This window comes from Snodgrassella sp. W8158, assembly GCF_016100435.1.
GTDB lineage: Bacteria > Pseudomonadota > Gammaproteobacteria > Burkholderiales > Neisseriaceae > Snodgrassella > Snodgrassella alvi.
The window spans coordinates 689,511-747,181 of record NZ_JACFSM010000002.1 but is presented as its reverse complement, the minus strand read 5'-3'; the positions used below and the strand labels follow the sequence as shown (position 1 = coordinate 747,181).

The 57,671-nt window shown below is 42.3% G+C and carries 51 protein-coding genes (2 of these 51 cut by a window edge); 36 read left to right on the top strand and 15 right to left on the bottom strand.

What is annotated here, in order from left to right:
- The 8 genes from ylqF to H3V11_RS07870 form a co-directional block, all read left to right on the top strand.
- Positions 1-892, top strand: partial view of a ribosome biogenesis GTPase YlqF gene (ylqF, locus tag H3V11_RS07905; protein ID WP_078475651.1) — the 3' portion only. Its footprint begins 32 nt before the window's first position; 892 of the gene's 924 nt are visible here — the last part of the coding sequence; its start codon lies beyond the left edge, outside the window; the stop codon is at positions 890-892.
- 53 nt (positions 893-945) lie between these two features.
- Complete coding sequence (locus tag H3V11_RS07900) at positions 946-1,536, top strand: SMC-Scp complex subunit ScpB (RefSeq protein ID WP_198224304.1); 591 nt, start codon at positions 946-948, stop codon at positions 1,534-1,536.
- Between the two features lie 10 nt (positions 1,537-1,546).
- Positions 1,547-2,584: a pseudouridine synthase gene (locus H3V11_RS07895; protein WP_084551966.1), complete on the top strand. Its 1,038-nt coding sequence runs from the start codon at positions 1,547-1,549 to the stop codon at positions 2,582-2,584.
- 237 nt (positions 2,585-2,821) lie between these two features.
- On the top strand, positions 2,822-3,313 hold the full coding sequence (locus H3V11_RS07890; RefSeq protein WP_232335786.1) for a PAS domain-containing protein: 492 nt from the start codon (positions 2,822-2,824) through the stop codon (positions 3,311-3,313).
- A complete protein-coding gene (locus H3V11_RS07885; RefSeq protein ID WP_084551965.1) occupies positions 3,310-4,059 on the top strand; it encodes a phosphate/phosphite/phosphonate ABC transporter substrate-binding protein in 750 nt (249 codons plus the stop codon). The genes H3V11_RS07890 and H3V11_RS07885 overlap by 4 nt, the downstream gene beginning before the upstream one ends.
- A gap of 150 nt (positions 4,060-4,209) precedes the next feature.
- Positions 4,210-5,163 carry a tRNA-dihydrouridine synthase gene (locus H3V11_RS07880; protein ID WP_198224156.1) on the top strand — a complete coding sequence of 318 codons (954 nt, stop codon included), beginning with the start codon at positions 4,210-4,212 and terminating at the stop codon, positions 5,161-5,163.
- Entirely contained in the window at positions 5,160-5,966 is an 807-nt protein-coding gene (locus tag H3V11_RS07875; protein WP_198224154.1) for an RNA methyltransferase, read from the top strand. The genes H3V11_RS07880 and H3V11_RS07875 overlap by 4 nt, the downstream gene beginning before the upstream one ends.
- 140 nt (positions 5,967-6,106) lie before the next feature.
- Positions 6,107-7,696 (top strand): YdgA family protein, encoded by a 1,590-nt coding sequence (locus H3V11_RS07870; protein ID WP_198224152.1) that lies wholly within the window; start codon positions 6,107-6,109, stop codon positions 7,694-7,696.
- A gap of 86 nt (positions 7,697-7,782) precedes the next feature.
- On the opposite strand, the gene mutL is transcribed toward H3V11_RS07870, so the two are convergent.
- Positions 7,783-9,705, bottom strand: coding sequence for a DNA mismatch repair endonuclease MutL (mutL, locus tag H3V11_RS07865; RefSeq protein ID WP_198224150.1), 1,923 nt, complete (start codon positions 9,703-9,705; stop codon positions 7,783-7,785).
- Positions 9,706-9,746: 41 nt separating this feature from the next.
- The gene (locus H3V11_RS07860; protein WP_084554406.1) at positions 9,747-10,391 is read right to left on the bottom strand and encodes a DedA family protein; all 645 of its coding nucleotides are present in this window, start codon (positions 10,389-10,391) and stop codon (positions 9,747-9,749) included.
- 148 nt (positions 10,392-10,539) lie between these two features.
- On the opposite strand from H3V11_RS07860, the gene ettA reads away from it, so the two are divergent.
- The 6 genes from ettA to H3V11_RS07830 all read left to right on the top strand — a co-directional run bounded on the left by ettA (position 10,540) and on the right by H3V11_RS07830 (position 19,344).
- Positions 10,540-12,207: an energy-dependent translational throttle protein EttA gene (ettA, locus tag H3V11_RS07855; RefSeq protein WP_198224148.1), complete on the top strand. Its 1,668-nt coding sequence runs from the start codon at positions 10,540-10,542 to the stop codon at positions 12,205-12,207.
- 193 nt (positions 12,208-12,400) lie between these two features.
- Positions 12,401-14,845, top strand: a complete 2,445-nt coding sequence (lon, locus tag H3V11_RS07850; RefSeq protein WP_370570175.1) for an endopeptidase La — start codon at positions 12,401-12,403, stop codon at positions 14,843-14,845.
- Positions 14,846-15,045: 200 nt separating this feature from the next.
- Positions 15,046-15,315 (top strand): HU family DNA-binding protein, encoded by a 270-nt coding sequence (locus tag H3V11_RS07845; RefSeq protein WP_025330749.1) that lies wholly within the window; start codon positions 15,046-15,048, stop codon positions 15,313-15,315.
- A gap of 153 nt (positions 15,316-15,468) precedes the next feature.
- Positions 15,469-17,001, top strand: coding sequence for a peptidylprolyl isomerase (locus H3V11_RS07840; protein WP_198224146.1), 1,533 nt, complete (start codon positions 15,469-15,471; stop codon positions 16,999-17,001).
- A 112-nt stretch (positions 17,002-17,113) separates the two neighbouring features.
- Positions 17,114-18,460: an aldehyde dehydrogenase family protein gene (locus tag H3V11_RS07835; protein WP_198224144.1), complete on the top strand. Its 1,347-nt coding sequence runs from the start codon at positions 17,114-17,116 to the stop codon at positions 18,458-18,460.
- Positions 18,461-18,570: 110 nt separating this feature from the next.
- Positions 18,571-19,344 (top strand): toxin-antitoxin system YwqK family antitoxin, encoded by a 774-nt coding sequence (locus H3V11_RS07830; protein WP_198224142.1) that lies wholly within the window; start codon positions 18,571-18,573, stop codon positions 19,342-19,344.
- Positions 19,345-19,353: 9 nt separating this feature from the next.
- On the opposite strand, the gene H3V11_RS07825 is transcribed toward H3V11_RS07830, so the two are convergent.
- The 5 genes from H3V11_RS07825 to H3V11_RS07805 all read right to left on the bottom strand — a co-directional run bounded on the left by H3V11_RS07825 (position 19,354) and on the right by H3V11_RS07805 (position 24,674).
- On the bottom strand, positions 19,354-19,650 hold the full coding sequence (locus tag H3V11_RS07825; RefSeq protein WP_078475625.1) for a CHY zinc finger protein: 297 nt from the start codon (positions 19,648-19,650) through the stop codon (positions 19,354-19,356).
- Between the two features lie 154 nt (positions 19,651-19,804).
- A complete protein-coding gene (gene icd / locus H3V11_RS07820; RefSeq protein WP_084565686.1) occupies positions 19,805-21,043 on the bottom strand; it encodes an NADP-dependent isocitrate dehydrogenase in 1,239 nt (412 codons plus the stop codon).
- Positions 21,044-21,187: 144 nt separating this feature from the next.
- The gene (gene dinB, locus H3V11_RS07815) at positions 21,188-22,258 is read right to left on the bottom strand and encodes a DNA polymerase IV (RefSeq protein ID WP_198224140.1); all 1,071 of its coding nucleotides are present in this window, start codon (positions 22,256-22,258) and stop codon (positions 21,188-21,190) included.
- A gap of 84 nt (positions 22,259-22,342) precedes the next feature.
- Complete coding sequence (locus H3V11_RS07810) at positions 22,343-23,389, bottom strand: lysozyme inhibitor LprI family protein (RefSeq protein ID WP_198224133.1); 1,047 nt, start codon at positions 23,387-23,389, stop codon at positions 22,343-22,345.
- 154 nt (positions 23,390-23,543) lie between these two features.
- Positions 23,544-24,674: a M14-type cytosolic carboxypeptidase gene (locus H3V11_RS07805; protein ID WP_084554133.1), complete on the bottom strand. Its 1,131-nt coding sequence runs from the start codon at positions 24,672-24,674 to the stop codon at positions 23,544-23,546.
- A gap of 421 nt (positions 24,675-25,095) precedes the next feature.
- On the opposite strand from H3V11_RS07805, the gene lepA reads away from it, so the two are divergent.
- The 5 genes from lepA (at position 25,096) to era (ending at position 30,417) form a co-directional block, all read left to right on the top strand.
- Positions 25,096-26,886, top strand: a complete 1,791-nt coding sequence (lepA, locus tag H3V11_RS07800) for a translation elongation factor 4 (RefSeq protein WP_037394958.1) — start codon at positions 25,096-25,098, stop codon at positions 26,884-26,886.
- 3 nt (positions 26,887-26,889) lie between these two features.
- Positions 26,890-27,879 carry a signal peptidase I gene (gene lepB, locus H3V11_RS07795; protein WP_198224131.1) on the top strand — a complete coding sequence of 330 codons (990 nt, stop codon included), beginning with the start codon at positions 26,890-26,892 and terminating at the stop codon, positions 27,877-27,879.
- A gap of 76 nt (positions 27,880-27,955) precedes the next feature.
- Positions 27,956-28,684: a ribonuclease III gene (gene rnc, locus H3V11_RS07790; protein ID WP_037476322.1), complete on the top strand. Its 729-nt coding sequence runs from the start codon at positions 27,956-27,958 to the stop codon at positions 28,682-28,684.
- Between the two features lie 62 nt (positions 28,685-28,746).
- Complete coding sequence (locus H3V11_RS07785) at positions 28,747-29,265, top strand: DUF2867 domain-containing protein (RefSeq protein ID WP_037476324.1); 519 nt, start codon at positions 28,747-28,749, stop codon at positions 29,263-29,265.
- A 228-nt stretch (positions 29,266-29,493) separates the two neighbouring features.
- A complete protein-coding gene (gene era / locus H3V11_RS07780) occupies positions 29,494-30,417 on the top strand; it encodes a GTPase Era (protein ID WP_025330737.1) in 924 nt (307 codons plus the stop codon).
- Between the two features lie 590 nt (positions 30,418-31,007).
- On the opposite strand, the gene H3V11_RS07775 is transcribed toward era, so the two are convergent.
- The gene (locus H3V11_RS07775; RefSeq protein WP_001323889.1) at positions 31,008-32,585 is read right to left on the bottom strand and encodes a PAS domain-containing methyl-accepting chemotaxis protein; all 1,578 of its coding nucleotides are present in this window, start codon (positions 32,583-32,585) and stop codon (positions 31,008-31,010) included.
- A 309-nt stretch (positions 32,586-32,894) separates the two neighbouring features.
- Between H3V11_RS07775 and H3V11_RS07770 the strand changes: the two genes are divergently transcribed.
- From H3V11_RS07770 to H3V11_RS07740, 7 genes are all read left to right on the top strand, one after another.
- The gene (locus H3V11_RS07770) at positions 32,895-33,455 is read left to right on the top strand and encodes a recombinase family protein (protein WP_001161490.1); all 561 of its coding nucleotides are present in this window, start codon (positions 32,895-32,897) and stop codon (positions 33,453-33,455) included.
- Positions 33,456-33,458: 3 nt separating this feature from the next.
- On the top strand, positions 33,459-36,425 hold the full coding sequence (locus tag H3V11_RS07765; protein ID WP_001138014.1) for a Tn3-like element TnAs1 family transposase: 2,967 nt from the start codon (positions 33,459-33,461) through the stop codon (positions 36,423-36,425).
- Positions 36,426-36,473: 48 nt separating this feature from the next.
- Positions 36,474-36,986 (top strand): hypothetical protein, encoded by a 513-nt coding sequence (locus H3V11_RS07760; RefSeq protein WP_198224129.1) that lies wholly within the window; start codon positions 36,474-36,476, stop codon positions 36,984-36,986.
- Positions 36,987-37,105: 119 nt separating this feature from the next.
- Complete coding sequence (locus H3V11_RS07755) at positions 37,106-37,300, top strand: hypothetical protein (RefSeq protein WP_198224127.1); 195 nt, start codon at positions 37,106-37,108, stop codon at positions 37,298-37,300.
- 437 nt (positions 37,301-37,737) lie between these two features.
- On the top strand, positions 37,738-38,298 hold the full coding sequence (locus H3V11_RS07750) for a class I SAM-dependent methyltransferase (RefSeq protein ID WP_198209256.1): 561 nt from the start codon (positions 37,738-37,740) through the stop codon (positions 38,296-38,298).
- Between the two features lie 30 nt (positions 38,299-38,328).
- Entirely contained in the window at positions 38,329-39,192 is an 864-nt protein-coding gene (locus tag H3V11_RS07745) for an ATP-binding protein (protein ID WP_198224125.1), read from the top strand.
- A gap of 206 nt (positions 39,193-39,398) precedes the next feature.
- Entirely contained in the window at positions 39,399-40,097 is a 699-nt protein-coding gene (locus H3V11_RS07740) for a murein L,D-transpeptidase family protein (protein ID WP_144370528.1), read from the top strand.
- Positions 40,098-40,302: 205 nt separating this feature from the next.
- Here H3V11_RS07740 and H3V11_RS07735 read toward each other — a convergent pair whose 3' ends face one another.
- Both H3V11_RS07735 and xseA read right to left on the bottom strand, forming a co-directional pair.
- A complete protein-coding gene (locus tag H3V11_RS07735; RefSeq protein WP_198217860.1) occupies positions 40,303-41,172 on the bottom strand; it encodes a DUF4261 domain-containing protein in 870 nt (289 codons plus the stop codon).
- 204 nt (positions 41,173-41,376) lie between these two features.
- On the bottom strand, positions 41,377-42,729 hold the full coding sequence (xseA, locus tag H3V11_RS07730; RefSeq protein WP_198224123.1) for an exodeoxyribonuclease VII large subunit: 1,353 nt from the start codon (positions 42,727-42,729) through the stop codon (positions 41,377-41,379).
- Positions 42,730-42,849: 120 nt separating this feature from the next.
- On the opposite strand from xseA, the gene lpxK reads away from it, so the two are divergent.
- From lpxK to H3V11_RS07700, 6 genes are all read left to right on the top strand, one after another.
- Positions 42,850-43,884: a tetraacyldisaccharide 4'-kinase gene (lpxK, locus tag H3V11_RS07725; protein WP_084587314.1), complete on the top strand. Its 1,035-nt coding sequence runs from the start codon at positions 42,850-42,852 to the stop codon at positions 43,882-43,884.
- A gap of 276 nt (positions 43,885-44,160) precedes the next feature.
- Positions 44,161-44,352 carry a Trm112 family protein gene (locus H3V11_RS07720; RefSeq protein ID WP_198224121.1) on the top strand — a complete coding sequence of 64 codons (192 nt, stop codon included), beginning with the start codon at positions 44,161-44,163 and terminating at the stop codon, positions 44,350-44,352.
- Positions 44,345-45,112 carry a 3-deoxy-manno-octulosonate cytidylyltransferase gene (gene kdsB / locus H3V11_RS07715; protein ID WP_198224119.1) on the top strand — a complete coding sequence of 256 codons (768 nt, stop codon included), beginning with the start codon at positions 44,345-44,347 and terminating at the stop codon, positions 45,110-45,112. The genes H3V11_RS07720 and kdsB overlap by 8 nt, the downstream gene beginning before the upstream one ends.
- 49 nt (positions 45,113-45,161) lie before the next feature.
- The gene (adk, locus tag H3V11_RS07710; protein ID WP_037394928.1) at positions 45,162-45,809 is read left to right on the top strand and encodes an adenylate kinase; all 648 of its coding nucleotides are present in this window, start codon (positions 45,162-45,164) and stop codon (positions 45,807-45,809) included.
- A gap of 116 nt (positions 45,810-45,925) precedes the next feature.
- On the top strand, positions 45,926-46,456 hold the full coding sequence (locus tag H3V11_RS07705) for a CNP1-like family protein (RefSeq protein WP_198224117.1): 531 nt from the start codon (positions 45,926-45,928) through the stop codon (positions 46,454-46,456).
- A gap of 8 nt (positions 46,457-46,464) precedes the next feature.
- Positions 46,465-47,241, top strand: coding sequence for a TSUP family transporter (locus H3V11_RS07700; RefSeq protein ID WP_037476347.1), 777 nt, complete (start codon positions 46,465-46,467; stop codon positions 47,239-47,241).
- A 23-nt stretch (positions 47,242-47,264) separates the two neighbouring features.
- Here the strand turns inward: H3V11_RS07700 and tadA are convergent, their stop codons facing one another.
- Both tadA and bioB read right to left on the bottom strand, forming a co-directional pair.
- Entirely contained in the window at positions 47,265-47,996 is a 732-nt protein-coding gene (gene tadA / locus H3V11_RS07695) for a tRNA adenosine(34) deaminase TadA (RefSeq protein ID WP_198224115.1), read from the bottom strand.
- 128 nt (positions 47,997-48,124) lie between these two features.
- The gene (bioB, locus tag H3V11_RS07690; RefSeq protein ID WP_084586142.1) at positions 48,125-49,174 is read right to left on the bottom strand and encodes a biotin synthase BioB; all 1,050 of its coding nucleotides are present in this window, start codon (positions 49,172-49,174) and stop codon (positions 48,125-48,127) included.
- Between the two features lie 189 nt (positions 49,175-49,363).
- Between bioB and H3V11_RS07685 the strand changes: the two genes are divergently transcribed.
- Both H3V11_RS07685 and trmA read left to right on the top strand, forming a co-directional pair.
- Complete coding sequence (locus H3V11_RS07685; RefSeq protein ID WP_198224113.1) at positions 49,364-50,092, top strand: SDR family NAD(P)-dependent oxidoreductase; 729 nt, start codon at positions 49,364-49,366, stop codon at positions 50,090-50,092.
- 35 nt (positions 50,093-50,127) lie between these two features.
- Entirely contained in the window at positions 50,128-51,219 is a 1,092-nt protein-coding gene (gene trmA / locus H3V11_RS07680; protein WP_198224111.1) for a tRNA (uridine(54)-C5)-methyltransferase TrmA, read from the top strand.
- 90 nt (positions 51,220-51,309) lie between these two features.
- On the opposite strand, the gene aspS is transcribed toward trmA, so the two are convergent.
- Both aspS and H3V11_RS07670 read right to left on the bottom strand, forming a co-directional pair.
- Positions 51,310-53,118, bottom strand: coding sequence for an aspartate--tRNA ligase (gene aspS / locus H3V11_RS07675; protein WP_198224300.1), 1,809 nt, complete (start codon positions 53,116-53,118; stop codon positions 51,310-51,312).
- A gap of 71 nt (positions 53,119-53,189) precedes the next feature.
- Positions 53,190-53,906, bottom strand: a complete 717-nt coding sequence (locus H3V11_RS07670) for a DUF502 domain-containing protein (RefSeq protein ID WP_078475603.1) — start codon at positions 53,904-53,906, stop codon at positions 53,190-53,192.
- Between the two features lie 434 nt (positions 53,907-54,340).
- On the opposite strand from H3V11_RS07670, the gene H3V11_RS07665 reads away from it, so the two are divergent.
- Complete coding sequence (locus H3V11_RS07665) at positions 54,341-56,608, top strand: DNA internalization-related competence protein ComEC/Rec2 (protein WP_198224109.1); 2,268 nt, start codon at positions 54,341-54,343, stop codon at positions 56,606-56,608.
- 70 nt (positions 56,609-56,678) lie between these two features.
- The gene (locus H3V11_RS07660; RefSeq protein WP_025330718.1) at positions 56,679-57,119 is read left to right on the top strand and encodes a hypothetical protein; all 441 of its coding nucleotides are present in this window, start codon (positions 56,679-56,681) and stop codon (positions 57,117-57,119) included.
- Between the two features lie 64 nt (positions 57,120-57,183).
- Here the strand turns inward: H3V11_RS07660 and lolA are convergent, their stop codons facing one another.
- Positions 57,184-57,671 carry the 3' portion of an outer membrane lipoprotein chaperone LolA gene (gene lolA / locus H3V11_RS07655; RefSeq protein WP_025330717.1) on the bottom strand. Its footprint extends 127 nt past the window's final position, so 488 of the gene's 615 nt are visible here — the last part of the coding sequence; its start codon lies off the right edge, out of view; the stop codon is at positions 57,184-57,186.

Below are 57,671 nucleotides of genomic sequence, written 5' to 3'. Positions count from 1 at the left end.
CAAAGCCAAAAAAGTCATTGCCGAACGGATAAAGAGCGTGGATATGGTAATTGAAGTACTGGATGCCCGCCTGCCTGCTTCCAGTGCCAATCCTTTGCTGGCAAAACTGTCCGGAAATAAACCAAAATTAAAAATTCTGAACAAGCAGGACTTAGCTGATCCCGAGCGCACAGAGTTGTGGCTGGCTGATTACCGTTCCCAGCCTAATACTAATGTCTTGGCACTGGATGCATCAGAAAAGCAGGCTGCTAACAGAATTATTGCGGCCAGCCGCGCACTGGTTCCTAACCGCCACGGTTTGGATAGACCGCTGAGAGTGCTTATTTGCGGTATTCCCAATGTAGGTAAATCTACCCTGATTAATGGCATGCTGGGTAAACGCAGTGCCAAAACCGGTAATGAGCCGGGTATTACTAAGGCTGAACAGCGACTGATACTGGCTGATGATTTCTGGTTATACGACACGCCCGGAATGTTATGGCCGAAAATTATAGTTGAGGAGGCCGGTTATAATTTAGCTGCCAGTGGTGCCGTGGGTCGTAATGCCCTGGATGAAGAGGTGGTAGCACTGGAATTACTGGATTATCTGCGCCGGCATTATTTGCCGTTACTACAGCAACGCTATCAGGCCGACTTGAGCGAAAGCCCGCACTGGCTTGATGATCAATGGTTAGAATGGGTAGGTAAAAAGCGTGGTGCATTATTAAGTGGCGGGCGCATTGATTACCAGAAAGCTGCTGAACGCCTGCTGACCGATTTTCGTGACGGACTAATCGGGCGTATTACATTGGAAACACCCAATCAGTGGGCAGTTTGGTTGAAAAAAGGTCAGCAACATGAAGCACAACTTAAGGCAGAACGGGCAGCCAGAAAAGCTGCGCGCAAAGGTTAATCTTTATAGATTATTTAAAACGGATTTCAATTTAAGTATAGAAATATATGACTATGAATCAATCTGTTTCTATCGAAGCATTAATTGAAGCTGCATTGCTGACCCAAAGTGAGGCACTAAGTGAAAAAACTTTGTCTGCGCTTTCTGATCCGCCTTTATCATCAGATGAGTTAACCAGCATACTGGAAGCACTGCAAATACGCTGGCAGGAAAGGGCACTTAATCTGGTGCATAGTGCCGAGGGCTGGCGCTTTCAGGTTACTCATGCGGCTTATCCCCGTTTGGCCAGTCTGGATGTTCAGCGCACCCCCCGTTATTCCCGGGCTGTATTGGAAACACTGGCCATCATTGCCTATCAGCAGCCGGTAACACGAAGTGATATTGAGGCTATCCGTGGTGTAGCTGTCTCTAGTAATGTTTTACAAACATTACAGGATCGAGGCTGGATAGAAATTATCGGACAGCGTGATAGCCTGGGAAGGCCAAATTTATGGGCTACCACAGCTGGCTTTCTGAGTGATTTACAGCTGGAAGATTTAAGCCAGTTACCACCATTAACAGAATTGGGTGAGCTTGTATTACCTGATTTAAATGAACCTGCCGTAGATCAGTCTACCGCAGAAGAACTGTCTGAAGACAGATAGGAGTATATGAATGAATCAAGCCAAGAAAAAATTAACTAAACGTCAGATACGCGACGGAGTAGCCAGTAAAAGCAATAAACATGTTTCCGGGCGGCACTCCGGCAATAAGACTAAATCAGCTCTCAGACAGCAAAATAATACAGGTGGTAAAGCGGATAGTTCTGTAATTACAGCTAATACAAAAACGAAAGTACAGCGTGCCAAAAAACTGGTGCAGCGTACGCCTAATCAAGAAATTCAGCAACGGGCACGGATGCTGAAAGACCAGCGTATCAGTCTAGAAAAAATGGAGCCTGTGAGACTGCAAAAAGCTCTTGCTGCTTCTGGTGCCGGTTCAAGACGGGAAATGGAGCAGTGGATTAGCCAGGGGCTGGTACGTGTTAATGGTAAAGTGGCTCAATTGGGAGACAAAATCACGCCGGATGATGAAGTCAGTGTGCGCGGTTCTGCTATTAATATCAAATGGCCGGATCGTTTGCCGCGCATTATGGTTTATTACAAACAAGAAGGTGAAATTGTCAGCCGTGATGATCCGCAGGGAAGGGTCAGTGTATTTGACCGATTGCCTCAGACAGCCAGCAGTCGCTGGGTAGCCATTGGTCGTTTGGATATCAATACATGCGGATTATTGATATTAACCACCTCCGGCGAACTGGTTAACCGGTTTGCTCATCCGAGTTTTGAAGTAGAACGCGAATATGCTGTTCGTGTTCTGGGTGAACTGAGTGAAGAACAGAAACAGAGTTTGCTCAATGGTGTCGAACTGGAAGATGGTATTGCTCAGGCTCAGCATCTGTGGGAACAGGGTGGCGAAGGAGCGAATAAATGGTACAACATCATCATTAAAGAGGGTCGCAACCGAGAGGTAAGGCGTTTATTTGAAAGTCAGGGGCTGACCGTAAGCCGTCTGGTTCGTGTACGTTTTGGACCGATTGCTTTACCAAATAGGCTGAAACGTGGTCAGTATTACGAACTGAATGAATTTGAAGTAGCCAATGTTATGAAATGGGCTGGTTTATATCAGTCTGAGTCCTCAAAGAAACGGTAAATATAGAGCTTTTTGGAGGTGATAGATGTCTCAACTGTATGTTATATCTAATTAATCAGTGTATATTTTTTTTTACATTAAGTTGAATATTGATTGATTCGTGTCAATAAATAGTGTCTTTTTTTACACAACCTGATTAAATGCTTTGTGTTCTTTTGCTAATCGGCGCAATATATATTGCAAATTAATTTTTGCATTATTTGCTTGGTTGTCCACATTCAAGAAAATGGAGTCATAATGATTTCACCAATGAAAGTGCCAGAAATCGAACACCGCACATTTGAATTGACACATTACGATGGTGTGAAACGCACGGTATATTGTACTGATGTAGAAACAGAGTTTCCTGATGGCTGTCTGATTACTTCCAGAACAGATCTGAAGGGAATTATTACTCATGCAAATGAAGTGTTTGTACACATGAGTGGCTGGTCGCGCGATGAACTGATGGGTGCCGAGCACTATATTTTACGCCATCCTGATATGCCCAAAGTAGCTTATAAAGATTTGTGGGATACTGTAGAGCAAGGAAAGAAATGGCATGGCTATGTAAAAAACCTGCGTAAAGACGGTGGTTTTTACTGGGTTTACGCTACGATAGTACCTAATATCCGCGATGGTGTTATTGAAGGCTATACCTCTGTACGACGTAAACCTTCCCGCAGTAAAGTATTAGAAATGCAGGCATTATATGAAGGCCTCATGAAAGAAGAGCGGGGTGACTCATGACAATCAATTTTTTAATTGCCCCAGACTTTCCTCCTGAATACTATGCCGGCTGGCATTTTCTTAATACTCGCCTGCAACGGCTGATTGATGCACCGGTGCATTTATCTATGGCCAGTAATGCTGAAGAAGAACAGCAGGAAATTGATAAGGATAATGTTGATATTATCTATGCTAATCCGTTCAATGCTTCCAAGCTTATTCGCGAACTTGGTTATTTGCCGGTGGTAAAGCCCGTCAATTGTTTTGATGAGATGATTATTGCCAGTAGTGCAGACAGTGAGATCAAGTCACTTGCAGATATCAAGCCCGGTATGTCAATTCTGTGTACCGAGAATTACGATGTTAAACTAATTGCTTTGCGACTGTTGGAAGCCGTTGATATAGATGAAAAAGATTTAACGTGGATTAAAAGTGAATCTTTTGCAGCTGTTGCCCGCGGACTGATACAGAATCAGGGTAATATTGGTTTATTTATGTCCTCTGCCTATCATAAATTGACTGCTATTACACGTAGTCGCTTAAATCTGTTAATTGAAAGTAAAATCAATGATTTATATCATTTGATTTTATTGCATCCGCGTAATGCAGAAATGCTGGAAAACTTACAGAATGCATTCAGTACCATGCGTGATACTCCGGCTGGTGAAATGTTGCTAGAGGACTTGGGTTTAAATGACGGCTTTGAAGTATTGAAAAAAGAAGATGTTGAATTATTAATCGATCTGATTGAAACATTACGCGATTAAAGCTTTTAAAAGCAATTTTATTTTATAATTGTTGACGCAACTTGTTTATAAAACGAGTTGCGTTGTTTTTTGATTTAAGTAATTGTAATTTGTGTGAGCTGTATTATTTTGCAAACTAAAAGTACTGTACCAAAATTATTTTTGGCGCCTATGCAGGGTTTAATAGATGCGCCAATGCGCGATCTGCTAACACGCATTGGCGGATTTGATGTTTGTGTTACCGAATTTGTGCGCATAACTCATACCATTCATGGTCGCTCTATCTGGCTGAAATATATGCCTGAACTGGCAAATAATAATCAAACTCAGGCCGGTACTGCTGTGGCCGTACAGATATTAGGAAGCGATTCAAAAAATATGGCACTGAATGCTCAAAAGGTGGTTGAACTGGGGGCTACACATATTGATTTGAATTTTGGTTGCCCGGCTCCTACTGTTAACCAGCATCAGGGTGGTGCAGTTCTCCTGCAATATCCGGATAAAATTGAACAAATAGTAGCCAAAGTACGCAAAAGCCTGCCAGATAAAATTATGCTGAGTGCCAAAATGCGTCTGGGTTATGAAAATAAAGATCTAGCTCTAGATTGTGCACAGGCCATAGAACAGGGTGGTGCACAGCAGCTAACAGTACATGCACGTACAAAAAGCGAAGGATACCGGCCTCCCGCTCATTGGGAATGGATAGGGCGTATTAATCAGGTAGTTCGTATTCCGGTTATTGCCAATGGTGATGTATTTACACTGGCTGATTATCAGAAAATCCGTGCTGTTAGTAATTGTAAAGATGTTATGCTGGGGCGCGGGGCAATTCAATGTCCAGATCTGGCACGCCAAATTGCTGCCTATAATCATGGGCAAGTAATATCTGCACTATCATGGCAAGAAATTCTGCCGTGGATTAATGATTTTTTTAATAGTTGCTGTGATAAAGCTGCCGAGGGTTCTGCTTATCCGGTATCCAGACTAAAGCAATGGCTGGGCATGCTTAAATTAAATTACCCTGAAGCCGGAAAGTTATTTACCCAGCTGCGTACTTTAACAGCCGTTAATCAAATCAGTCAGGTTCTTAATCAGCAATTAGAAGAAAGCCAGAATATTGTATGAGTTATAAAATTATACAATCTGCCAGTAATAATGAACTGAAGCATTTATCCAAATTAATTGCTCAGTCTCATTACCGTCGTCAGCATCAGCTTGCTGTACTGGAAGGTGTTCATCTGATTGAAACATTCATTCAGGCAGGATATTTAATTCAGGCATTATATTTACCGCAACAGCGTATTCATGACTCGGAAATTTCTGATTTACTCGCAGCGATTCCGGCACATCAGGTTGTACTGGTTGCGAACAATCTGCTGGATAAAATCAGTGATTTAGTTAATTCAAGAGAACCTGTGGCAATAGTGAAGTTACCGGAGGTTGTATCTGCATCAGATATTCAGGATGTTATTCTTTTAGAAAGAGTACAGGATCCCGGTAATACTGGCACCATTTTACGCAGTGCTCTGGCTGCCGGTGTTCATAATATTGTACTGAGCAAAGACAGTGTCGATGTCTGGTCACCCAAAGTATTGCGTGCGGCAATGGGCGCGCATGCCTATTTGAATATACAGACTGTTTCCGATTTAACAGCCTGGTGTACAGATTATGCCTATCCGTTGTATGCTACGGCATTGAGTCCTGAGTCGCATAGTCTTTATACATTAAATCTGAACGAACCTGCCGGCTGGATATTTGGCAATGAAGGAAGCGGGCTGAGTGCAAAAATGCTACAAGCTGCTTCCAGACTTGTAATTATTCCCATGACCGGTCAGACAGAATCTCTTAACGTGGCTATGGCTGCAACTATTTGTTTATTTGAACAACAGCGGCAGCGGCTTCAGGTAAACACCCTACCAAACAATTAATATTTTTATTTTTCGGGTCTGATTTGCAGATAACGGAATGAAACTAGGGCAGTTATCAGCAGCAAACCCAGCGGACAAATGCTCTGTTTGATGTTATCCTGCTAATCTTGCAGAACGTAGATATATAAGACATTTCAAGCATGAATAAACGTATTGTAACGATTGTTGCTGCCTTAGTGGCGGTTGTATTACTGATTTTACTGGGTTTGCCATATTATCTGGGTATTAAAGCCCAGCAAAGTCTGGACGAACAGCGTGCTTTACTGGCTAAAAATTCTTTTCTGCTGATTGAAAAGCAGAACTATGAACGCGGCTGGTTTAGTTCAACAGAGACTATGCAGATTCGCTTTAAACCTAGTTTTTTTGCCGGTGTACAGCAACAGTTACCGGATAATGTACGCACGGTACTGCAACAACCGATTACCTTGGTTAATCATGTACACCATGGGTTATTTGCCGGCAGTATTCGTCCTGTACGGGCTCATGTAGAAACTGAGCTACAGTTCACGCCTCAGGCAAAACAGATTCTTGATCGTTTTTTTGGTCAGAACGCGCCACTACAGCTTGAAAATACTATTAATCTAAGTGGAAGCGGACAAATACATGTTGTAATTCCGAAATTCAATTATGAAGAGTTATCCGGAATTAAAATCAATTGGCAGGGGCTGGATTCAACAATTGATTATGCTAAAGATTTTAATAGTTATGATAGCCATACTGTCAGTCCCGGCCTGGATGTGATTCTGGCGACTAAAGGACATGCGTCTTATCAGGATTTAAAGCTGAACAGCCATACAGAACATGGTAAAACATCACTGGCTTTAGGTAATAGTGATCTGAGTATCAAAAACATTACATTTATCTGGAATGATGTATCAGATAACAGTATCCGTTTAGATCAACTGGTTAATCTGGTAACTAATTTGCAGATAGGTGCATTTATTAGTCCGGCTGGTAGCAGTATTCCTGCCAAAATTAACATTCAGGATCTGAAACTGGCTACTTCTACTCAGGAAAAAGATCAGTGGATTAATAGTAATGGTAAATTTGGTTTTGCTAAATTAGAGTATGGCAATGATGTTTATGGTCCGCTGGATATTGATGCATCTGCCGAACATCTGGATGCAGCCAGTCTGGTGGCGATCAATAACAAAATTACTCAGTTATCAACTCAGAATCTGAATAATGAGCAACTTCGCGCAGCAATTGTATCTGCTGTACGTAATGAGGGGCAGGGACTGTTTACTCATGACCCGCTTATTAAACTGAACAGTTTTAAATTGCAAATGCCGCAGGGCTTAATAGATATACATGGCAGCCTTGGTTTTAAAAACCTGCTTGCCTCTGATATGCAGCAGTTTGGGTTAATGCTGAACAAAACTGAGTCAGAGATGGACTTTGCCATTCCTCAGGCGGTAATGGAAAATTTTGCCATCAGTCAGGCGCGTGCCTTTTTTACTGTAGATGCCAGTGCAGGGGGGCCGGAAGCTCTTGAAGATATTGATCAGACAATCCGCTTGATGATTGATAGTGCGGTTAAATCCATGCAGACCAAAGGCTATATACAGGTCGACAATGGGGTTATTAAAACTCATCTGAAATTATTGGGCGGCAAGCTTTATCTGAATGGTAAAATGTGGAATACTGAATCAGAACCTGAGCCGGATTATGCTGAATTACCGGCAGCGTCTGAAACTGCTTCTTTACCTCAGGCTACCGCTAATCACTAACTACCATTAGTATAAAAACCTCTTAATCTTGCTAATTAAGAGGTTTTTTATTAATTCATATATCAAATTTTAGTATAGATAATTATTTATTGTCCTCTCAAAAATAAAGCATCCAAATCCTGTAAGCGAAGTTTTACCCATGTAGGGCGACCATGATTACACTGATTAGCACGTTCTGTATTTTCCATATCGCGCAGTAATGCATTCATCTCCGGTAAAGTTAATTTACGTCCTGCACGTACTGAACCATGACAGGCTAAAGTGGAAAGAATGCGGTTTTCCCGTTCCCTGATGACTTCGCTGCTGCCAATTTTCATTAAATCATCCAAAACTTCCTGTACCAGCAGCTTAATATCGCTTTTTACCAGCATAGCCGGTACGGTATGCACCACCAATTGCTGATGATTTTCAACCGAAATATCCAGACCATAATCTTGTAAAGTAGCAGCATATTCATTTGCCAGGGCAATTTCTTCATGGCTGGCATTAAAGCGGATTGGAATCAGCAATGTCTGACTACTTACTTTACCCGTTACATCACGCTGTTGCTTCATTTTTTCATAATTTACTCGTTCGGCACTAGCATGCATATCGACCAGAATAAGTGCGTCTTCTGCTTGTGCCAGAATATATATATCAAGTAGCTGGGCAATAGCATATCCCAGTGGGGGAACTATCGTTTCATTCGCCTGTACTGATTGATAAGTAGAATTTATACCGCGGACTTGCTCCAGGTTGGCCAGTTCATTATCAACTTCTGCTGATTGTTGGATACTGATTGTATTGTTTTCAAGTACTGGTTCTGATTTATATAATTCAGCATAAGTATTCAGAGCACTCTGTGATTCTTTTAAACTCAGATTGCGCTGAACCGGTGTATGGCTTCGCTGATATGGTGCCGGAGACTGTATTGCAGTATTGATTTTATTAGAACCAAATACTTGTTGAACTTCAGCCGGCTGTTTTTGCATAATATCTTTGAGTGCTGTTTCCGGCTGGGATACAGAGGTGGTATGGCTGGCATTCGTAGAAGCCAGACATTTATTCAAAGTATGAAATACAAGCTGATGTACAGCCTGACCCTGGCGGAAACGCACTTCAGTTTTGGTTGGATGGACATTTGCATCAACTTCGGTAGGCGGCAAGGTAAGAAACAGGATAAATGCAGGTGTTAAAGCCTGATGTAAAACATCGTTATATGCCTGTTTAACTGCATGCAGAATAATTTTATCCCGTACAAATCGCTGATTGACAAAAATATATTGCTGGCTGGTTTTGCCATGTGTAAAAGTGGGTTTACCAATGAGTCCGTGTAAACGCATTTCATTGAGTTTTTCGTCAACACTCAGGCTGGCAGCGGTAAAATCTGTTCCCATAATGGCTGAGCAGCGCTCTTGCAGGGATTGCGCAGGCAATGAAAGTATATTTTTATTATTATGCTGTAAACTGAATGCTACTTCAGGATGAGCCAGTGCCAGACGTTCTACCATGGTACGACAATGTGCAAACTCAGTTGCAGGTGATTTAAGAAACTGACGCCTTGCCGGTGTGTTGAAAAAAAGTTCAACTACATCAACAGTTGTTCCAGTGGAATGTGCAGCTGGTTTAACATCACTGAGTTTGCCGTCTTCTGCATAAATTTGAGTTGCGTGATTATCCATATCTGTACGGCTGGTTAGAGTCAGGCGGCTGACTGAGGCAATACTGGCCAGACCTTCACCACGAAAACCCATGCTTACTACTTTTTCCAGATCTTCCAGAGAACTGATTTTACTTGTTGCATGGCGATGTAAAGCTAGCGGAATATCTGTCTTATCTATGCCCTGGCCATCATCAGTAACCGACAAACGTTTGATACCACCGGCTTCCAGCTGAATATCAATATGGCTGGCTCCCGCATCCAGACTGTTTTCAATTATTTCTTTCAGTGCATTGGCCGGACGTTCAATCACTTCTCCGGCAGCTATCTGGTTAATTAAATGATCGGGTAATACATGTATCTGACTCATAACATGCCTGTAATATCGTTATTAACAGCAGAAAAGAATATTTAATTTTGCTTTGAAGCTGCAAATCTGTGGCGCAGTATTTCTATAACAGCCGGCAATAGAGAAACAGCAATGATAATAATCAGTGCCAGAGAAAGATTCTGTTTAATGAATGGCAGATTACCAAAAAAATACCCGGCATAAGAAAACAGCACAACCCAGAGGATAGCACCAATACAGTTATAGCGTATAAAATGACCATAATGCATATGTCCCATTCCGGCTACAAACGGTGCGAATGTACGCACTATTGGGACAAAACGGGCAATGATAATCGTCTTGCCGCCATGCTTTGCATAAAATTCCTGTGTTTTGTGTAAATAAATTTGTTTGAATATTTTCGAATGCGGATTTGCAAACAGATGGGCACCAAATTTTTTTCCGATTGAAAAATTTACAGCATCACCGATGATAGCGGCAGCCAATAACAACACAACCATAAAATGCACATTCATCTCGCCTATAGCAGCGATTCCACCGGCTGCAAACAACAAGGAATCCCCAGGCAGAAACGGAGTAACTACCAATCCGGTTTCACAAAAAATCAAAGCAAACAGAATTACATAAATCCATATTCCATATTGAGTCACAATAAATTGCAGGTGCTGATCAATATGTAAAATGAAATCTATCAGAGTTGAGATTATATTCATGAAGGATAGCAAAGAAATAAATGGTGGTATTTTAACGCAAAGCATTCGGAAACAGCAGGTATATGCATGCTAAAATTAAAATCATAATCATCAGCTCTTCCTTTCAGGCTGATTCTGACTAATTTACACTGATGAATACACTATGAGCCAATATGTATACTCAATGCTGCGCGTAAGTAAAACCGTGCCGCCTCAAAAACAGATTATCAAGGATATTTCTTTATCTTTCTTTCCCGGTGCCAAAATTGGTTTGTTGGGACTTAATGGTGCTGGGAAATCCACTGTGTTAAAAATTATGGCCGGAGTGGATACCGAATTTGAAGGTGAAGCCATTCCAATGAGTGGTATCAAAATCGGCTATTTACCACAGGAGCCCCAGCTTGATGCTGATAAAACAGTAAGAGAAGAAGTGGAATCCGGTTTGGGGGATGTAGCCGGTGCACAGAAAAAACTGGAAGAAGTCTATGCTGCTTATGCAGAACCGGATGCTGATTTTGATGCGCTGGCCGAAGAGCAGGCACGGCTGGAAGCTATTATCGCGGCAGGGGCCGGAGATAATTTAGAACATCAGCTGGAAATTGCTGCTGATGCACTGCGGTTACCAGAATGGAATGCACGGATTGGTAATTTGTCCGGTGGGGAAAAACGCAGGGTTGCATTATGTAAATTACTATTAAGTAAGCCGGATATGCTGTTACTGGATGAACCGACTAATCACCTTGATGCAGAATCAGTAGAATGGCTGGAACAGTTTCTGGTTCGTTTTCCAGGTACAGTAGTAGCTGTTACGCATGACCGCTATTTTCTGGATAATGCTGCAGAGTGGATTCTGGAATTAGACCGGGGGCATGGTATTCCATGGAAAGGTAACTATAGTTCATGGCTGGAACAAAAAGAAGCCCGACTGGAGAACGAAGCTAAGACCGAGGCCGCAAGAATTAAAGCTATGAAGCAAGAGCTTGAGTGGGTAAGACAGAGTGCACGCGGTCGTCAGGCTAAATCTAAAGCGCGTCTGGCGCGTTTTGAAGAAATGAGTAATTACGAATATCAGAAACGTAATGAAACTCAGGAAATATTTATTCCTGTAGCTGAGCGTCTGGGTAATGAGGTGATTGAGTTTGAGCATGTCAGCAAAAGTTTTGGTGACAAATTACTCATTGATGATTTAAGTTTTAAAATTCCGCCTGGTGCCATTGTCGGAATTATCGGACCAAACGGAGCCGGTAAATCTACATTATTTAAACTGATTACCGGACAGGAACAGCCGGATACGGGTGAGGTAAAGATTGGTCAGACAGTAAAATTATCAATTGTTGATCAGAGCCGTCACGGTCTGCATGATGATAAAAACGTATTTGATGAAATAGCAGAAGGGCGTGATATTTTACAGGTAGGACAATTTGAAATTCCTGCCCGAGCCTATCTTGGCAGATTCAACTTTAAAGGCAGTGACCAGAGTAAAATTGTAGGAAAACTATCCGGAGGTGAGCGCGGACGTCTGCATCTGGCCAAAACTTTAATTTCCGGTGGTAATGTATTGCTGCTGGATGAACCATCAAATGATCTGGATGTGGAAACTCTGCGTGCACTTGAAGAGGCCTTACTGGAATTTGCCGGCAGCGTACTCGTCGTTTCACATGATCGCTGGTTTCTTGACCGGATTGCCACACATATTCTGGCTGCTGAAGGTGAATCAAAATGGGTATTTTTTGATGGCAATTATCAGGAGTATGAAGCTGATAAAAAACGTCGTCTGGGAGAAGAAGGTGCAAAACCCAAACGCATTCGCTATAAACCGGTAATTCGCTAGTTTGTCTGGCCGGACATATTAAATTCAGATGCCGTATATTTGTCCGGCCAATATTTCACTTTTTAAAATAAATCTTCTTGATACAGAATTTTTCAATAATTATTCAATATTTGAAATACTTGAAAAAAACTGGTTTAGCACCATTTTAACATCCAATTTAATTGCATATTTCCAGGAAAGATTGAGGCATTACATGGCTGAAATTTATGATTCTGCTCCGTTACAGCCAACCACGATGGCAATGTTGCCTTTGCGTGATGTTGTCGTTTACCCGCATATGGTATTGCCCCTTTTTGTAGGACGTGAAAAATCCATAGCGGCTCTGGATGCTGCCATGGAGCATGATGAACCGGTATTTTTGCTGGCACAGAAAAACGCAGATACTGATGAGCCACATGCTGAAGACATGTATGACATGGGCACAGTAGCCAGTATTCTGCAAGTGCTTAAATTACCTGATGGTACGGTTAAAGTACTTGTGGAAGGTCTGTACCGGGCTAAGGTACAGTATATTGATGAAAGCGGGCCGTATGTTGAGGCTCATATAGAAAAATGTACGGATGCCATTGAAGAGGATAAACACGATGATGAGGCATTACGTCGTACCTTATTATCCCAGTTTGAACAGCTGGCGAAATTGAATAAAAAAATTCCGGCAGAAGTCATTACTACAATTAACGGTATCGATACTCTTAGCCGTCTGGCTGATACTATTGCAGCTCACTTGCAACTGAAACTTGACCAGCGTCAGCAAATCCTTGCTATGACCAATGTGACTGCCCGTCTGGAACATTTACTTCATTTGCTTGAGTCTGAGCTGGATATCCTTCAGGTAGAAAAACGTATTCGCGGGCGAGTAAAGCGGCAAATGGAAAAGTCGCAGCGCGAATATTATCTGAATGAGCAGGTAAAAGCGATTCAGAAAGAGTTGGGTGAAGAAGATGATGATCTGACTAATCTTGAAACGCAAATTCGCCAGGCAGGTATGAGCAAAGAGGCAGAAGAAAAATGTCTGTCTGAATTCAAAAAATTGCGCATGATGCCTCCGATGTCAGCTGAATCAACAGTTGTTCGTAATTATATAGATACGCTGCTTGAATTACCGTGGAAAAAGAAATCTAAGGTAAGCAAAGATATTGTCAAAGCCGATATGGTTCTGAATGCCGACCACTACGGTCTCGAAAAAGTTAAAGAACGCATTCTTGAATATCTTGCAGTACAAAAACGCATGAATCAGCTTAAGGGTCCTATTTTATGTCTGGTCGGCCCTCCAGGTGTAGGTAAAACATCACTGGGAGAATCCATTGCTAAAGCGACCGGACGAAAATATGTTCGTATGGCGTTAGGTGGTGTGCATGATGAGAGTGAAATCCGCGGCCACCGGCGAACCTATATCGGCTCAATGCCCGGTAAAATTCTGCAAAACATGGCCAAGGTTGGTGTTAAAAACCCACTATTTTTACTCGATGAAATTGATAAATTAGGTAATGATTTCAGAGGTGATCCTGCTAGTGCTTTACTTGAAGTGCTTGATCCTGAACAAAACCATTCTTTTTCTGACCATTATGCAGAGGTTGAATTTGATTTATCAGATGTAATGTTTATTGCTACTTCTAATAGTATGAGCATTCCGTCTCCGCTACTTGACCGTATGGAAATTATTCGTCTTTCCGGTTATACCGAAGACGAAAAAATCAATATTGCCATGAAATATCTGGTAGCTAAACAGATCAAGCAAAATGGTGTACGCGACGGTGAAATCTGCATTGAGGAATCAGCTGTACGCGATATTATCCGTTATTACACACGTGAAGCAGGTGTGCGTTCACTTGATCGTGAAATAGCCAAAATTTGCCGTAAAGTAGTAATGAAGCAAGCGGTTGCAGCAGAAAATACCAGTAAAGGTAAAAAAGCTAAAGCAGAACCAGAAACAATTGTAATTAATGCAGATAATTTACATGACTATCTTGGTGTCCGCCGCTTTGATTATGGAGTAGCGGAAAATGAAAACCGTATTGGTCAGGTAACAGGACTAGCCTGGACAGAAGTGGGTGGTGAGCTTTTAACTATTGAAGCCAGCAAATTTCGTGGTAAAGGCAATATTCTGCGTACCGGTAAGCTGGGTGATGTGATGCAGGAATCTGTCAGCGCTGCGTGGAGTGTTGTTCGTTCACGGGCTGAAAGTCTGGGAATCGAGCCTGATTTTTATGAAAAAAATGATATTCACGTACATGTTCCTGAAGGTGCTACGCCGAAAGATGGTCCAAGTGCTGGTAGTGCCATAACTCTAGCTTTGGTTTCTGCTTTCACCGGTATCCCGGCACGTGCGGATGTAGCCATGACTGGTGAAATTACTCTGCGAGGAGAAATTCTGCCAATTGGCGGGCTGAAAGAAAAGCTGCTGGCTGCTTTACGCGGCGGAATAAAGCATGTGCTGATTCCGAAAGACAATGTTAAAGATCTGGAAGAAATTCCGGCTAACATCTGTGAACAGCTGACTATTCATCCGGTACAGTGGATAGATGAAGTACTTGATCTTGGACTGGCTTATCCACCCAGCCCATGGCAAAGTGCACCGGAAGAAAATGTAATAGCTAATTCAGCGCCTAAGTCAACAACAAAAACCGTAAAACACTGAGTATGCAGCCATTCACCAACACTAATGGTGAATGGCATTGTTTTTGGCATGATTTAACTCAATGTAGATGTGTCGGCGCTTGACATAAAGAATTTGGGCTTGTTATAAAGTAATCGTAATGTATTGTTCAGTTTTTGCCATAAAGGAAATGGTCGGAAACTGAAAATCATATGAACATAACAACAGAAAGGGACTTTATTGTGAATAAGTCTGAATTGATTGAAGCTATTGCTCAGGAAGCCGATTTACCTAAAGCTTCTGCAGCAAAGGCTCTGGACGGTATGATTAGCTCTGTTACTAAAGCACTGAAAAGTGGTGATACTGTAACTTTAGTGGGTTTCGGTACATTTTATGTTGGTGAACGTGCTGCACGTGCCGGACGTAACCCGAAAACTGGCGAGCCATTGCAAATCAAAGCAGCCAAAACTCCTAAGTTCCGTGCAGGTAAAGCACTGAAAGATGCTCTTTGATTTGAATTTTGTAATCAAGCTGGGCGGGATATTTTCCCGCCTTTTTTATTGTTTGTCGCTTTTGTGCATTAATTCTTTAATCAACATGGTTTAGCTTAATAAAAAAAGTTACAATATCGTTCTGTCTGTTTTAAATAAAGTTAACTGAATCTCATGTTTCACATTGTAGAAAAATATAAAACCCCGGCTCAGATTATTCTAGGCGCGATTTGTCTAAGTTTTGTATTTGCAGGCGGCTATTCACTGGCTGTTCCCGGTTCTGATTATGTCAGCAAAGTAGGCGACATAAAAATTAAAATAAACGATGTCAATGATTTTCAGCGGCGTTTACAGAACGCATCTGGTAATTCGGTAAGTAAACAGCTTGCTTATGAAACACTGCGTGATCAGGCTTATATTCAGCAGGCTGCTAATGATATGAATATTAATGTTTCTATCAGCCAGATAAAACAGGTGATTGCATCTGACCCGAGTTTTCAGGAAAACGGAAAATTTGTAGAAGCCAAATATCGCGCATTTTTACAACAGTCAGGAATGACAGAAGAAGCTCTGATAAACGGTATGCGTAAACAGTACGCTATGCAGACTATGCTGAATCTTATGAAAGCCGGTAATCTGGTAAGTGACGTACAGGCCAGACAAATGATTAATCTGTTGCAATCTGCACGTCAGGTACAAACAATTACCTTTCCTGCAACTAATTTTGTCAGTCAGGTAGCTGTTGATGACAGCAAGCTAAAAGCTTATTACGAAGCGAATAAAAAACGTTATTATCTTCCGCAGGCTGTTAAATATGAATTTGTACAATTGTCTGCTGCAGAGCTGGGCGCTAAGGAAACAGTCAGTGAAGCTGAGCTGCAGGAAGCATATAATCAGATTCCGACTTCCGCATCAGCTCCGAAACCTTCTTTGGAAAGTGTAAAAGCACGATTAACTCAAGAGATTCAGATTCGTAAGGGTGCGGCTGTTGTTGCGAAAATGAAAGAAACTGTCAGTGATCTGGCATTTAATAACCCAAAAACATTACAGCCGATTAATGATAAGCTTGGTTTACAAATTCACAAGGTAGATCAGGGCTGGGTAACACGCGATATGGCCAATGCCAGTGGAATGCCAAAAGCGCTACAAGATGTTTTATTTGGAAATGATGTACTGATAAAACGATATAATTCTGAACCAGTTGATTTGGGTAACGGAACATATTGGGTGGTACGTGCACTGGATGTACGTAAAGAACATCAGGCATCTTTTGCAGAGATTAAACCTCAGATACAACAGGACTACATTGCCGAGGAAGCCAAAAAGCTGGCGACAGCATCAGCTAAGCAGGCTCTTGAAACTTTAAATAAAGGTGATGTTTCCAGTCTGCCATGGTCACCAAGTACAGATCTTACGCCACAACAAGCTGTAGCGATGATGTCTAAGGGTGATTTCCAGCTTTGGATTAAAGCCAAACCTGCAAACAATAAACCGGCATATATTTTACTTACTGATCAGCAAAATCCAGTATTGATTAAAATTAATGCAATTAAACCACCTCAGGATATGGGTAATGTTTTGCCACAGGCTAAGCAAATTATCAGCGAAAATCTGGCACAGAACCTTGCTGTTGCTAATCTGCAATGGTTAAAAAATCGCTATAAAGTGAAGCAGGGTGTACAAAAGCTGGATACGGCTGACGAATAATAAAATTATTATTGACCTTATAAGTTTTATAAGGTCAATATTTTTTGCAGACATATATTGTCTTGTATTCAATACGTATGGATTTACCGTTTGCAGTTGAAGGATTTTTGAGTTGTATACCAGTTATCATGCCATTACAGGTGAAGTTCTATTTACCCGTGAAAATCTGACCAGAGCTGAATTCGATTTACAGTATCAGCAGCTATCCAGTAAACAACGTAATTTTGCCTGTGAAAATGTGCAAACACGCACTCATTATCTTTTAGAGTTTGCTCAGCGACTGGAACAAGCACAAGCCGAACTGGCCTATCAGATTTGTATTGAAGTAGGGCGCTGTTTGCGTGAATGTGAAGCAGAAATCAGTAAATCTATTGCTCTGATTCGTTATTATGCACATTTAGCGCCCGAGCTGCTTGCTCATAAAACTATTGCCACGCAGGCAAGCCTGAGTCAGGTACGTTTTGAGCCTCTAGGAACAGTATTGGCAGTAATGCCATGGAATTATCCGGTATGGCAGATTTTGCGCTTTGCTATTCCCGCTTTATGTGCCGGAAATGCCTGTCTGGTAAAACCGGCACCTTCTGTAGGCAAAATCAGCCAGATGCTGTTTGAATTGATAGGGGATGATTTACCTTTACAACTTGTCTGGCTCAGTAATGATGATATTGAATATGCTATCGCTCAAACGCAGGCACTGGCTTTTACCGGTTCAACCCAAACCGGGCGATATCTGGCAGCACTGGCCGGCCGCCATTTACGCAAATGTGTTATGGAGCTGGGCGGAAGCAATGCGTTCATTGTATTAAATGATGCGGATATTGAGCAGGCTGCTGCAGATGCTTGTTATTCACGCTTTCGCGATGCAGGTCAGTCATGTAATGCAGCCAAACGTCTGATTATAAATAATGATATTGCTGATGAATTTTTGGCTGCTTTTATGCAACACTGCCGGAAACTGCAAATGGGGGAGCCATGGCTGCCGTCCACAACTTTGGCACCACTGCATCGCAATGATTTACGTACATTGGTTCATGCGCAGGTTCAGGATGCACTAACCCAGGGTGCACAATGCTTACTTGGCGGTAAAATCCCGAAAAATGTACAAGGCTGGTTTTATCCGGCTACTATTCTGGATAAAGTCAATCCGGATTGTCGTGTATATCATGAAGAAGTATTCGGACCAGTAGCGATTATTCTGCGAGCCAATGATAATCATCATGCATTAAAGCTGGCTAATGATAATCCTTTTGGTCTGGGAGCCAGTATTTATACGCAGAATACTTCACAGGCATGGAAATTCGCAGAACATTTAAATGTGGGTAGTGTATTTATTAACCGACATACCAGTAGTGATTTACGCCTGCCTTTTGGTGGAGTAAAAGATTCCGGATTCGGACGCGAATTGTCAGAATTTGGAATTTATGAGTTTGTTAATGTAAAAACCTACTGGCAAAAATAATTGATACATTCATATAATCAATCATTTATTTGAAAAAGAATGTAATATCTATAGATATAATTTTTATTGCATAAAATAATGAATCTACTTAGTAAAAAGGGACAGAAACTATGTATGTAGCCAGACGCTTTTACTGGTTCGTACTCGCCATAATACTTTTTTTGATTGTAATAACAGTTGTATGGCAGATAAAGTCCCAAGCGCATAAAACTGTCAATACAGATATAAACCAGCATGTTGTGAATAAGCAGCCAAAGGTTCAATATCATCAGAATTCTCACCAATCAAAAAACGATGAGGTTAATGAACAGATTCTTTCCGAACCTGAAAAAAACAAATATGCTGCTGAATATGCTTTGCCCATAGATCAGTTACAACAGTTAATTCCGGCTATGAAAGAAGGCGTATTACAGCTATCGTATCCGGATGGTAAAAAGAAACTACAAGGCAACTATAAAAAAGGTAAACCAGTCGGACAATGGCATAGCTGGTATCCAAATGGCCGGCTTGCGATTGAAATTAGCTGGAAAAACGGTTTACCGAATGGCAAAACACGCAGCTGGTATGAAAATGGCCATAAACGCGGAGAAATTTATTTCGTTAACGGAAAAGCAGAAGGGCGCTGGCAGCGCTGGTACGCTAACGGGCAGATAAGACAGGACATGACTGTTCATCAAGGCGTGGTAAAAACAATGACCACGTGGGATAACAGCGGACATCTGATCTCTGATGTTGCAATTATAGATAATAAAGTTAGCGGAGTTGTTCTAACTTGGTATGATTCAGGTGCCAAAAAAAGTGAATCTGTATTTGAAAAGAACGAACTAGTACGTAAAACCGAATGGGATGAAGACGGACTAATTGTTGACCTTGATGATAATTAATAATATATATTATTTAAAATAAATATTTTTATGTGATGCACAGCGTGGGTTAAAAGAAGCCTGACAAAACGGACACTGATATTGCTGATACTGTTTATAGGTTAAGAGGGTTTTGCAATTTCCACACATAACCGGTTGGCTATTTTCAGTTGTCATGGCTACAAATGTATGATCACACATCAAATCATGGCATTTAAAGCAGGCATAGTATTGTTTACACTGGGCACATTGAAGAGCAGCGATATCATTTTCATTATGATAGTGTACACAGCGACCGCAAGAATCGGTTTGAATTCCTAAAATCATTGTTTTCAACTTTTCAGATAATATTTATTATAGCTGAACATAAATGTTTTTAAAGATAACTGTCTTTATATATCGAATGGATTATGAATTTTATTTTATAAAAAAACCGAATCCCGTTTCAGGATTCGGTTTTGTGAATACATAATATGAAGAGTTACATACGTTCAATTAGAGCTTTACCGAAATCTGAGCAGGAGACTTCTTTTGCACCTTCCATCATACGGGCAAAATCATAGGTGACAATTTTGTCGGCAATGGCTTTTTCAATTGAGGTAATAACCAAATCTGCTGCTTCTTTCCAGCCTAAATGACGTAACATCATTTCGGCAGACAGAATGATAGATCCCGGATTAACTTTATCCTGACCGGCATATTTAGGTGCAGTACCATGTGTTGCTTCAAATACGGCATATTCATCAGAGATATTGGCTCCCGGGGCAATACCGATACCACCAACCTGAGCAGCCAGAGCATCTGAAATGTAGTCACCATTCAGATTAAGTGTCGTAATCACATCATATTCAGCCGGACGCAGCAAAATCTGCTGCAGGAATGCATCAGCAATACAATCTTTAATGACGATATTTTTACCGGTTTTCGGATTTTTAAATTCGCACCATGGTCCATCACCAATCAAGGTTGCGCCAAATTCATTTTTAGCTACTTCATAAGACCAGTCACGGAATCCGCCTTCGGTGAATTTCATGATGTTACCTTTATGAACAATGGTAACACTGTCTCGGTCATTATCAATAGCATAACGTATAGCTGCGCGGGTCAGACGTTGTGAACCCTCTTTAGAAACAGGTTTGATACCAATGCTGGATGTTTCAGGGAAGCGGATTTTGGTAACACCCATTTCACCTTGCAGGAAATTGATAATTTTTTTAGCATCTGCTGTTTCTGCAAACCATTCAATACCTGCGTAAATATCTTCAGTGTTCTCACGGAAAATAACCATGTTAACTTTACTAGGATCTTTAAGCGGAGAAGGTACGCCTTTGAAATACTGTACAGGACGTACACACTGATATAAATCCAGTTGCTGACGAATGGCAACATTCAGTGAGCGAATACCGCCGCCTACCGGTGTAGTCATCGGTCCTTTAATTGCTACTTTATATTCTTTAATGGCTTCCAGTGTTTCTTCCGGTAACCATACATTTTCACCATAAACCTTAGTGGCTTTTTCACCGGCATAAACTTCCATCCAGACAATTTTTCTGGAACCGTTATAGGCTTTCGCTACTGCTGCATCAATAACGTCTTTCATCACTGGCGTAATATCAACACCAATACCATCCCCTTCAATAAAAGGAATGATTGGATCATTCGGAATAGCTTGGCCAGAAATGATTTTATGACCTTCTGTCGGCACTTTAATGTGACTCATGGTAACTCCTGTGATGTTACTTTTTCTGATAAAGGGCTACTTACTCCCGCTTGCAGCCTGACAGCCTCATTATCCTTTATTTTGTTAACTTAAGCCAGAAAAATGTAGTGCGATGTAGTCGGAAATTGTTTTAGGGAGGTATCATCAGAATGCATTTTCAGAAGTCCATAAATCAGGCTGATATTCATGCTGATAGAAATGGCTGATACCCAGACCAATCAGACGGAATTGTTCGCCATTGTCCGGTAACCGCTTGAGTAAATCCTGCCCGGCAGCAATCAAAGCTGCAGCATCAGGTAAAGGAGAAGAGTAAGTTTGAGAACGTGTATGAATCTGAAAATCAGCAGTTTTTAATTTTAAAGTTACACAATTTCCCTGCAACTGTTTCTGCTGCATCGTTTCTACCAATGTCTGTGCCAGGTCAGGCAGATGGCGGGCGATTTTAATCAGATTTTCATTTTCGATAAGTGTAATTTCCGTAGATATCTGCTGGCGGTTACGTTCAGGAGTAACTTCGCGGTCATCACGCCCCTGAGCTAGATCAAACAGCCGGTATCCCCAGCGCCCAAAATGATGCACTAAAACAGATAAGCTTACCTGACTTAAATCTCCGACTGTTTTCCAGCCTAAGGCATGCATTTTCTGTTCTGTTACTTTACCGACTCCGGGAATTTTACCTAATGGTAATTTCTGCAAAAAATTCATTACTTGCGAAGGGGCAATAACAAACTGACCGTTTGGCTTGCGCCAGTCAGAAGCAATTTTAGCCAGAAATTTGTTAGGAGCAATACCGGCGGAGGCAGTCAAACCGGTTTCTGACAGAATTGATGCGCGTATTTCACTGGCAATATCCCGGGCATAAGGCAGTTTACCCTGATAATTAGTGACATCGAGATAAGCCTCATCCAAAGATAAGGGTTCAATTTGATGTGTATAGCGGCTAAAGATACTGTGAATATGCTGGGATACTGCACGGTATTTATTGAAATCCGGAGTAATATAAATTGCCTGAGGGCATAATCGCTTAGCTGTAGATACAGCCATAGCAGAATGTAATCCATATTTGCGAGCCGCATACGAGGCGGCACAAATTACTGATCTTGGTCCATCCCATGCAACCACAACAGGTTTGCTTTTAAGTTCGGGACAATCGCGCAACTCTACTGACGCATAAAAAGCGTCCATATCAATATGAATGATTTTCCGATCCGACATGTTTATACTTTATTTATTAAATATGTAGGATCAGACACCAGTAATATAAAAAATAATACTGATGTCCAGACTAATAATGACGAATTAATGCAGGCTATAACCGTTAAGATACTTAATACGTTCATTAGTCATTAGTGTATCACATTCCAGCCGTATTAGTTCCGCCTGAGCGGGCGAGCCAGCTTTAGCCGCTTTTGCCTGACACTGACTGGTTTTCTGGGCTATCCATTTCTGTTCTTCCTGCTGCAAGGTATTACGAACAGTATCGTTCAGATTATGCCATTTCGCATTAATAACACTATTGGCATTGCGGTTATTATCCCGTGCCTGCTGCAACTGATCAGCAGTTATATCATTTTGGATAACATGATTGTTATCAGCCTGATTATTACTCTCTGTTGCTAAAGAATGGCCGTTAAGAATATCACTAGCCTTTTGAGCTTCCGGGCTGAGGCGATCTAATGGTAAAACCTGGGCATTGGGATTAGTGATCAGCTTGATAGCATCTGCACGATTGTACATATGTCCGGCAATCATGACTGTATCCTTGATACCATAGGGTAATAGTGCATTACCTAAAACAGTACTTAAGGTTTGAATACCAGTCTGATCAAATTTGCTGGCAGAATTGGTTACAGATGCCGCATTAGCATTTGTTCTGTCTGAAACAGGTGCATATTGGATAGGTTTAGAAAAAACATTATCATGCAGAGTAACTTCATTACCTTGCAACTGCTGATTCAGATGGGCAATAAAATCGGTTTTACCAAATAACAACGGAGCATTTGTCTGAATTTGCTGCCAAATATTAGTGGGAACGGTAATTTTTAGCTCACTGCTGCAAACAGGATTACCATTATTGTCTTTATCCAGCTTGCCATCAGATACGGCTACAGATAATTCATGGCTGGCATTGATTACTTTATCTGCATCTACAAACTGACGGCTGTCATTTTGAGCGAACTGATGAACATTATTATTGATACCTGTCTGTAGGGTTTGCTGAATCTGACTGCGAAGCTGCTCACTATTGCAGCTTAGCTTTGCTTTAGATGCTTCTGAATCATCCCTTGAACAGGCTGCCAGAGAAATAATACCGATGATGCTGTATACAAGTATGCTTCTTTTCATGATTGTTTCCTATATTGATAATGGATAAAAGACAACTTGATTACAAATAATGCATCTTTATTATGCTGCGTATGTAATTATTAATCATTTGATTTTACTCAAAAATACAAAAAGCCTGAAATATCTCTCAGGCTTTGGAAACAATATTACTGATTTAACGCAAACTATCCAGTATAGAGTAAATCGGGCTTAAAATTGCTTCCCCCAAACGCAGAGAACGCTGGCCGTTCCAGCCAAAATCGTCATCCGGCCATTGATTATTGTCTTTAAATGGCATTTCAAGTGTATAAGCTAAACATTTGAAGGTTTCGCCAATGTATGCAGTAGCAATATTCAGATTGGCTTTACCCGGTTCATCTTTTTCATAACCATATTTATCCTGAAAATCCGGGCTTGCTACCAGAAAGGCCTGTTTGAACATTTCCTGTAACGAATGCAGCCTGTCATCGAAGGAAGGAATTCCTTCATTACCTGAAAGAAATACATAAGGTATAGATTCATCACCATGAATATCCAGAAATAAATCCACTCCTGTTTCATGCATTTTTTCACGTACCAGATAAACTTCCGGACTGTTTTGCATGCTGGGCTGCAACCATTCGCGATTGAGATTTGCTCCAGCAGCATTAGTACGCAGATTACCGAGTACGGATCCATCAGGGTTCATATTCGGAACAATATAAAATGTAGCCTGATCCAGCAAAGCACGTGCTGTCGGATCCTGATGATCTAATAATCTGCCTAACAGACCTTCAATAAACCATTCAGCCATCGTTTCGCCAGGATGCTGACGCGCAATCACCCAGATTTTCAAATCGCTGGCAACCTGATTGCCAATTGTCAGCAGATTAATATCACGTCCCTGAATAGTGCTGCCTAAATCTTCTATCTGGCATAAGCCGCTGCTCTGACTGTCACCTAGTAAATTCAGATGCTGTTCATATGAATAAGGTTCGAAGTAGGCATAGTAAACACTATTGGATAACGGAGTATGAGAAATAGTTAATATGTCGTTTTCGAAAGTTGTAGGAACACGAAACCAATTGATGCGATCATAAGAGCACATTGCCTGATAATCTTCCCAACCTTCCGGGTAAGCGGATTCAGTTGTATTAATGAAGTTCAGGCGAATATTCTGATAGGCAACACCCTGTACACGGAAATAAAACCATTGCCGAAATTCGGCCGCATTGTCTTTAGGTAATTTGAGCTGGATATTAGCCGGATCACTGGCATCGACAATCTCAATATTACCACCATCAAACTGTGTGCTGATTTTTAGCATACAACTACTTTCATTGAAATAAACAACTGAGTTAAAGATATTGTAGTCTTTCTGGCAGTGACTTTCTATGTTTGTCAGACAAAATTTATGGCAGGATAATATAGTATCGCTTTGCTAATAAATAATTTCTGTACCGCTTAAAATTTATTTTATGAGTTTAAAATTTAATTTGAACATTAAAATATCTGCTTAAGGTGTGAATATTTAAAAATCTGTTAATTTATTAGCACTTTGCCCGGAGTGATAAATTTAATGAAAGCTTTTAAGCTCTAATGTTTGAAAATTAAAAGCTTTTCTGAATTATTATAAATTCTTGGGCGCGCTACAGTACATTCCGCTAAAATAAGCAGTTATTTTCTGGTTTTCTGGTATTGATTTACCAGAATGTTGCTGTCTGAATTAATTTGAATTATTGGCTTACATGAACAATATACGCAATTTCTCTATTATCGCCCATATTGACCATGGGAAGTCGACATTGGCTGATCGTTTTATTCAGTATTGTGGCGGTCTTGAAAATCGGGAAATGAGTGCACAGGTACTCGATTCCATGGATATTGAAAAAGAGCGCGGTATTACAATTAAAGCTCAAACTGCAGCTTTACAGTATAAAGCTCGTGACGGGCAGGTTTATCAGCTTAATCTGATTGACACCCCGGGGCATGTGGACTTTTCCTATGAGGTATCCCGTTCTCTTTCTGCCTGTGAAGGTGCATTACTGGTGGTAGATGCATCACAGGGGGTAGAAGCTCAGACCGTAGCCAATTGCTATACAGCTATTGACCTGGGGGTAGAGGTTTTACCCGTTCTAAATAAGATTGATTTACCTTCAGCAGAGCCTGAGCGGGTTATAGAAGAAATAGAAGATATTATCGGAATTGAGGCCATTGATGCTGTACGCTGTTCTGCTAAAAGCGGCATCGGTATTGAGGATGTACTGGAAGAGATTGTAAAAAAAGTACCGGCACCTACTGGTAAAAATGATGCGCCTTTAAAAGCGTTAATCATTGATTCATGGTTCGATAATTACGTTGGCGTAGTAATGCTGATACGCATGGTCGATGGAACGGTACGTCTGAAAGATAAAGTTCGTTTCATGGCCACAGGAGCCGAAACACAGGTAGAACAATTGGGTATATTTACACCTAAATCTGTGCAGAAGCAGGAATTAAAAGCCGGTGATGTAGGCTTTTTAATTACCGGTGTCAAAGAGCTTGGTTCGGCTAAAGTAGGTGATACGATTACCCTGGCGCGGGAGCCGGCCAGCGAACCTTTACCCGGTTTTAAAGAAGTGCAGCCGCAGGTGTTTGCCGGTTTATATCCTGTTGAGAGTCACGATTACGATGCATTACGTGAAGCTCTGGAAAAATTACAGCTTAATGATGCTGCACTGAAATTTGAACCGGAAGTTTCACAGGCACTGGGATTTGGTTTTCGCTGTGGTTTTCTTGGTCTGCTGCATCTGGAAATTGTCCAGGAAAGGCTTGAACGAGAATTTAATATGGATCTGATTACCACTGCACCAACAGTGGTATATGAAATATTAATGAAAAGCGGTGAACGCTTAGAGATTGAGAACCCGTCTAAATTACCTGATATCGGTACACTTGAAGCAATTTATGAGCCTATTATCACAGCAACTATATTATTGCCTCAGGAATATGTCGGTGCGGTAATGACATTGTGTAATCAGAAGCGCGGTGTTCAGAGAAATATGCAATACATGGGCCGGCAGGTAATGCTGACTTATGAAATGCCAATGAATGAAGTCGTGATGGATTTCTTTGATAAGCTGAAATCAACTTCACGCGGCTATGCTTCGCTTGATTATGAGTTTCTCGAATTCAGGGCTGCAGATCTGGTTAAACTGGATATTCTGGTTAATAGTGAAAAAGTTGATGCGCTTAGTCTGATTGTTCATCGCAGTAATTCAGTTCATCGCGGCAGAGAGCTGGTAGCTAAAATGCGTGAGCTGATTCCGAGACAAATGTTTGATATTGCTGTTCAGGCGGCAATCGGCGGTAAAATTATTGCGCGTGAAAACGTAAAAGCTCTGCGCAAAAATGTGCTGGCCAAATGTTATGGCGGCGATATTACCCGTAAGAAAAAATTATTGGAAAAACAAAAAGCCGGTAAAAAACGTATGAAACAGGTAGGTAATGTAGAAATTCCACAATCTGCCTTTCTGGCGATTTTACAGGTTGGAGATTAATAAATGTCAAACACGATGATTATAGGCGCAGCAATCCTTCTGGTGCTGGGGATAGTTCTATTTTTGAAAAGCTCGAAAAAGCGTGAAGAAAACGGGGAATGGAGCGGAGCATTACAATGGGGGTATTTGCTGATTCTGGTTGGTGCGTTTGGTGTATTGTCGTACAAAATGAGTTTTACCGCAGTTCTGCTGATTTTTGTATTGTTAACAGGAATAGCCTGGATTATCCATCGTAGTCTGAAGAAAAAAAATCCGGGGCATGTAGATAACAATCATTTTACTGATTACATGAGTGGTTTTTTTCCGATTATTCTGGTGGTATTTATTCTGCGCACTTTTTTAGCTGAGCCTTTTCAGATTCCATCCAGCTCTATGCGTCCAGGTCTGATTACCGGTGATTTTATTCTGGTGAATAAATTTACTTACGGTATCCGTTTGCCAATTCTGAATAATGTACTTATTCCGGTAAACAAAGTAGAGCGTGGTGATGTAATTGTATTCAATTACCCCCGAGATACACGTATAAATTATATTAAACGGGTAATCGGTCTGCCGGGTGATGTTATTACATACAAGGATAAAATCCTGTCAATTAACGGTAAAGTAATCACTGATACTGATGAGCAGAAAATTTATAATTATTCCGAACAGGTTCCTCAGTTTGGAAATATCAATATGCAGGCTCAGCAGGTAACTGAGCAGCTTGGTAATAAATCGATTCAGATACTGAAAATGCCTCAGCAACCCCCAGTTATTCTGCAAGCAGTACATACTGATTTTCCAGATCGGGAATTGTGTAACTATGAGACTGATGGCAGTGGGTTTAGTTGTACCGTTCCTGCAGGAAAATACTTCATGATGGGTGACAATCGCGACAATAGTGAAGATAGCCGTTACTGGGGATTTGTAGATGATAAGCTTGTTGTAGGTAAAGCTTTTCTGGTATGGCTGAATATGGGTGATATGAAACGAATCGGTACGAAGATTCAGTAATATCTGATACCGGGCGCAAGATTTTTCTTGCGCTTTGTTTATTTAATTATGGTTATTCATTATCAAAGACGGTTAAATGAGAAAAACTGATGTACGCCATGAAAATGCTTTGAAATATGTACAACAAAAGCTTGGCTATCAATTTAAGCAGTCTGATTTATTGCTGCAGGCTTTAACTCACCGCAGTTACAGTGCGTTACACAATGAACGTTTTGAATTTGTTGGTGATTCGATTTTAAATTATTCTGTAGCTAAAATGCTGTTTAATGCATTTCCGCGCCTGACAGAGGGTGAACTTTCACGAATGCGGGCGAATCTGGTTAATCAGGAAACACTGGCTCAGATTGCAACTGAACTAAAAATCGGAGATGCTTTATTACTGGGTACTGGTGAGTTAAAAAGCGGTGGCTTCCGGCGGCCATCTATATTGGCCGATGCTATGGAAGCATTATTTGCCGCAGTGAGCTTTGATGCAGATTTTAATACAGCTGAGACTGTCGTAAGACATTTATACGCAGACCGCATCCGTAATATTAATCCTCAGAATAGTGGAAAAGATGCAAAAACACGTCTGCAGGAAGCTTTGCAGGCACGACATATGCCATTGCCAAAATATCGGATTGTAGATCAGATTGGTGATGTTCATGATTTACAATTTGTAGTGCAATGTGATTTAGGAGAAATCGGCTTTCAGACTGAAGCAGCCGGACACAGCCGGCGTGAAGCAGAACAACAAACCGCACAAACAGCTCTTGTTTGGTTAGAAAAGCAGTTTCCGGCAGCTAAACCTAGAAAAAATAAATAAGTTACAATATATTGAAGGTGGCATATTGTTATTAGTTATTGTCTTACAATAAAGGGGAAATAATGGGAAAAACAAAGTCAATTTCTGAAATACTGAATGAATTACCCGAGTGTGTTAGCCTGATTGCGGATAAACCAGACTATCTTGATTGCCAGAAAAAAGAAATCGGTAAAAATATTACAGCTTTTGAAGCATATAAAATGATGACTTCACGTCAGCCTGAATGGCTAAGGATATTATTTAAAATCAGAGATAATATAGTTAGACCTGCAGGCATACGTACTATAGAGGGATTTACTTATCTGGATGAGGAGAGGATTCAATCCGGTGAAACAAATTCAGCACATTTCTTTACTATTACTGAAAATACTGCAGATAAACTTACTTTAGAGATTAAAGATTCTCATTTAGATGTTTGTCTTTGCCTGCGTATTACTGATAATACCCAGCAGCCGGATAAAAAAATGCTTTATCTGATCGCTTCAGTAAAAAATCATAATTTCTGGGGACGGTTATATATGATGCCAGTTAGTAAACTTCATCCGTTTATTGTAAATAAACTTTTTGAAAATATTGTTTAATCACTCTGAGGTCTTTCGTTACTTAGTATTCATAAAGTATTTGTTCAGTAAGAATGACTCCATTTCTCTAAAATCGTTCGAATAAAACTGTATATATTCAGGTAATTTAGTAGTTTATAATTGGTATTTGCAATGTGTTATTTAGCTGAATTCATTTTACTTGTTTTGAAATAATTCAGCTTATTATCAACCATTTTATGGTTATTTGTATCATTTAAGAAAGAATGTATGTCTGAAGTATCCAGTTACAATTATCCACCTCAGTCAGAAAATTTTCGCTGCGGGTTTGTTGCAATTGTTGGCCGGCCTAATGTGGGAAAATCCACATTAATGAACCACCTTATTGGTCAGAAAATCAGTATCACCAGTAAAAAAGCTCAGACTACTCGTCATAAAGTTAATGGTATTTATACCGATAATGAAGCACAGCTGATATTTGTAGATACCCCTGGTTTTCAGACTTATCATCGCAATGCACTTAATGACCGTCTCAATCAGAATGTTACTGAGGCAGTTGCCGGTGTGGATGTTATTGTATTTGTGATTGAAGCATTGCGCTTTTCGGATGCAGACAGAGAAGTACTGCAACAATTACCTGCACATATTCCGGTAGTGCTGGTAATTAATAAGGTCGATAAGGCTAAGGCAAAAGACCAAAGTGTACTGCAGAACTTTATTGATGAAGTACAGCAGGCATATAAATTCACTCAGGTTGCTCTGGTGAGTGCAAAGCACGGACTGGGCGTGGCTCAGCTTGTGCATGTTCTCAAGCCCATGCTGCCAATAGGTATTCCGCTCTATCCTGAAGATATGGTGACAGACAAATCGGCAAGATTTCTTGCTATGGAAATTGTGCGGGAGAAACTGTTTCGTTATCTTGGTGAAGAATTACCATACGCTATGAATGTCGAAGTAGAACAGTTTACCGAGGAAGACGGACTTTACCGGATTTATATTGCAGTTCTGGTAGATAAGGAAAGCCAAAAGGGCATTTTAATTGGTAAAGGCGGGGAAAAACTGAAAAAGATATCTACTGAAGCCAGACTGGATATGGAAAAATTGTTTGAAACAAAAGTTTTTTTAAAGGTTTGGGTAAAAGTAAAATCCGGCTGGGCTGATGATATTCGCTTTTTGCGTGAATTAGGAATGTGAGGTAAGAGTCTGGCACTCTTAGACTTAATATGTATTAATTTTTATTCTGGTATCAGCATTACAGATATCTAAAATTATTATTTTTAGAAACAAGCTCTGACTAATTATGATTTTGTACAGGGTAAGTGAACCAAATATTGATGGGTTTAATTTAGATAGAAAATATCTATTAATTTTTCCAATAATGATTTAAAAAAATTAGAAAGTATTGCGGTGCTGAGAAGTAGCTGAGCGATTAACCGAAGATGAATACATGTTTAAAAAATTAGTGTTTTTTAAAAATAAAATATATTGTTTTATTTCGTTTCAAGGTAAATATGAACAATACGGACCACAGCATAAATGTAGTAAATAGAATTCTATCAGCATAAAAATCAAAAATTGTTAATATTTTATAAGAAGGGGGAACCGCAGAATTCGGAAAAAATCGTACGCTAAGCTAACGGTGTTCTCGTGACAGCTCTTTGACTAGGCTTTCTAAGGCCATTCTGATAGCCCTGACTTCCTGAAAAGCCATGGCTAAAATTTGTGCGGCTAAAAGGGATAACCGATGGTAAAGTAAGTTATCCCTGTCGAGATACTGAAAAGCGTTATCCTCGTTTTTCCCAAAACTGTTTTGCCAGTTCGCTCAGAGCGCTAGTTAACTGAGCGACAGATTTCGCACTTTGCAAATTATTCTGCCCGGTCTGTACATTGGTATCAGCAGCATCGCGTATATTGATAATACTGCGGTTTATGTCTTCACTTACTGCTCCCTGCTGCTCGACCGCAGTCGCTATTTGCGCGTTCATGTCGGTAATTTCGTTAACGCGTTGGCCAATTCCATCAAGAGCTGTAGCTGCTTCCTCTGCGTGAGCTACACTCGTGTGCGCTTGCCGACTACTTTGCTCCATGACTGTAACAGCGGATTGCGCTCGCTCTTGTAGAGCGCTGATCATGCTTTGAATATCCGTTGTCGATTGCTGTGTGCGAGCAGCAAGACTGCGAACCTCATCGGCGACAACAGCAAAACCACGCCCCTGCTCACCAGCACGCGCGGCCTCAATTGCTGCGTTGAGTGCCAACAAATTCGTTTGCTCGGCGATCCCTCGTATAACGTCAAGAACTTTTGATATCTCGTTACTTTGACCTTCAAGCTCATGAATAACCTGAGTGGCTTGCCTAATTTCACCTTCAAGGGCAGTGATTGACTGGCTTGTGTGGGCTACCAGACGCTGGCCAGATGCCGTCTCAGTGTCTGCTCTTCCGGCCGCATCTGCAGCATGCTGTGCATTGCTCGCAACCTCTTGAATGCTTGCCACCATTTGGTTTACTGCCGTTGCTATTTGATCTGTCTCTGCCTGCTGCTCAACTGTAAGTACATTGCTTGACTCAATATCCTTTAGTAGGCCTCGGGTGTGTTCGCTAAGCCGATTTGATGCATCACCTATGCGACCTACTATGGCGCCTGTTTCAGCTTGCATCATTCGTAAAGCAAACTCTATTTGGCCAAACTCATCGGTGCGCCCAGTGTAGAGGGATTGACTTAATGGGTTATTGGAAATATTCCTGGCTCTTTCAACCAGTCTTCCAAGAGGAGAGAGAATAGCCAAAACACTAACAGAGCTTAAGCTTCCTGACATTAAAGTGGCTAACAATAAGCTGCTTATTGATGTATCAGTAAGCATGCCGGCAGCCATTGCGCTTGATATAATACTACCCCATATGAGCAAGAGTATTTTCACGGAAAAGCTAGCAGCCAATTTCGGCCTCGCGGCCTTCCCGCTTCTCAATTGAGCATATAATTTTTCCGCAGCCAAAACCTGCTCAGGTTCAGGCTTGGTCCTTACAGACTGGTATTCAACAATCGAACCATTCTTAGCTATTGGCGTTACATAAGCACTTACCCAATAGTGGTCGCCATTTTTACAGCGATTTTTTACTAGCCCCATCCATGAGCGGCCAGATTTTAATGTACTCCACATATGCTCAAATGCAGCAGGCGGCATATCTGGGTGTCTTACGATGTTGTGAGGCTGGCCTAATAGTTCTTCCTCAGTGAAACCACTGATTTTAATGAAGTCAGGATTAACGTACGTGATATGGCTTTGAGGGGAGGTAGTCGAAAGAATATTGGCATCTTTTGGGAGTTCTAAGTTTCGACCCGTCACTGGTAAATTCTGGCGCATAAGAACCTCAAGGGTTGGCTGTTTTATTTTATTGTTTTCGGCATTAAGCCCAATTTCTTGAGCGTTACGATAAAGCTAGCATGGAAACGATAGGTGCAAGCAAGTTAAGGGTTGCATCGCGCATGTCAATCTAGGCTATACCCTAACTTGATGTCAGGCAGGGCCGCGCCGCTTCGTCAGAATAGAGTCTGCTTTCCCATTTTTTGACACATGCCCGCGAAGGTTATAGATTTCAGCCTGACAGAAATGGGCTTTGAGGCACAACGGAACAGAAAGTGCACTTAAGCCGCCTTCAACCAAGGAGACATCGTGCAGGGGCACCGCATCGGCTACGTCCGGGTCAGCAGCTTTGACCAGAACCCGGAACGCCAGCTGGAACAAACCCAGGTGAGCAAGGTGTTCACCGACAAGGCATCGGGCAAGGACACCCAGCGCCCCCAGCTCGAAGCGCTGCTGAGCTTCGTCCGCGAAGGCGATACAGTGGTGGTGCACAGCATGGATCGGCTGGCCCGCAACCTCGATGACCTGCGTCGCTTGGTACAGAAGCTGACTCAGCGCGGCGTGCGCATCGAGTTCCTGAAGGAGGGCCTGGTGTTCACTGGCGAGGACTCGCCGATGGCCAACCTGATGCTGTCGGTGATGGGGGCCTTCGCTGAGTTCGAGCGCGCCCTGATCCGCGAGCGGCAGCGTGAGGGCATCGCCTTGGCCAAGCAGCGTGGCGCGTACCGGGGCCGCAAGAAAGCCCTGTCCGATGAGCAGGCTGCTACCCTGCGGCAGCGAGCGACGGCCGGCGAGCCCAAGGCGCAGCTTGCCCGCGAGTTCAACATCAGCCGGGAAACCCTCTACCAGTACCTCCGCACGGACGACTGACACATGCCGCGTCGCTTGATCCTCTCGGCCACGGAGCGGGACACCCTGCTTGCGCTGCCGGAAAGCCAGGATGACCTGATCCGCTACTACACCTTCAACGACTCCGACCTGTCGCTGATCCGCCAGCGACGCGGCGACGCCAACCGCCTCGGCTTCGCCGTGCAGCTCTGCCTGCTGCGCTACCCCGGTTACGCGCTGGGAACCGACAGCGAGCTGCCCGAGCCGGTCATCCTGTGGGTGGCGAAGCAAGTCCAGGCCGAGCCGGCGAGCTGGGCAAAGTACGGCGAGCGCGACGTGACCCGTCGCGAGCATGCCCAGGAACTGCGCACCTACCTGCAACTGGCCCCGTTCGGCCTGTCCGACTTCCGCGCCCTGGTGCGCGAGCTAACCGAGCTGGCCCAGCAGACCGACAAAGGCTTGCTGCTGGCCGGTCAGGCCCTGGAGAGCCTACGGCAGAAACGACGCATCCTGCCGGCGCTGAGCGTGATTGACCGGGCCTGCTCGGAAGCCATTGCGCGAGCCAATCGGCGGGTCTACCGCGCCCTGGTCGAACCACTCACGGACTCGCATCGGGCCAAGCTGGACGAGCTGTTGAAGCTCAAGGCCGGCAGCAGCATCACCTGGTTGACCTGGCTGCGCCAGGCACCGCTGAAACCCAACTCTCGGCACATGCTGGAACACATCGAGCGGCTGAAGACATTTCAGTTGGTGGACTTGCCCGAAGGCCTGGGCCGGCACATCCACCAGAACCGCCTGCTCAAGCTGGCCCGCGAGGGTGGGCAGATGACGCCCAAAGACCTCGGTAAGTTCGAGCCGCAGCGCCGCTACGCGACCCTGGCCGCCGTGGTGCTGGAGAGCACCGCGACCGTGATCGATGAGCTGGTCGATCTGCATGACCGCATCCTGGTCAAGCTGTTCAGCGGCGCGAAGCACAAGCATCAGCAGCAGTTCCAGAAGCAGGGCAAGGCGATCAACGACAAGGTGCGCCTGTACTCCAGGATCGGCCAGGCGCTGCTGGAAGCGAAGGAAAGCGGCAGCGACCCCTATGCCGCCATCGAGGCGGTGATTCCCTGGGACGAGTTCACCGAGAGCGTCAGCGAGGCCGAGCTGCTGGCCCGGCCGGAAGGCTTCGACCACCTGCACCTGGTCGGCGAGAACTTCGCCACCCTGCGCCGTTACACGCCGGCCTTGCTGGAGGTGCTGGAACTGCGCGCCGCGCCGGCCGCGCAAGGCGTGCTGGCAGCCGTGCAGACCCTGCGTGAGATGAACGCCGACAACCTGCGCAAGGTGCCGGCCGATGCACCCACGGCCTTCATCAAGCCGCGCTGGAAGCCGCTGGTGATCACCCCGGAAGGCCTCGACCGGAAATTCTACGAAATCTGCGCCCTGTCCGAGCTGAAGAACGCCCTGCGCTCCGGCGACATCTGGGTCAAGGGCTCGCGGCAGTTCCGCGACTTCGACGACTACCTGCTGCCGGCCGAGAAGTTCGCCGCACTCAAGCGCGAGCAGGCCCTGCCCCTGGCGATCAACCCGAACAGCGACCAGTACCTGGAAGAGCGTTTGCAGCTGCTGGACGAGCAGTTGGCCACCGTCACCCGCCTGGCCAAGGACAACGAGCTGCCCGATGCCATCCTCACCGAGTCAGGGCTGAAAATCACCCCGCTGGATGCGGCGGTGCCGGATCGGGCGCAGGCGCTGATCGACCAAACCAGCCAGTTACTGCCGCGCATCAAGATCACCGAACTGCTGATGGACGTGGACGACTGGACGGGCTTCAGCCGCCACTTCACCCACTTGAAGGACGGGGCCGAGGCCAAAGACAGGACGTTGCTGCTGTCCGCAATCCTCGGTGATGCGATCAACCTCGGGCTGACCAAGATGGCCGAGTCGAGCCCCGGCCTGACCTACGCCAAGCTGTCCTGGCTGCAAGCCTGGCACATCCGCGACGAAACCTATTCGGCGGCCTTGGCCGAGCTGGTCAACCACCAGTATCGCCACGCCTTTGCCGCCCACTGGGGCGACGGCACGACCTCATCCTCCGATGGCCAGCGCTTCCGCGCGGGTGGCCGGGGCGAGAGCACCGGGCACGTCAACCCGAAGTACGGTAGCGAGCCGGGACGGCTGTTCTATACCCATATCTCCGACCAGTACGCGCCGTTCAGCACCCGCGTGGTGAATGTCGGCGTCCGCGATTCCACCTATGTGCTCGACGGCCTGCTGTACCACGAGTCCGACCTGCGGATCGAGGAGCACTACACCGACACGGCCGGCTTCACCGATCACGTCTTTGCCCTGATGCACCTGCTAGGCTTCCGCTTCGCGCCGCGCATCCGCGACCTCGGCGAAACCAAGCTGTACGTGCCGCAGGGCGTGCAAGCCTACCCGACGTTGCGCCCGCTGATCGGCGGCACCCTGAACATCAAGCACGTGCGTGCCCACTGGGACGACATCCTGCGCCTGGCCAGCTCGATCAAGCAGGGCACCGTCACCGCCTCGCTGATGCTGCGCAAGCTCGGCAGCTACCCGCGCCAGAACGGACTGGCCGTGGCCCTGCGCGAGCTGGGCCGGATCGAGCGCACGCTGTTCATCCTGGACTGGCTGCAAAGTGTTGAACTGCGCCGCCGCGTGCATGCCGGCCTGAACAAAGGTGAGGCGCGCAACTCGCTGGCCAGGGCGGTGTTCTTCAACCGCCTTGGGGAAATCAGGGATCGGAGCTTCGAGCAGCAGCGCTACCGGGCCAGCGGCCTCAACCTGGTGACGGCGGCTATCGTGCTGTGGAACACGGTGTACCTGGAACGCGCCACCCAGGGGTTGGTCGAGGCCGGCAAGCCGGTGGACGGCGAGCTGCTGCAATTCCTGTCGCCGCTGGGCTGGGAGCACATCAACCTAACCGGCGATTACGTCTGGCGGCAGAGCCGCAGACTGGAAGACGGGAAGTTTCGGCCCTTACGGATGCCCGGAAAACCTTAGCGTACGATTTTTTCCGAATTCTGCGGGCTCCCCTAAGAAAGGATAAGGATGGAAATTAGTGATATCCCAATGTTTATATATTTTGCTTTTTTTCTTGTTGCTATAACTTTTATGTTTTCATTATTGATGATGCTTGAAAATAAAAGAACAAATTTGAGAGAAGTTTTTCTATCTAAAATAAATGAAAATGGTGAATCAATATTATTTGAGAATAATTTAAACAAAATAGTTGATGGAATGAAAAACAAAGGGCTAGCGCTTGAGATAATAGATAAAATCAAATCAGAGATAGAGAATTTAAATAAAAAAATTAATGGTTTTTCATATAATGTTGCTTATACATTAAAAACAATAGAGAAGTCACTTAAAGAACAAATTTCAAGATTGCAAAAAACGTCATTGATAAATTTGTATATGGGTACAACATTAACAAGCTTTTCACTTATATTTTTATTTTATAGTGTAATGAATTCTACGATAGGAAAAAACGTATATAGTAATGAGGCGCCGTTAGATTATATTTCGTATGTTTTAGTATTTTTTTACCAAAAATCTCTTTAACAATATTTATTCAACTATTTGCTTTTTTCTTTTTACGTTTGTACAAAAGTAATCTTAATGATATTAAATATTATCAAAATGAGTTAGTAACCTTCTATTATAAAAAAACATCAATTCAAATGGCCTATATATCTAAAAATGAAAAATCTATCGAATTGTTGATCGCAGAACTATCAAAAATAGAAAAAAGCTCTTTAATACCTAAAGGGTATACATCGACAGAGATAGAAAATGAAAAATTAGCGATGTCATCAATAAAAGAAAATGAATCAATAATCAATTTATTAAAAGATTTTTTAAAAAGTAGATCATAATTATTGTTGTATGCAAGCAGTCTAATGACAGATAGTTTTGAGAAATACTTAGAGGGTTGGCGATGTAGACGCAAAATTTTGATTATCAAAGAGGGAAAGCTCGCTTATGAAAATTATATAGATGATCAAATCGCTGAAAGCCTTGGATTGCTGATAGACAAGACTGGTATATATTAATCTATATTATCAAAAATTTACATAATACATATGGTAAAAATTTAAATTGATAGTAAAACTATTGCACAGACCGAGTTAAAAAGTTGCACCACAAACATCAAATCCTAAATTTGCCTTTAATAAATCAATGTTTAAAGAGTTAATTAGGTTAAAGCTATGCCTGCTCATTCTGTTAATATATAATCTGATATGCTTAACGCTTATTTATCTTAGATGTAGCCATGGCGGCTAACTAAACATCAGACAGCACAAATTAATTTATGCTTCTCAATATTCTGGATTTTGTACATAAAAACATTCAGCAGACAGTAAAGGCTGGCGATACAGTCATTGATGCTACTGCTGGTAACGGACATGATACTTTGTTTCTGGCCTCTTGCGTTGGCGCCCAAGGTAAAGTATTCGCATTTGATATACAGGCAACTGCATTAGAAGCTACCAGTAACAGACTGGCAAAAGCCGGTTATCGTGAGCGGGTACAGTTAATTCAAGCCGGACATGAACATCTAAGTGAGTATATTCAGAGTAAGGTTAGTGCCATCATATTTAACCTTGGATACTTACCCGGCGGAGATAAAAACTGTACAACTCAAGCCAATACAACCCTTAAGGCGATGCAAAACGGATTAAACCTTCTTACTGATAATGGGGTATTGGCTGCAGTTTTATATCCTGGTCATGAACAGGGAAAAATTGAAGCGGAAACAATACAAACATGGGCGCGAAGCTTACCGCAACAGCAGATAGCAGTGTTGAAATATGCTTTTATTAACCGGATAAATGATGCACCTTTTGCATTAATATTGCAAAAACATTCATAGATCATTGCTCTAGAAACTAAAGGGAAATAGATGAAACGTAAGGAATTTATCAATCTGGCTGCAACTGTTTTACAGCGGCTGGATGCCATTTTGCCACCATTGGCTCAGGAACCTGACTGGACGGCAGTTGCTTACCGCTGGCATAAATTAGGTAACAAGGGTATTCTGGAAAGTTTACCAAATCCGCATACCTTTTCTCTGGACTGTCTGGCAGCTGTTGATGAGCAGCGCCGACAACTGGTACGTAATACAGAACAGTTTCTTGCTGGCAGACCGGCAAATAATGTATTAATGACAGGAGCACGTGGTACCGGAAAATCATCATTGGTTAAGGCGTTACTGCATCAGTATGCAGATCAGGGATTGCGTCTGATTGAGGTTGATAAAAGTGATTTGTTAACATTACCTGCTTTACTTTCTTTACTAAGCGCCAGACCGGAAAAATACATTCTGTTCTGTGATGATTTATCTTTTGAAGACGGCGACGATGCTTACAAAGCATTAAAAACTACCCTTGATGGCGGATTATCTCAGCGATGTGACAATGTATTGGTATATGCTACATCCAATCGCCGGCATTTAATGCCTGAGTATATGGCAGACAATGTGGCTCATACAGGCAATGGCGGAGAAGTTCATCCTCAGGAAGCCGTCGAAGAAAAAGTATCTTTATCGGATCGTTTTGGTTTATGGCTAAGCTTTTACCCATTTGATCAGAATGCATATTTACAGGCTGTACAGAACTGGCTGGAAGAAGCTGGCCTGAATCTGGATGAAACAGCAAGACGTGCAGCATTAAATTGGAGCCAGAGCCGTGGCAGCCGCTCAGGAAGAGTAGCATGGCAGTTTGTATGCGACTGGGCAGGAAGAAATCCACAGGATAGAATTATATAACTAAATCAGTTGTTTATTCTGTATTCGGTTTTTTGATTAACTGCTGGGTAACTCGATCTTAACGGAAACAAATCATGTCTGTATTATTTAGCGAACGATTAATGATATTACTTCCCATATTGTTATGTATCGGAAGCATCGGTTTTATTATTTATTCCTTTTTTGCTAATAAAAAAAATCCAGTAAAGACACTATTTGGAAAATTAATGACTATCTGTATGATTGTTATCGGATTCGCGGGCATAGTTGCAGGTGTATCATTATTTTTTAGAAATTATCCTGTTGATCAGAAAATTAAAACTATAAATGTAAAAAATACGGCAGTAACAGTCTCTCCTCCTGTTAGCGGTGACAAAATTTATCTGCGAATATTCAAACAGGAGGGAATACTGGAAATATGGTATAAGCATAAAAATAACAATTATCAGCTATACAGGACATGGGATATCTGTACATACTCAGGCGGTCTGGGACCTAAAAAGGCCGAAGGTGATGGCAAAAGTCCGGAAGGATTTTACGCAACTGAGAAAAATCTATTAAAACCAAATAGTAATTATCATCTTGCTTTTAACATTGGCTACCCGAATGCCTATGACCGCGCCAATGGATACACAGGAAGCTTTATCATGATTCATGGAAACTGTGTGTCCATCGGTTGCTATGCTATGACTGACAAGGGAATAGAACAAATCTACGCTGTTGTTAATCAGGCTATAAACAGCGGACAGAAGCGAATACCCATTCATATTTTTCCATTCAGAATGACAGCATCAAATATGCAAAAATTTCAAAAGTCAGCTTATATGCCTTTCTGGAGCGAATTGAAGCCTGCTTATGATATTTTTCAGTCTGAGCGGAGAGTAGCTGATATTACTGTGCACAATAAGCATTATGTTATTAAATAAACAGAAGCAGTAAGGTAACTATCTGATATCTTGATATTTAAAATAAATATTGATTGTGTTTGCATATTTTATTGAACAAACAGTTATTTTTTAATCTACCCAAATGTAAAACGACTTCCGATATCAAATTTTTAATATCAGAAGTCATTTTTATTGTTTAATAACAGACAATTTCTGCTCAATAATGATGTATAGGCTTATTTAACTATTTACTGATTTCTACAACCAAAACATTACCTTTATCTTTCAGGAAGTATTCATCCTCCTGAGGAGCTCGTAATGACAACATTTTATTGTCGCCAATTTCCATTGTATCCCCGGGATTCATAGTTGCTCCGCTCTGACGCAGATACAATAAAATATCACTAAACATATCGAAATAGTAAGAACCTTCATCATGGTTATTTGCTAATACAGCAAAATCAGGCAATCCAAATACATCAGCACCGTAAGTGCGCATCCAGACACCTTTAACGTCTTCTAAAATATATTTAACAAATCCGCAGAAAAATAACGGTAAACAATCGCATAAACTCTTTGCACTGTCTTCATCACTAAGGAACTCATTTAAAACCTTTATAGGCAATGAGGAATGAGCGTCTTCATTAATAACTGCTAATGCGTTAAATTCTTCAAAACATGCCGCCAGACGGGATAAAGCTAAATATTGTTCTAATACAACTTCATCATGTCCTGTATAGTACAAAATTACATGACTATCATTTTTACGAACTTGATTTTTGACATCCTGACTATAATGTGCTGGCTCAACACACGTTTCCAATGCATCAGCAGGAAAAGGCGCATTGAATCCGATTAGTTTAACTACGTGTTTTCCCCAGCTTATTAAAGCAAAAACGCCTTGTTCAAGCTCTCCGACAGGGGTTTCGTATTTGACATTTGTTATTGAAGAATCCAGATATTTTAATTTATCTAATAATTTATCTTTATCAAAATTAAGAGAGCCTTTAAATACAACACTTAATCCTATTGATTGTTTATTATTTGTATTTTCACCTACCGTGGTATCTGTATCTTTAGATTTTTTACCAAATAAACGAGCAAACAGTGACATTTAAATTCCTATTCTTATTAAGTTAATTACCAGTCAAAAATTTATTTAACATATATACTAATTTAAATAATTTTATCTAATATTTCAATAAATAACTTTTTTAAATTAAGAAATTTTGACTTTAAATCAACAAAGAATTAATTCCCGAATTCTTAGTGATAGTAATTTACGCAATAGAATAGAAATACAGTTGAAAAGTATATCTTAATTATCAAATAAATCAGACTGAATTTTCGGCGGAGCAACCTGTACGCTACGTTCACCGCAATCAAAGCGAATATTAAGATACTGGCCAGTTTTTAATTTGTTGGCATCGCGGATTACCTGCCCGCGCTGATTAGTGACCACGCTATAACCTCTGGCGAGAATCTGTAGAGGAGAGACTGCCTGTAACACAGATGTCTGTTGCTGCAGCCGTTGTTGTGCGCGCATAAAAATATTTTGCCAGATCTGATGTAATTGTTGTTTCCGGTATTCAAGTGCCTGTAGTGCATGAATAGTTTGCGGTCGTGTGTTTTCCAAACTGCGTTGTTGCTGTATCAGATTTTGCCGATGCTGCCTGATCTGACGCTGCATGCCAATTTGTAACAGACGTGCTAAATCCCTTAGTTGCTGCTGCTGTTGCTGCCAGTTTTGCTGCGGGTGCTTTAACTGACGAGCAAGCCAGTCCAGTTTTTGTGAAGCATCATAATAACGTTGTTCCAGTAATTGGTGTATACGCTTTTGCCATTGAATAACACTATGTCTTAATTGCGCCATATCAGGGCTAACCAGTTCGGCAGCTGCTGTCGGTGTTGGGGCGCGAACATCTGCGGCAAAATCGGTCAGGGTAAAGTCAGTTTCATGACCAACACCACTTACAGTGGGAATTGTACTGTCGGCTACCGTTCGTACGACGATTTCTTCATTATAAGACCACAAATCCTCAATGCTGCCGCCTCCACGGCAAATTATCAGTACATCAGCCAGTGCCTGCTGATTGGCACTGGTAATAGCAGCAGCAATCTGACGTTCACTCCCTGCACCCTGTACGGCTGTCGGGTAAACAATCACACGGATACCGCTATGGCGCCGGCGCAGGGTTGTCACAACATCGCGTAAAGCTGCTGCGGCCAGACTAGTCACTACACCGACCACTTTAGGATGAACAGGTAGCGGACGTTTGCGTTCCTTTGAAAATAAACCTTCGGCAGTTAACTGCTGTTTCAGCCGCTCATACGCTTCATATAACTGTCCTAACCCTTTGTAACGCACTGTATTAATGGTAATCTGAAATTCACCCCGTGCTTCGTAAATACTGATTTTTCCGGCTACTTCTATATGATCACCTTCCTGTAAGGGCTGGCTCAGCTGCTGTGCCACACCTTTAAACAGTACACATCTGACTTGTGCACGGGCATCTTTTAAAGAAAAATAGAAATGACCGCTGGCTGCACGGGTAAGATTAGAAACTTCACCACCAACCCATAAATCAATCAGATTGTCTTCAAGCAATTGACGGGCATAAGCATTGAGTTCAGATACACTTAAAGCAGCCGGAGCAAAGAAATCAGACATAATGGATACCATATTCAGAGCGGTTTTATTCTGTAGATATTATACGGCGTTTTTTTATCATAGTTCAGTTCTGCATATACAGCATGGTATAGTGCAGCTTTGTTATTAATAGGCAGAGTTATGGGCTGGTTAGCCGGTTTAATACAAAAGCACTGGCAGCATCCGCGTATAGCGCTGGTATTGTTACTGTGGCCGCTTGCACGATTATTTCAAAGTATTGCTTTGTTACGGCGCTGGCTGTACAAATCGGGCATTTTGCCGACTAAAAAACTGCCTTGTCCGGTAGTGGTAATCGGCAACATTCATGTTGGCGGTGTTGGTAAAACACCTTTAGTCGCTGCGCTGGTACAGACTTTACAGCAGCGGCAGATAAGGGTAGGTATCATCAGCCGCGGCTATGGGCGTTTAAGTAAAGAAACGGTTATTCTGAATGCCCAATCTACCGCGGCAGACGCCGGAGATGAACCATTAATGCTGTATCAGCAAACTCAGGCACCGGTTGCAGTTGCTTCTACTCGTGAAGCTGCCGGCAGAGCATTGTTAAATGCATATCCGGATTTGCAGCTTTTATTAAGTGATGATGGTTTACAACATTATGCACTTTGCCGGGATATGGAAGTTATAGTATTTCCGGCCGCAGATATCGGACAAAAATTGGATATATTGCCTAATGGCCCATTACGCGAACCAGTTGAGCGCTTACAGGGAGCAGATGCGGTAGTATTCAGTCAGGGTGATGCGAATTCTGTTCAGCAGGCACAGCAACTAAATTTAATAAAAACACAATGGTGTGGTTTCAGTCAATTGAACTATGGCGATTTCTATAGTTTAAATCAGCCGCAAAAGACTGCAAAAGCCCATGAGTTTTCAGAAAAAAAATGCGCGGCAATCGCAGCCATCGGACAACCGCAACGTTTTTTTCAAGCATTACAAATACTGGGTATTCATCTGAAAGAAACCATTGCGCTGAATGATCACGCAACCATTCAACCCGAAGACTGGCCTGATGCAGAAATAATATTTATTACAGAAAAAGATGCGGTCAAACTGAAAAAACCTTTGCAATATAATATTTGGGTCTTACCACTTTCAGCACAAATCTGCCCAGATTTAGCTGAATTGATTCAGTTAAAATTAGACTTACACCATTCTTAATAAAATAAATACGTTTCTGCAATGAAAAAGATGCCATGGACTCCGGCTGCTGGTAAAATTTCAATAAATTGTCAGTATATCGTTGGAAGACGATACAAACTGACTACGATTTCAGGTTCTGTATTAAGCAGCCTCTATATTGCCATTTTAATATATGGTAAAGTCATTCAAAGACGATATTTATAAATTATTAACTGGTATTACTGCATTCAAGAAACCTGCTAAATCAACAACCATAAACTTCGCTTGCCACTTTTGCGAAACTAAGGATTAAAAATGAATCAAAAATATCTGGATATACTGGTATGCCCCGAGTGTAAAGGAAAACTGCAATGGCATGCACAGCAGCAGGAACTGTGGTGTAAAGCATCACGGCTGGCTTATCCGGTAAAAGATGATATTCCCTATATGCTGGTAAATGAAGCTCGTAATTTAACTGATGAAGAATGTACGGCGACGCATGAGTAATTTTGTTGTTCTGATTCCGGCACGACTATCCTCCAGTCGTTTACCCAATAAGGCTTTAGCCGATATACATGGTAAACCGATGGTAGTTAGGGTAGCTGAGCGTGCACTTGCCAGCAAAGCCGGAAGAGTAGTTGTGGCAACAGATCATGCAGATATTCAGACTGCATGTCAGGTTCATGGAATTGAAGCTATTTTAACAGCTCCGGAGCATGAGAGCGGTACAACTCGTCTGGCTGAAGCAGCCGGCATTTTGAATCTCGCTGGAGAAGACTGTGTTGTAAATGTCCAAGGTGATGAACCTTTGATTGAACCTGAGCTGATTAATGCTGTAGCTGAACAATTACAGCAAAGTTCAGCACCAATGGCCACAGCAGCACATCTATTAACTGATTACACAGATTTTACAGATGCCAATTGTGTTAAAGTTGTATTAAACAACAAAAATAATGCCTTGTATTTTAGCCGTGCAGCCATTCCATGGCCGCGTGAATTAATGCGCAGCGGCGCTGAAGTCATGCCGGCAAATATTCCGGTATATCGTCATATTGGCATTTATGGTTATCGGGTACAATTTTTGCACCAATATGCAGATTTGACTCCATCACCATTAGAACAGGCTGAATCACTTGAGCAGCTGCGCGTACTGTGGCATGGTTACAATATTGCGGTACAAATCACACCGCATGCTCCGGCTGCGGGTGTGGATACAGCTGCGGATCTGGAGCGTGTACGCACGAACTGGACAGATGTAAAAAAATAAATATTAGTAATAATATTAAATCAAATCACAGATATATTCAGGAGTTGAAATGAAAGTTTTATTATTAGGTGCACCGGGTGCCGGAAAAGGCACACAGGCACAGTTTATTACTGCTGCGTTTAACATACCGCAGATTTCTACCGGAGACATGCTGCGTGCAGCAGTAAAAGCCGGCACACCTTTGGGCATTGAAGCCAAAAAAATTATGGATGCGGGCGGGCTGGTTCGTGACGATATTATTATAGGTCTGGTAAAAGAGCGTATTGCCCAGCCGGATTGTGCTAATGGTTTCTTATTTGATGGTTTCCCGCGTACACTGGCTCAGGCTGAAGCAATGGAAAAAGCGGGTGTGCATCTGGATGCTGTAGTAGAGATTGCCGTACCCGATGATGTCATTATTGAACGTTTGTCCGGTCGCCGTGTCCATCTTGCTTCAGGCAGAACTTATCATCTGGTTTACAATCCGCCAAGAGTCAACAATATTGATGATGAAACCGGTGAACCACTGATTCAGCGTGATGATGATCAGGAAGAAACCATTAAAAAACGTTTACAGGTGTATCACGAGCAAACAGAAGTACTGATTGATTTCTATGGTAAACAGAATGATGCCAATGCACCGGACTATATCCGTGTAGACGGAACCCAACCGGTAGAAGCAGTAAAAACTCAGGTTCTAGCCGCCTTAAAACTTTGATGGCTGAAGCCGGCTGTCTGTTCTCATAAGATTACAGACAGCTTTTTGTTGTATGACAAATGATAAACAATATTTCAGAATAAAGCCGGATTGTATATCCGGTTTCGGAGCATGGTATGAAAGTTACCAAAACCGTATTGACTGTATTACTTCTTGGTGTTTGTGCTTGTGCACTGGCACGCAGGGAAACTTTATATAACGAGCATTATATTGGGCCTGATGAAAATCAGCCTTGGGAAGAGCAGGCTGTACCTATGCCAGCGTATCCTGCCGGTAATGAGCAATGGGCAGATATTTATATCAGCCAGACTTATCATGGTCAGCCAAAATTAATGCTGAACAGTATTCAAATCAATACAGACCATACTATCCATTATATTCTGAACCAGCAATCAGATCAGGGGATTAATAACCTTACTGCTGAAGCTATTCATTGCCCGACACGGCGCATGAAAGTGTTCGGATATGGTGACGATGTGAATAAACGCTGGATACAGCCGCGCAATAGTCAATGGAAAGTAATCGGTACCAGCCTGAATCAACTGGATAAAGTACGTTCGGTGCTGTATCAGACTTTCTGCGAAGACGGATTACCCCGTAATCAGCAAGAGCTAATTAAGCGTATTACCACACGTGCCATGCGCTAGTAGGATATATCGTGGAATGGTTAAGTGATTCTCATATCTGGTGGTTATTAATTATCGGATTCAGTGCCGGTTTAATGGATGCAGCTGTCGGTGGTGGCGGGTTGTTACAGATCCCCGGGCTGTTTGGTGCATTACCACAGAAAACCATCACACCGGTTGTTCTAGGGGTAAATAAATTTGCTTCTGCCTGTGGTACTTTGGTAGCAGCTGTGCAATATACCCGACGTATACCAGTTCCATGGGCAATGCTGTTACCTGCCGCTGTACTTGCATTTGCTTTTTCATATATGGGTGCTCATGTTGTGGAATATCTGCCCACAGCGTGGATGAAACCGTCCATTCTGGTTATTTTAATCATTATGGCGATTTATACCTTTTTGAAAAAGGATCTGGGTCAGGTTCAGCGCCAAAGCCGGCTGACCCGACGTGAGTATATTATCGGACTATTAATGGGTGCCTTAATCGGTTTATATGACGGTATATTCGGTCCCGGTACAGGCAGCTTACTGGCTTTTATATTTGTTCGCTTTTTTGCCTTTGACTTTATTACCGCAACAGCATCTTCTAAAGTTATTAATCTCACAACAAATTTTGCCGCACTGATATTTTTTATTCCACATCAGTATGTCGTATGGCATTGGGCAATTCCACTGGCTATTGCCAATCTGAGCGGAGGAATCATCGGTGCCCGATTAGCAATGCGTGGCGGCAGCAAATTATTGCGTAAAGGTTTTATTATTCTTCTATGTATTATGATTGGTAAATTTGGCTACGATTTACTGTAATCTCTGATTGCAGCAGCATTGGTTTATACCGGGTTGCGCTTGCGCCGGAAAAAATCCTGTAATAATTGAGTGGATTCATTAGCCAGAACGCCACCAATGATTGCAGTGTGTTTATTTAACTGCTGATTAGTAAATAAATTAATCACACTGCCGGCTGCCCCGGTTTTTGTTTCACAAGCTCCATAAATTACCCTTCTGATTCGTGCTTGTATTAATGCACTTGCACACATAGCGCACGGTTCCAGAGTAATATAAACATCACAATTTTCCAGACGGTAATTTCCCAATGCCTTACTGGCTGCCGTTAATGCCTGAATTTCTGCATGATGGCTAATATTACAATCAGCGATACAGCGATTGTAGCCATAACCAACCAGGGTGTTTTCACAGACCACAACAGCGCCAACCGGCACTTCATTCAGTATAGAAGCCTGTTGCGCTGCATCCAGAGCATGATGCATCCATTGCTGCATAACTTTTTCAGACGGAAAGACAGCTACTGGCGGATGCAGTTTAAGCTGCTTGCGCCAGTAATCTTTTTCTTCAGATGTAAACGATTGAACTGAGCGATCTTCTACTAGAGCAATAAATTGCCACAAAAGACTGTCTGTACAGCCTGTACTGATGCTTTTAAATTGTAAAAACGCCGTTAACGCTCCGCGAAGATGTAAATCTTCTAAGCAATGTATATTAAGTTGTTTAAGAATAGCTATGGTTTTAGGTGCCAGCGGAGGCGTTGTTAACGGCGTGCTCATAAGTAAAGTGCAAATTTATTGTATTGTATCTTACTATAAATACAGTTTTGTGCCATTTGGAATTTTTATGTAATAAATAATAGAATTATCACTCAACTGTACAAACGAGCTTAAACAACACTGAGTTACTAAGCTTCGTTAATATTACCAGACATATTATTTTGTGTTTGCTCGGAAATTGCCTGAACAATAGCCGCCCGGTGTATCTCATCACTATAATCTTCACATTGTTCGGGACTGATACCCAATTTAATAAATAAAGCATTATCTTTTTCAACTTGAGGATTAGATGTGGTAAGCAATTTATCTCCATAAAATATAGAGTTTGCTCCTGCTAAAAAAGCCAGTGCCTGCATTTGCTCATTCATTTGTTCACGCCCTGCGGATAATCGCACATGTGATTTAGGCATCATAATACGGGCCACTGCAAGCATTCTGATGAAATCAAACGGTTCAATATCCTGTTCATTCGCTAAAGGTGTGCCTTTAACCTTGACCAGATTGTTGATGGGAACACTTTCCGGATGTTCATCTAAATTAGCCAGTTGAATTAATAAACTGGCTCTGTCTTTTAAAGATTCACCCATTCCAAGAATTCCGCCTGAGCAAATTTTAATGCCTGCTTCTCGAACATAAGCCAATGTTTGCAAACGTTCCGCGTAGGTACGGGTAGTAATGATGTTTCCGTAAAATTCGGGTGAAGTATCTAAATTATGATTATAGAAATCTAATCCAGCCTCAGATAACGCATGAGCTTGATCCTGTGACAATTTGCCCAGAGTCATACAGGTTTCCATGCCCAGTGCTTTAACACCTTTTACCATCTCCAGAACATACGGCATATCTCTGGCAGTAGGATGCTTCCAGGCAGCACCCATACAGAAACGTGTTGAACCGATTGCTTTTGCAGCCTTGGCTTTTTCAATTACCTTTTGAACTTCAAGTAATTTTTCTTTTTCCAAACCAGTATCATAATGAACTGACTGCGGGCAATATTTACAGTCTTCCGGACAAGCACCAGTTTTTATGGATAGTAAAGTTGAAACTTGCACTTTATTGGCATCAAAAAATTGTCGGTGTATTGTTTGTGCTTTAAATATCAGATCATTAAATGGCAGTTGAAATAGTTTGATAACCTCTGGTAGTGACCAATCATGACGAATAATGCTTAACGACATAAAAATTTCCTTTAAATAACAGACATAAAATTTACATTGCATGATAATACTTAACTTAATAATGTCAATTTCTCCGTAAATCAAGTTTATATTTAAACGAATTAAAATCTAATTTTTTACTGCATAAGTAAAGTGTATGATTACTATCTGGCTAGAAGCTCAGATAATTTTTGAAAAAGGGAATTTAATATGCAATGTTGTGTAATTATTACTGGTCATAGTCGGGGGTTAGGACGGGCTCTGACAGAATATTACCTGACCAAAGAAGTTAAAGTTGTCGGTCTATCACGGCATGGCTGGGATAATCCGCCGGAAAAATTACTGGAATATTCAATTGATTTTTCTGATGCTGATGCTATGGCGACATTAATCCGGTCAGCCAGCTGGCAAAGTGGTCTTGAAAATAAAAATGAAATTATTCTGATAAACAACGCTGGTATGGTAGAACCGAATTCAATAATAGGCCAGCAGGATTGTGATGCAATTATTAAAGCAGTAACTGTAAATATTACTGCACCATTACTATTAACTAATGCGGTGATTGCCGCTGCTCCGAAAGCTGAAATTCGCATTGCGCATATCAGTAGTGGTGCCGGACGGCATCCGGTAGCAGGCTGGAGCGTATATGGAGCTACTAAGGCGGCACTGGATCAGCATGCAGCAGTAGTAGCGGCTGAACAACATCCGCATGTACGTATTGCCAGTATTGCTCCCGGCGTTGTTGATACCAATATGCAGCAAAATATCCGTTCTGCCGATGCTGATAAATTTCCCCTGGTACAAAATTTTATTGGCTTAAAGGATAAAAATCAGTTGCAAAGTGCTGAAGACACTGCAAAAACAATTGCGGATATGATTGCTGCAGATGATTATGGCCGGCAAATTCTGCGCGATGTACGGGAACAGAACGGGGTTTGATATAATAAGCCCTTTTTGCTTTGGCTGATAACTATATGACCGGTATTACTTACCAGCAACAATTATCTGATAAACAGCACTATCTGGAGCAACTATTTGCAGACTGTGCTTTTCCGCCAATACAGATTTTCACTTCTCCGGCTTCTCATTACCGGATGCGTGCGGAATTTCGTATCTGGCATGAAGGAGATAGCTGTAGTTATGCTATGTTTGCCCCGGGAGAAAAAGCCAGTTCCGGTAATGTATGTAAAATACGTGATTTTGCCATAGCTCATGAAAATATTAACTCATTGATGCCTGTTTTACTGGACAAAATACAGGTCAGAGAAGAGTTAAAAACACGCTTATTTCAAGTCGAATTTTTAACTACACTGGCTGGCGATACGCTGGTTACTCTGATTTATCATAAAAAATTGGATGATGTCTGGGCTAAGTTGGCGAAATCGCTCGCCACTGAACTGAACATCCAGATCTTGGGACGCAGCCGTGGGCAGAAGGTAGTTCTGGAACGCGATTATGTTATTGAACGCTTAAAAGTTCATAATGAAATCTTTGAGTATAAACAGTTTGAAGGTGGTTTTACTCAGCCGAATGCAGAAGTTTGTCAGTCAATGCTGGGTTGGGCTGTTGATGTTGCTCAATCGATCAACGGCGGAGATCTACTGGAGCTTTATTGTGGCAATGGTAATTTTACTTTGCCGCTGTCCCGCCAATTTCACAAAGTTCTGGCTACAGAAGTATCAAAAACTTCTGTACAGGCAGCGCATTGGAATATTGATAATAATCATATCAATAATATTGCATTAGCCCGACTTTCGGCAGAAGAATTTACAGAAGCATTTACAGGTATCCGAACTTTCCGGCGATTGGCCAGTGAGCAGATTAATCTGGCTGATTATCAGTTCAGTACGGTTTTTGTGGACCCTCCGAGAGCCGGTATTGATCAAGGCACCCTTAAGTTGTTACAGAAATTTGATAACATTATTTATGTATCCTGTAATCCGGTCACTTTGCACGAAAATCTGCAAACATTATTAGCTACTCATAGCGTTAAACAGGCCGCCATGTTTGATCAGTTTCCTTTCACACCGCATATTGAATCTGGTGTCTGGCTAAAGAGACGCTGATTAAATTTAATTTATAAATAGTACTTTGCCTAAATGATAAAAAAACTGCCTGATAAATTTTATCAGGCAGTTTTTTATCAAAAGAATAAATTAATTTTTCTCTTCAGTCTGAACTTTTTGACGTAAACGCAGGCCAAGCTCACGCAATTGTTTTTCGTCAACATGATTTGGTGCATCTACCAGTAAATCCTGCGAACGCTGAGTTTTCGGGAATGCGATAACATCACGAATTGAATCAGCACCAGCCATCAGGGTTACCAGTCGGTCCAGACCAAACGCCAGACCTCCATGCGGAGGAGCACCGAATTTCAGGTTGTTCAGCAGAAAACCGAATTTATTCTGTTGCTCTTCCGGAGTGATTTTCAGTGCAGCAAATACTTTCTCTTGAATATCTGCACGATGAATACGAATAGAACCACCGCCGATTTCCCAGCCATTTAGCACCATATCATAAGCACGGGCAATACACTGATCCGGTGCAGATACCAGTAAATCCTCATGACCGGCCTTAGGTGCAGTAAAAGGATGATGCATAGCAGACCAGCGATGTTCTTCTTCATCATATTCGAACATCGGGAAATCAACTACCCATAATGGACGCCATCCGTCAGCAAAATAGCCGTTAGCAGCACCATGCTCGTGACCAATTTTAACGCGCAGCGCGCCAATAGCTTCGTTAACCACTTTGGCTTTATCAGCACCGAAGAAAATGATATCGCCATTTTGTGCGCCAGTTTTCTCAATAATAGTCTTCAAAGCACGATCAGAAAGGAATTTCACAATCGGAGATTGCAAACCGCTATCTTCTGTATTGTTTACTTTGCTAATGTCATTTACTTTGATATACGCCAGACCTTTTGCACCATAGATACCAACAAATTCTGTATAGGTATCTATTTCTTTGCGGCTTAAGTTAGCGCCATTAGGGACACGTAAGGCAACAACACGGCCGTTTTTCATATCGGCGGCCGCACGAAATACTTTAAACTCTTCCGTTTTCATCAAATCGGTTAATTCGGTAAATTGCAGATTTACACGCAAATCCGGTTTATCCGAACCATACAGGAACATAGCCTCATGCCAGCTCATGCGCGGGAAAACAGGTAGGTCTACAGCCAGAGCTTCCTGAAAAACTAGCTTAACCATGTTTTCAGTGATATCCATGATTTCGTTTTCACTTAAAAACGAAGTTTCAAGGTCTATCTGAGTAAATTCTGGCTGACGATCAGCACGCAGGTCTTCATCACGGAAACATTTTACAATCTGGTAATAGCGGTCAAATCCTGCCACCATCAGTAGCTGTTTGAATAGCTGCGGAGACTGCGGTAACGCAAAGAATTCACCCGGAAATACACGGCTGGGTACCAGATAGTCCCGTGCACCTTCCGGAGTAGAGCGGGTTAACATCGGTGTTTCGATGTCTATAAATCCCTGACTGTCCAGATATCGGCGAACAGCCATAGCAACTCGATAGCGCAGTCGCAGATTATTTTGCATAACCGGACGGCGCAAATCGATTACGCGGTTAGTCAGACGTACATTTTCACTAATGCTTTCATCATCAATTAAAAATGGCGGGGTGGCAGCAGTATTGAGTATGTCAATTTCTTTGGCTAATAGTTCAATACCGCCGGAAATCATTTTATCGTTTTTGGTACCTTCAGGACGGGCACGTACACGACCGGTAATACTCAGTACATATTCGTTACGGGCAGAGTCAGCCAGGGTAAAAGCTTCTGGTGTATCCGGGTCAATCACTACCTGTACGATACCTTCCCGGTCGCGCAGGTCAATGAATATTACACCGCCGTGATCGCGGCGGCGATGTACCCAGCCTTTTACGGTAACAGTCTGGTCGAGATATTGCTCATTAATTAAGCCACAATAGTTGGTTCGCATTTTGATGCCTTTGTTACTATGATTACGGTTAATTGTGTCATTCAGGATTATCATTTCCGGCCAATCATCCATTAATGCGGTTTGGCTGGTTTGTGTAAAGAGAAAATAGCCTGTAATGACTGGTTGTGCGGTGGTTCATCCGGCTGCACCATACCCAGTGAAATAACATATTTCAGTGCATCATCCACGCTCATATCAATTTCGCGGACATCTTTACTGTTAACCATAATATAGTAACCACCTGTCGGATTAGGGGTAGTGGGCACATATACTGAAATATAATTATCTGACGAAGTTTCTTCAGGGTGGTGTGGCAAGGCGGATGCTAGTTTATCCGGTATGTGACCTGATACAAATCCGATAGTCCAGATATCTGGCTGAGGAAAGGGTACCAGTACGGGTGTTTTAAACGACTGCCGGGAATCTGACAATAGAGATTCAGAAACTTTTTTGACTCCGGAATAAATACTTTTTACGACAGGAATGCGTCCCCACAACGCATCCCAGGCAGCGAATATTCTGCGTCCGAGCATATTTGCTGCCAGTAAACCAGTGAAAAATACAACAATAATAGCAAACAGTAAGCCTAAACCATGAATCTTGAATCCCAATATTGCCTGAGGTTGCCAGTGAGCAGGCAAAATGTTGACAAGCTGATCTGCCATGCCAATGATATAGCTGATTACCCAGATTGTTACAATAATAGGTAACCATACCAGCACGCCAGTGAGCATGTATTTCTTTAATGATTTTTTCAGTTTTCCGCCCTCGGCAGGCTGTTGTGCCATAGTGTGATTAAGTCCTTTTAATTAAAGCCGGCTTAAAATTATCAAACTTTATATTATACCCATATTTGTTTGTTTTCACAGCGGCATTACTGAGATTAATTAAATTTAATTCAACAGTACAGATACTGAAAATTCAGATTGGCAAAATAACTGTATATTTTCAAAATAACATATTGGAATTTCATTTTATCCGGATTTAACCATTTTAATAGGACTGAATAAAACCCGTTAATTGAGTATTAAATTTTTCATCTGCCTGATTTAATTTTATGCATGATTATTTGTCCTGTTATTATCATCTCAGATTTCTATAAATTCAGTATTAAAAAAGCTTTAACGGCCAAAAAATTACAATAACATTTTTAAATTAATTCAGTATAATGTGGTTATAGTAATTACAAATAAATATTTATCTGAAATTAACAGCAGTTTGTATGTCAAAAACTCTCGTAGTCAGTGGATGGTTACCGTGGTGGGTATTGGGTGTTTGCGGTTCTTATCTGCTGCCATCACCAGCGATTTTACCGTGGATATATGCTTTTTTTATTTTGTTAGTCTTCACAGTTTTTACGCGCTGGCAGGTTTTTTTGTTTGGTTGTGCTTTATGTGCCGGAATAATATTTGCATTATGGCGCACGGATAATTTATTACAAAATCAATGGCCGCTTACTGATAAAGCAAGTGTGCAAAATATTACGCTTACTGTAAGCGATATCCCGCAATATGAACAGCAACGCAGTCGTTTTGTGGCACAAGTTAAATTACCTGATGGCCGGCAACAGCAATGGCTACTGACTGATTATTCAAAACAACAATGGCCAGCAGGCAGCCGATGGCAAATAAAAGCAAAAGTGCGTGCCATAATCGGTGAAGCTAATAAGGTTGGTTTTAATCGTGAAGCATGGGCACTGGCTAATCATATCAGCGCTCAGGCTACTGTGGTAAAAGGTCAGCGCAGAGCACTTCCGGCTGCGTCCGGCTGGAAGGAAAAGCTCACAAGCTGGCGAGTTTGGTGCGGTGGCCGATGGGAAACACAATCTCAGATATATCCGCAGGGTGTAGCATTAATAAAGGCACTTACGATTGGCGAACAGTCTGCATTACCGGCTGAAGCATGGCAGGTATTCCGTCCTTTGGGTTTAAATCATCTGGTCAGCATTTCCGGCTTACATGTAGGGATGTTAGCCATGCTGGTCGCATGGCTGTGCAGCAAATGCTTACAATATCTTCCTTTTCAGATTTCACAACCATGGATACTGACACGCGGTGCAGCGGTAATTACTGCGATTGTATACAGTGCTCTGGCCGGATTTGCCGTGCCGACCCAGCGAAGTATGCTGATGATTATCATTCTGGCGCTGACGTGGCGGCGAGGGTATTTGCGAGCATTTCAAATTTGGTGGCTGACGATAGCACTTGTATTGCTGTTTGATCCTCTGGCCGTTCTTAGTGTTGGTTTCTGGCTTTCTTTTTTGTTAGTTGCAGTTCTGATGTGGGCAGGAGAAGGTGTAAATCATAAAATTAAATTGTTTCAGTTAGTGCAGGCACAGTGGGCTGCCGGGCTTGCTTCAGTCGTACTGGTAGCTTTCTGCTTTGGTTCAGTACCTGTCATATCGCCATTGGTAAATGCTCTGGCCATTCCTTGGTTCACACTGGTTCTGGTACCAATAGCATTATTATCAATGATTGTTCCGTTAGATTTCTTGCGTACTTTTGCTGCATATCTTACCGAAAAAACTATGCAGATACTGTACACAATAGCCGAATATGCGCCGGAATATTATCCCGCACATGCACCATTGGCTATGTGGTTACTGGCGATGATGTCTGTTTTAATTATGTTGCTGCCCCGGGGCTGGTATCTGCGTCCGCTATGCCTGCTTATCTTATTGTTAATGCTCAGCTACCGGCCGCCACGTCCTGCTCAGGGTGAAGCATTAGTTAGAGTATGGGACGTCGGGCAAGGTCTGGCTGTAAGCATTAGTACGGCCGGGCATGAATTATTATTTGATACAGGTACAGCATATGCTGCGCAATCGGTGTTATTACCTAATTTACGCGCAGCCGGTATCAGGCAACTTGATACGCTAGTACTCTCACATAATGATGCTGATCATGACGGCGGTGCTGTACTGATTAAAAAGCAGCTGCAACCTAAAAAAATCATCGCCGGACAAATCAGTGCATATCAGTTTCCTGTCCACCCATGTACAGCCGGAGCTAACTGGCAGTGGGACAATGTCTGGTTTGAATTTCTTAATCAGCCAGTAGCAACTAATAAAAAAGGAAAAAATGATTATAGCTGTGTTTTAAGAGTAGTCAGTGCTGATAAAGCCGTGTTGATAACCGGCGATTTAGGAAAAAAAGGCGAGCAGGCCTTGCTAAAAGCTTACGGAGATAAATTGTTTAGCCAGATTTTAGTTTTAGGTCATCATGGCAGCCGCTATTCAAGTGATGCAGCTTTTATCCAGACAGTTGCCCCTCAATATGCCGTGGCCAGTGCAGGCTTTGCAAATTCTTACGGTCATCCGCATATTCAGGTGCAAGCGTTGCTGGCACAAGAAAATATTAATCTTTTACGAACAGACCGGATGGGAGGAATGCAGTCAACGTTATCAGAACGAAATTTGAGCTGGCAGCCATTACAGGCTTATAAACCATACTGGCAACGAAAACCAATAAACCAAACATCACGGCTATAACAATTAAATGCCATAATGTCCTGGTGTATAATTATAAAAATCTGAAAGTAATCGGATAAAAGGAGTCTGTATGTATTGGCGGAAAATTTGCTATTTAGGCATAGTCGTTTTAGCATTGGCTGCTTGTGCTACACCTGAGCAAAAAGCTGCCCGTCAGGCCGAGCGTGCAGCGGCAGAAAAGGCTGCACAGCAAAAACTGCAGCTGGATCTGGCTGCACAGTGTGATACCCGGACTGCTGAATTAATGCAGCAACAAATGCAAAACCCGACATTTTTATCTGATCCTGCCAATGCCAAATTAGCAGAAGAATACCGGCAAAAAGTTAATTTGCCTATTTTTCAGAGTTGTTACAAGCTGGCATGGAATAATTATATTAACAAAATTAAATTGCAGCAGGCACAGAACTGGGCAATGCAGCGCAGATGGGATGATGATATGGACTGGATGATGTTCCGCCCGCGCTGGTGCCGGGGTGTTCATAACGGACGCTCATACGTTTATCGTTGCTGACATCCCGTTAATGAGCAATATAAAACAGGCAGGTACAGGCTGCCTGTTATGCTATTAGTCTATTTTACTGGCTTAATACATCTACACCTTTGGGCGGTGTAAATTTGAACTGATTGCGGTTAAACTGCGGATGAGTATTAAGCTGACTGAAAGTAATATTGGTCAGATTACCAAAACTGTCTTTCAGCTGCATATTGGCCAGATTGTCACCACGAAAACCAATACGAATATTCTGATAGCCTGTATCGCTTCGTTTTGGAATGGCCCGAACATAATCAATGCCATTACTGCTGCCATCATCTGACAAGGTATAATTGGCATTCAACGCTAATTTATTCGAAAGAATAGCTGCCGGAGAATCGCCAATGGTCTGATTCTGAGAGCGCTTGGTTACCTGAGCTAAGTCCTGATCATATAACCAGACAGTTTTACCATCACCAACAATAGTTTGCTTATATGGCTGTGTATATTCCCAGCGGAAAAGTCCCGGGCGCTGAATGGAAAATGTTCCTGAAGTAGTTTGAGTACGCTTTTTACTGTGAACAGTCTGAC

Bases quoted from the DNA above. Each gene is read 5' to 3' on its own strand.
- H3V11_RS07900 (WP_198224304.1), top strand. From the start codon at position 946: ATGAATCAATCTGTTTCTATCGAAGCATTAATTGAAGCTGCATTGCTG.
- H3V11_RS07895 (WP_084551966.1), top strand. From the start codon at position 1,547: ATGAATCAAGCCAAGAAAAAATTAACTAAACGTCAGATACGCGACGGA.
- H3V11_RS07890 (WP_232335786.1), top strand. From the start codon at position 2,822: ATGATTTCACCAATGAAAGTGCCAGAAATCGAACACCGCACATTTGAA.
- H3V11_RS07885 (WP_084551965.1), top strand. From the start codon at position 3,310: ATGACAATCAATTTTTTAATTGCCCCAGACTTTCCTCCTGAATACTAT.
- H3V11_RS07880 (WP_198224156.1), top strand. From the start codon at position 4,210: ATGCAGGGTTTAATAGATGCGCCAATGCGCGATCTGCTAACACGCATT.
- H3V11_RS07875 (WP_198224154.1), top strand. From the start codon at position 5,160: ATGAGTTATAAAATTATACAATCTGCCAGTAATAATGAACTGAAGCAT.
- H3V11_RS07870 (WP_198224152.1), top strand. From the start codon at position 6,107: ATGAATAAACGTATTGTAACGATTGTTGCTGCCTTAGTGGCGGTTGTA.
- mutL (WP_198224150.1), bottom strand. From the start codon at position 9,705: ATGAGTCAGATACATGTATTACCCGATCATTTAATTAACCAGATAGCT.
- ettA (WP_198224148.1), top strand. From the start codon at position 10,540: ATGAGCCAATATGTATACTCAATGCTGCGCGTAAGTAAAACCGTGCCG.
- lon (WP_370570175.1), top strand. From the start codon at position 12,401: ATGGCTGAAATTTATGATTCTGCTCCGTTACAGCCAACCACGATGGCA.
- H3V11_RS07840 (WP_198224146.1), top strand. From the start codon at position 15,469: ATGTTTCACATTGTAGAAAAATATAAAACCCCGGCTCAGATTATTCTA.
- H3V11_RS07830 (WP_198224142.1), top strand. From the start codon at position 18,571: ATGTATGTAGCCAGACGCTTTTACTGGTTCGTACTCGCCATAATACTT.
- H3V11_RS07825 (WP_078475625.1), bottom strand. From the start codon at position 19,650: ATGATTTTAGGAATTCAAACCGATTCTTGCGGTCGCTGTGTACACTAT.
- icd (WP_084565686.1), bottom strand. From the start codon at position 21,043: ATGAGTCACATTAAAGTGCCGACAGAAGGTCATAAAATCATTTCTGGC.
- dinB (WP_198224140.1), bottom strand. From the start codon at position 22,258: ATGTCGGATCGGAAAATCATTCATATTGATATGGACGCTTTTTATGCG.
- H3V11_RS07810 (WP_198224133.1), bottom strand. From the start codon at position 23,389: ATGAAAAGAAGCATACTTGTATACAGCATCATCGGTATTATTTCTCTG.
- H3V11_RS07805 (WP_084554133.1), bottom strand. From the start codon at position 24,674: ATGCTAAAAATCAGCACACAGTTTGATGGTGGTAATATTGAGATTGTC.
- lepA (WP_037394958.1), top strand. From the start codon at position 25,096: ATGAACAATATACGCAATTTCTCTATTATCGCCCATATTGACCATGGG.
- lepB (WP_198224131.1), top strand. From the start codon at position 26,890: ATGTCAAACACGATGATTATAGGCGCAGCAATCCTTCTGGTGCTGGGG.
- rnc (WP_037476322.1), top strand. From the start codon at position 27,956: ATGAGAAAAACTGATGTACGCCATGAAAATGCTTTGAAATATGTACAA.
- H3V11_RS07785 (WP_037476324.1), top strand. From the start codon at position 28,747: ATGGGAAAAACAAAGTCAATTTCTGAAATACTGAATGAATTACCCGAG.
- era (WP_025330737.1), top strand. From the start codon at position 29,494: ATGTCTGAAGTATCCAGTTACAATTATCCACCTCAGTCAGAAAATTTT.
- H3V11_RS07775 (WP_001323889.1), bottom strand. From the start codon at position 32,585: ATGCGCCAGAATTTACCAGTGACGGGTCGAAACTTAGAACTCCCAAAA.
- H3V11_RS07765 (WP_001138014.1), top strand. From the start codon at position 33,459: ATGCCGCGTCGCTTGATCCTCTCGGCCACGGAGCGGGACACCCTGCTT.
- H3V11_RS07760 (WP_198224129.1), top strand. From the start codon at position 36,474: ATGGAAATTAGTGATATCCCAATGTTTATATATTTTGCTTTTTTTCTT.
- H3V11_RS07755 (WP_198224127.1), top strand. From the start codon at position 37,106: ATGGCCTATATATCTAAAAATGAAAAATCTATCGAATTGTTGATCGCA.
- H3V11_RS07750 (WP_198209256.1), top strand. From the start codon at position 37,738: ATGCTTCTCAATATTCTGGATTTTGTACATAAAAACATTCAGCAGACA.
- H3V11_RS07745 (WP_198224125.1), top strand. From the start codon at position 38,329: ATGAAACGTAAGGAATTTATCAATCTGGCTGCAACTGTTTTACAGCGG.
- H3V11_RS07740 (WP_144370528.1), top strand. From the start codon at position 39,399: ATGACTATCTGTATGATTGTTATCGGATTCGCGGGCATAGTTGCAGGT.
- H3V11_RS07735 (WP_198217860.1), bottom strand. From the start codon at position 41,172: ATGTCACTGTTTGCTCGTTTATTTGGTAAAAAATCTAAAGATACAGAT.
- xseA (WP_198224123.1), bottom strand. From the start codon at position 42,729: ATGTCTGATTTCTTTGCTCCGGCTGCTTTAAGTGTATCTGAACTCAAT.
- lpxK (WP_084587314.1), top strand. From the start codon at position 42,850: ATGGGCTGGTTAGCCGGTTTAATACAAAAGCACTGGCAGCATCCGCGT.
- H3V11_RS07720 (WP_198224121.1), top strand. From the start codon at position 44,161: ATGAATCAAAAATATCTGGATATACTGGTATGCCCCGAGTGTAAAGGA.
- kdsB (WP_198224119.1), top strand. From the start codon at position 44,345: ATGAGTAATTTTGTTGTTCTGATTCCGGCACGACTATCCTCCAGTCGT.
- adk (WP_037394928.1), top strand. From the start codon at position 45,162: ATGAAAGTTTTATTATTAGGTGCACCGGGTGCCGGAAAAGGCACACAG.
- H3V11_RS07705 (WP_198224117.1), top strand. From the start codon at position 45,926: ATGAAAGTTACCAAAACCGTATTGACTGTATTACTTCTTGGTGTTTGT.
- tadA (WP_198224115.1), bottom strand. From the start codon at position 47,996: ATGAGCACGCCGTTAACAACGCCTCCGCTGGCACCTAAAACCATAGCT.
- bioB (WP_084586142.1), bottom strand. From the start codon at position 49,174: ATGTCGTTAAGCATTATTCGTCATGATTGGTCACTACCAGAGGTTATC.
- H3V11_RS07685 (WP_198224113.1), top strand. From the start codon at position 49,364: ATGCAATGTTGTGTAATTATTACTGGTCATAGTCGGGGGTTAGGACGG.
- trmA (WP_198224111.1), top strand. From the start codon at position 50,128: ATGACCGGTATTACTTACCAGCAACAATTATCTGATAAACAGCACTAT.
- aspS (WP_198224300.1), bottom strand. From the start codon at position 53,118: ATGCGAACCAACTATTGTGGCTTAATTAATGAGCAATATCTCGACCAG.
- H3V11_RS07670 (WP_078475603.1), bottom strand. From the start codon at position 53,906: ATGGCACAACAGCCTGCCGAGGGCGGAAAACTGAAAAAATCATTAAAG.
- H3V11_RS07665 (WP_198224109.1), top strand. From the start codon at position 54,341: ATGTCAAAAACTCTCGTAGTCAGTGGATGGTTACCGTGGTGGGTATTG.
- H3V11_RS07660 (WP_025330718.1), top strand. From the start codon at position 56,679: ATGTATTGGCGGAAAATTTGCTATTTAGGCATAGTCGTTTTAGCATTG.